Raw genomic sequence first — 56,869 nt, 5'->3', positions numbered from 1 at the left:
CTGAGCCGATATTGCCCGTGACGCCCGCCGTCGAATCGAATTGATACGCGGCGATGATCGAACTCACCGTGAGAAAGGCGGGCGCGTCGCCGTAACGCAAACCGATCACGGCCGCGAGTATTCCGCGTTTATTTGCATCGCCGAGTGCTCTTGCGTAATCGACCTGGTCGGCGCGCAGACGCGTCGGGCCGAGATGCACACACGCCGTGCCCAGCAAGGCCGAACACGAAACCGCCAGAATCGTCGCTTTTGAAATCATCGGAAGCCTGCGCGCCGGCCGCGCAAAGAGAGTGGGTCCGCGCGCACAGGTAGCAAGCGTTGTGCCCCGATATTTCAGAAGCGCAAGCGTGACCCTTCCGGAAATGACATCCTCAGGTCCTTGGCGCGCTCGATTGCGCCCGCGCCAGCAGCACTTCGCGGTCGCGCGCGTTCTGCGTGAGCGCGGCCGCGCGCTCGAATTCCGCTCGCGCTTCGGCATGGCGCGCCAGCTTTTCGAGCAGATCGCCGCGTGCGGCCGGCAGCCACGGATAGTGACGCAGCGAGGGTTCCGCACACAGCGCATCGACGAGATCGAGCGCCGCTTGCGGCCCTCGCGCCATACCCACCGCCACGGCGCGATTCAGACGCACGACGGGCGAGGCGTCGAGTTCGAGCAGCGCGTCGTAGATCGAGACGATCTGCGCCCAGTCGGTCTGCGCCGCGCTCGGCGCGCGCGCATGGCAAGCCGCGAGCGCCGCCTGCAGCGCGTATGGCCCAGGCGCACCCGCGCAGGCCGCACCGCGCGCGATCGCGGCAAGCCCGCGCCGGATCAATAGCGCGTCCCAGCGGCTGCGGTCCTGGTCGGCGAGCAGCACGGCGCGCCCTGCCCGGTCCACGCGCGCGGGCAAGCGTGAAGCCTGCAGTTCCATCAAGGCAACGAGGCCGTGAGCCTCGCCCTCGAGCGGAACGAGTTCCGCCAGCATGCGGCCTAGCCGCAGGGCTTCTTCGCACAGCGCAGGGCGCGTCCAGTCCGGGCCCGCCGTGGCCGTATAGCCTTCGTTGAAGATCAGATAAATCACTTCGAATACCGAAGCAAGCCGCGGCTCGAGGTCGGCGAGGCGCGGCACTTCGAACGGAACTTTCGCCGCCGCGAGCGTGCGCTTGGCCCGCACGATGCGCTGCGCGACGGTTGCCTCCGGCACGAGGAACGCGCGCGCGATCTCAGCCGTAGTGAGGCCGCCGAGCAGACGCAGCGTGAGCGCGGCGCGTCCCTCCTTCGGCAACACCGGATGACACGCCACGAACACGAGCCGCAGCAAGTCGTCGCCGATCTCGTCCTCGCGCGCGGCGTCGAGCGCCTCCACGAAGTCGGGCGCGAAGTGCGCTTCGAGCGCTTCGAGGTCCGCGCCCATCGCCTCGTGCGCGCGCGCATGTGAGGCCGCGCGACGCAGCCGATCGAGGGCGCGATGTTTCGCGGCGGTCATGAGCCACGCTCCGGGGTTCTCGGGAATGCCGCTCACAGGCCAGCTTTCCAGCGCGGCGACGAACGCGTCCTGCGCGATTTCCTCGGCCACGCCCACGTCGCGCACGATGCGCGCGGCGTGGGCGATCACCTTCGCCGACTCGATGCGCCACACGGCCTCGACCGTGCGGCGCGTCGCCGTGAGTGGGTCGTGAGGGTCGCGCGCCTGCGTCACGAGCCGTGCGCGCCCTTTTCGATCGCGGCGGGCGACATGTACATCAGTTCCCAGATGTGGCCATCGGGGTCTTCGAAGCTGCGGCCGTACATGTCGGTGCCGCACTCCATCGGCGGGCGCTTCGAGGTGCCGCCCGCCGCGAGCGCCTTGTCGACGAGTCCGTCCACTTCCTCGCGCGACACGCACGAGAGGCAGGTCAGCACCTCGGTGCTTTCGCGGGCGTCCACGAGCGCCTTGTCGGTGAAGCCGCGCATGAAATCGAGGGTGAGCAGCATGGCGTACATGTTCTCGCCCAGCACCATGCAGGCGGCCTGGTCGTTGGTGAATTTCGGATCGAACTTGAAGCCGAGCTGGCCGAAGAAGTCCATCGAGCGCTTGAGGTCGCGCACGCCCAGATTGACGAAGATGTGCTTATGCATGTTTGGAGCCTCACGGTGATCGAGCAAATGCTCAGGATGCCTTACGTTGTTCCTGCAGCTGGCGAAAACTCTCGACGCCCTCGCACTGCGGAAGTTCGTCGAGTTCATAGAGCTGCCGCACTTCGACCTCGCCCTCGGTGTGCTTGCCGAATGGCGACGGGAACCGGCGCGCCCATTCGAGCGCTTCGTCGCGCGAGCGGACCTGGATGAGCGTATAGCCGGCGATCAACTCCTTCGTTTCGGCGAACGGGCCGTCGAGGATCGTGGGCTTGCCGTTCGTGTAGTGCACGCGGAAGCCGCGCGAGCTGGGCTGCAGGCCCGAGGCGTCGAGCAGCACGCCGGCCTTCGCCAGTTCCTCGTGATAGCGGGCCATTTCGGCGAATACTTCGACGTCGTCGGGCGGCTCGCCCGCTTCGGTCAGCGCGTTGGCGCGCACCATGATCATGAATCGCATTGTCTACTCCTGAATGTGGCGTTCGGGTCGTTCGAGGCAAGCGGCACCCTTGGGTGCGCTCATGAACACGACGCGCGGGGCGCACGGAAATCGACAACGGACAGCGAAATCTTTTGCGTGCCTGGGGAAACTACCTGGAGAGGCACCCCTTCAGCGGAAACACGGACCAGTTTCGCGCACTTCGACGCTCGCCCATTGCGCCGCGGGACAGCGCTGCGCGATGGCCAGTGCCTCGTCGCGCGTTGCGCAATCGACAAGGAAAAAGCCGCCGATCATCTCCTTCGCCTCGGCGAACGGGCCATCGATGATGCTCGCGCGGCCTTCGCGCACCTGCACGCGTGCGCCGCCGGTGTCGGAGGTGAGCGCGTGCGCGTCGATCAGCTTGCCCTCGGCGGCGAGTTCGTCGGCGAACGCGACCATGCGCGCGTAGAGCGCCTCGCCTTCGGATGGCGCGCGCGTCTCGCGCTGGCCGCGCGGCTCGGCGATGAGCAGCATGAATGGCATGAAGGTGTCCTCTCAGTCAGCCTGCGATCCTGAAAGGCAAGAGTCTATTCCAGAAGAACCGTTGCGCGTCGCGACCGGGCGCGCTTTGAGGCGCTCACGCGTAGCGCGCGAGGAAAAGATCGGCGGACGACTCGGCGACCTGGCGCTGCTGCGCGTCGTCGAGCGGAGGCTGGCCCATTGCAACCTGCGGCCAGAACGCGAATGCCTTCACGATGCCGTGCAGTTGCTGCGAGGCGAATGCCGGATCGGTCGTTTTCAGGCGGCCATCGGCGGCGGCCGCGCGCACCCAGACCGTGAGGTCCTCTTCGCGCTCGCCGATGCGAGCCACCATGTCGCGTGCGCGCTCGGGCGAATGGATGCCCGCCGCGATCGCCACGCGCGCGAGCTTGAAGAACGCTTCGTCGCTCAGGAGCCGCAGCTTGCGCATCAGCAGCTCGACGAGCTGCGTGCGCAGCGGCTCGCCGGCGCGGTAGGCCGGCGCATCGGCGGTCGCGCTCGCGTCCCAGAGCTGGCACAGGATCGACGCGAACAGCGCCTCCTTGCTCGGGAAATGGTTGTAGACCGTGCGCTTCGAGACGTTCGCGCGCGCCGCAATACGGTCCATGCTCGTGGCGTCGAAGCCGGAGGCCAGAAATTCGTCGATGGCCGCCGCGACGATGGCGGCGCGCTTGCGGTCGGTCAGGCGTTGAGGGGTGGCGGGGATGCAATCCATTCCCAAATCTTACACCAGACAGTTTACTTTTCGCCAGAATAAACTACACTGTGCAGTCTACTTCCTGTTTCCAAAGGCAGCCGCCGACATGACCTCGCCTTTCGCATCGCTGAGCCGTACCTTGGGCCTGAGCGCCGCACAACGCGGCCGCGAGCTCTCGTCCACCTCGCCGCAACACGATGGCGAGCGCTTTCGCAACGTGCGTCCGCGCCCGGCCGAGGGCCTCGGCAAGACGCTGAAGATCATGTGGAACATGATCTTCCACAAGCCGGGCGGCACCATGCCCGCCGGCGCGCTGCCCGTTCAGGCGCTCACGCGCGAGGAGCTCGAGGCCGCGCCCGACCGCAGCGTCTACCGGCTCGGCCATTCCACGCTGCTCTTCAAGCTGCGCGGCCACTTCTGGCTCACCGACCCGGTATTCGCCGAGCGCGCCTCGCCGTTCCAGAACCTCGGGCCCAAGCGCTTTCATGCGCCGCCCATCGCGCTTGCCGACCTGCCGCCACTACGCGGCGTGATCCTCTCGCACGACCACTACGACCACCTCGACCGCGAAACCGTGCTCGCGCTCGCCGCCACGACGGGCGTATTTCTCACGCCGCTCGGCGTGGGCGACCGCTTGATCGAATGGGGCATCGACGGTGCGAAGGTGCGTCAGTTCGACTGGTGGCAAGGCGCGAATGTCGAGGGCGTCGAGTTCACCGCCACGCCTGCGCAGCACTTCTCGGGACGCAGCCTGTTCGATGGCAACAGCACGCTGTGGGCTTCGTGGGTGATCGCCGACGCCGACCTGCGCGTGTTCTTCAGCGGCGACACCGGCTACTTCGACGGCTTTCGCACGATCGGCGAGCGGCTTGGCCCCTTCGACGCGACCTTCATCGAAACCGGCGCGTACGACCCGCAATGGCCCTACGTCCACATGCAGCCGGAGGAAACGGTGCAGGCGCACGTGGATTTGCGCGGCGAGTGGCTCGTGCCGATTCACAACGGCACGTTCGATCTCGCGATGCATCGCTGGCAGGACCCGTTCGAGCGCGTGACCGGCCTCGCGTTGGCGCGCGGCGTGACGCTCTCCACGCCGCGCATGGGCGAGCGGCTCGATCTGGCCGAGCCGCATCGTGGGGAGCGCTGGTGGCGTGAGGTGGCGGAAAGCGCGGAGCCGCCGCGCACGGCGCGCCGGTGGTTCGCTTGCCGCGATGCGCGCGAAGCGCAGTCCTGACACCCATGCTCACATCTCCCTCTACAGCCCGCGCGCCATACGAACGCGCGCGGGCACATCTGCTGCTCGTTCCCCGCTTCTTCCCCTTCGCGGCAAAAGTCTCCTAAGCTTTTGCATCGGGGCTCGCATCGTACGGAGCCTCTTCATCCCGCCCCTTCACCCCTTCACGGGATTTCCCCAGGCTGACAGCCCGCGATTTCTGGCATTAAATAAATCAACTTGATTTATTTAGTCGGCGACGCAGTTCCAGGCCGACCTGCTTTGCATAGGACCGGAGCGAGCGCCAAAGCGCCCACTCCGGATCGAGAGGAGGAGACACGTGAGAAGTCCGCATGTCGGTCAAGGCAGCAATTCCGCCAACGTCCGCCGCTTCAACGAACGCCTGCTGCTGCAGGCGCTGCGTCGCGCGGGCGAGGCGTCGAAGGCCGACCTCGCGCGTCTCGCGAATCTCACGAGCACCGCGGTGGGCACCATCATCACCTCGCTCACGGCCAATGGCCTGATCGAGGTGAGCGGCCGCCGCGACGGCCAACGCGGCCAGCCCGCCTCGCTGCTGCGCCTGTCGCCGCGCGGCGCGTTCGCCATCGGCGTGCGGCTCGACCGGACCAACATCGAAACCGTGCTCGTGGATTTCGCGGGCCACATGATCGAGCGCCGCTCGCGCGACATGCTGCTGCCGCAACCCTCGGTCGCGCAGGAGATCGTGCAACGCGACATCGCCGAGCTATTGGGCCACCTCACGACAGAGGAACGCAGTCGCCTCGCCGGCATCGGCGTGGCGCAGCCGTACAACCTCGGCAGCTGGCTGCGCGAACTGGGCCTGCCGGCGGACACCTTCCGCGTGTGGAACGATGTCGATTTCGCGGGCGAACTCGCGCGCGCCACGGCGCTGCCCGTGTTCAGCGAAAACGACGGCAACGCGGCCGCCATCGCCGAGATCTTCTACGGCTGCGGGCGCCAGCGCGACGACTTCCTCTACCTGTTTCTCGGCCCGGCGATCGGCGGCGGCATCGCCATCGACGGCGACTGCGTGCGTGGCCTCACCGGCAACGCGGGCGATTTCGCGGTGATGCCCGTGCCGCCGAGCCGCCTGCCCTCGGCGCACAAGCCGCCCGGTCAGTGGGACATCCTGCTGTCGCGCGCGTCGCTCATCGCGCTGCGCCGCCATCTGCAGTATTGCGGCGAGACGATCGACAGCCGCGCCGATCTGGAAGCGTGCATCGCGCGCGGCCACCCCGGCGTGCAGGAGTGGCTCGACGACTGCATCGATGCGCTCGCCCCCGCGCTGCGCTCGGCATTCTGCGTGCTCGACGTGCCCGCCGTGGTGCTCGACGCCGACGTGGACGCGGGCCTCATCGACACGCTCATGCAGCGCCTGCGCCTCGCGGTCGCCGCCACCGCGCCGGAGGCGCGCGGCACGCCCGCCCTGGTGCGCGGCACCTTCGGTCCCGATGCGGGGGCGCTCGGCGCGGCCACGCTCCCCATGTTCTTCAACTTTTCGCCGCGCGCGGGCATCCTCATGGGCGCCGGCGCACAAACTTACGCTCAAGCGCAGGAGGAGAGCCATGTCGCCCTCTGAGTCCACGCCGCCGCTGCTGGAAATGCGGGGCATCACCAAGACCTTCCCCGGCGTGCGCGCACTCGACAACGTGCGCCTCACCGTCTACCCCAGCGAGGTCCATTCGCTGATGGGCGAGAACGGCGCGGGCAAGTCCACGCTGATGAAGATCCTCTCGGGCGCCTACCAGGCCGACCCCGGCGGCGAGATCCTCATCGAAGGCAAGCCGGTCGTGATCGACGGGCCGCATGCGTCGCGCGCGCTGGGCGTGGCCGTGATCTATCAGGAGCTGAGCCTCGCGCCCAATCTCTCGGTTGCCGAGAACATTCATGCGGGCCGCGAACTGCGCAAGGGCGGCCGCCGCTTCGGCACGGTCGACCGGCGCGCCATGGAGCGCGGCTGCGAAGACGTGCTCAAGCGCCTCGGCGCGAGCTTCGGACCCACCACGCTGGTCGGCTCGCTTTCCATCGCCGAACGGCAGCTGGTGGAAATCGCACGCGCAGTCCACAGCGACGCGCGCATCATCGTGATGGACGAGCCCACCACGCCGCTTTCCTCGCGCGAAACGGAACGCCTTTTCAAGCTCATCAACCAACTGCGCGACGAAGGACTGGCGATCATCTACATCAGCCACCGCATGGCCGAGGTGTACGAGCTGTCGGACCGCGTTTCCGTGCTGCGCGACGGCAGCTACGTGGGCACGCTCATGCGCGACGCGCTCAACGCGGAAAGCCTCGTGAGCATGATGGTGGGCCGCGATATTTCGGGCTTCTACAAAAAGGCGCACGCACCGTACGATCCGGGCAAGGTCGTGCTCACCGTGCGCGACGTGGCCGACGACAAGCGCGTGCGCGGCTGCAGTCTCGACCTGCACGCGGGCGAAGTGCTCGGCATTGCTGGCCTCGTGGGCGCGGGCCGCACCGAGCTTGCGCGCCTCATCTTCGGCGCGGAACCGCGCTTGCGCGGCCAGATCGCCATCGACGGCCAGACGCTCAACGTGCACACGCCGCGCGACGCGATCAACGCGGGCCTCGTCTACCTGACCGAAGACCGCAAGCATCAGGGCCTCTTTCTCGACATGAGCGTGCGCGACAACATCAACGTCGCCGTGGCCGGGCGCGACGCGCGCATGGGCGTGCTCGACCTCGCGCGCGGCGGCGAGCGCGCGAAGGAAGCCATCCGCTCGCTCTCCATTCGCGTGCCGAACGCGCGCGTGAACGTGGGCGCGCTCTCGGGCGGCAACCAGCAGAAGGTGCTGCTTTCGCGCCTGCTGGAAACGAAGCCGCGCGTGCTGATTCTCGACGAGCCCACGCGCGGCGTCGATATCGGCGCAAAATCCGAGATCTACCGCATCATCAACGACCTCGCCAAGACCGGCGTGGGCATCATCGTGATTTCGAGCGAGCTGCCCGAGATCATCGGCGTGGCCGACCGCGTGCTCGTCATGCGCGAAGGCGTGTTCGCCGGCGAGCTTGGCGGCTACTCCGGCAAACCCATCAGCCAGGAAGCGATCATCGAACTCGCCACCGGCTCGCAGCACCCGCTCGACGAAGCCGCTTGACCTTCACCGCATACGCAAGAAACGTCCCTCAGGAGTACGACATGAAAAGCATTCTTCCCCGGCACGGTGTCGCGGCCTCGCCCACACAGCCCGCGCAAGGCGCTCAACCCGCACGCAGCGTCGCGGTCGACGGTCATCGCCAGCGCATGAAGTCGCTCGTGCGCACCGCCGGCATGCTGCCGGTGCTGGTGCTGCTGTGCATCGGCTTCGGTCTGCTCACCGATGGCTTCTTCACGCTGGAGAATCTTTCGATCGTCACGCAGCAGGCGTCGATCAACATCGTGCTCGCCGCCGGTATGACCTTCGTGATTCTCACGGGCGGCATCGACCTCTCGGTGGGCTCGGTACTGGCCGCTGCCGCGATGGCCGCCATGATCGGCTCGAACTTCGCGGGCTGGGGCTGGGTCGGCGTGCCCATGGCGCTCGCGGTGGGCCTCGGCTTCGGCCTCATCAACGGCGCGCTCATCGCGCTGCTGCGCCTGCCGCCGTTCATCGTCACGCTCGGCTCGCTCACGGCGGTGCGCGGCATCGCGCGCCTCATGGGTCACGACACCACGATCTTCAACCCGCAGTTGTCGTTCGCCTTCATCGGCAACGGCACGGTGCTCGGCGTGCCCTGGCTCGTGATCATCGCGCTCGTGGTGGTGGCCGGCTCGTGGTTCGTGCTGCGCCGTACCGTGCTCGGCCTGCGCATCTACTCGGTGGGCGGCAACCCGGAAGCGGCGCGCCTCTCGGGCATCAAGGTGTGGGGCATCGAGATGTTCGTCTATGCCGTGTCGGGCCTGCTCGCGGGTCTCGGCGCGGTGATGTCGGCGGCCCGTCTCTACGCAGCCAACGGCCTGCAACTGGGCCAGTCCTACGAACTCGACGCGATCGCCGCGGTGATTCTGGGCGGCACGAGCTTCGTGGGCGGCGTGGGCTCGATCATCGGCACGCTGATCGGCGCGCTCATCATCGCCGTCCTGACCAATGGCCTCGTGCTGCTCGGCGTCTCGGACATCTGGCAGTACATCATCAAGGGTCTCGTGATCGTCGGCGCCGTGGCGCTCGACCGCTACCGCCAGCGCGGCTCGGCCCGTACCTAAGCGAACATTCGATACAGCATCAGCCAGAAACAGGCGCGAGCGCAGGCGGTCCTGCTGCGCTCGCCCGGAAAGCACCCAAACAGGACCCCTCAGGAGACAACCTCATGTTCAAGAAAAAAGTCGTTCTCGCCGCTGCCGCCCTCACGTTCGGTTTCGCACTGCAAGGCGCGCATGCCGCCGACAAGCAGCTCAAGTCGATTGGCATTACCGTGGGTTCGCTCGGCAACCCGTACTTCGTGACGATCGTGCAGGGTGCGGAAGCGAAGGCCAAACAGATCAACCCGAATGCCAAGGTCACGGCCGTTTCCGCCGACTACGACCTCAACAAGCAGTTCACGCAGATCGACAACTTCATTTCGGCGCACGTGGACATGATCCTCCTGAACGCGACCGATCCGAAGGCGATCTTGCCGGCGGTGAAGAAGGCGCAGGCGGCCGGTATCGTGGTGATGGCCGTGGACGTGGCCGCCGCGGGCGCCGACGCCACCGTGCAGACCGACAACGTGAAGGCCGGCGAGATCTCGTGCGAATACCTCGCAAAAAAGATCAACAACACCGGCAACGTGATCATCCAGAACGGGCCGCAGGTCTCGGCCGTGATCGACCGCGTGAACGGCTGCAAGCAGGTGCTCGCGAAGACGCCCGGCATCAAGATCCTCTCCGACGACCAGGACGCCAAGGGCTCGCGTGAAGGTGGCATGAACGTGATGCAGGGCTACCTCACGCGCTTCCCGAAGATTGCCGGCGTGTTCGCCATCAACGACCCGCAGGCCATTGGCAGCGACCTTGCCGCGAAGCAGCTGCATCGCACCAACATCGTGATCACGTCGGTGGACGGCGCGCCCGATATCGAAACGGCGCTCAAGACCGATACGCTGGTGCAGGCCTCGGCGAGCCAGGACCCGTGGAAGATGGCGCAAACGGCCGTGCAGGTGGGCTACGACATCATGAACGGCAAGAAGCCCGCCAACCCGATGATCGAAATGACGCCGCAACTCGTCACGCGCGACAACGTGGGCAGCTACAAGGGCTGGTCGTCGCAGCACTAAGCCCTGGCGTTGCATGAGCACGGGATGGCCCGTGCTCATGCAGTCAAGCAAGCACGGCGTCCTTCGTCACCACGCGGCGCGGAATGATTTTCAGGTCGTAGAACGTGTCCGCGATCTTCTGCTGCTGCGCGATCACGGCGGCGTCGATGGGCCGATATTCATGCGCGTAGTGCGTGAGGCCGGTCTGGATCGTCGCCGCATCGAGGCCCTGGATCGGTGAGAGTTTCGCGGCCGCTGCCGCCGTGTTGGCGCGCACCCATTGCCCCGTCTTGCCGAGTTCGTCCAGCGCGATCGCCAGCGCGTCCTTGCGGTTTTGCGCGAATTCGCGCTGGCTCAGGAAGAACTGATGATGGCTCGCCACGCCGCTGGCGTCGGCAAGCAGGCGTGCGCCGTCCTGCGATTCGACAGCCGCGAGGAACGGGTCCCAGATCGCCCACGCATCGATGGCGCCGCTTTGCAGCGCCGCGCGCGCGTCGGCGGGCGCCAGATACACAGGCTGCACGTCGCCAATGGAAAGACCCTGCTTTTGCAGCAGCGCGACGAGAAACCAGTGCACGTCCGAGCCGCGATTCAGGCCGATCTTCCTGCCCTTCAGTCCCGCCACGTCACGGATCGGCGAGTTTTTCGCCACCACCACACCTTCCGCGTGCGGCGTGGGCAACTCATACGCCGTGTAGACGAAGTCCGCGCCCGCGGCCTGGGCAAACACCGGCGGCGCCTCGCCCACATAGCCGAAGTCGATCGCGCCCACGTTCAAGCCTTCGAGCAATTGCGGGCCGGCCGGGAATTCGGTCCACGATACCTTGATGCCGAGCGGCGCGAGGCGCGTTTCGAGCGTGCCGTTGGCCTTGAGCAGCACGAGCGTGCTCGCGGCCTTCTGGTAGCCGATGCGGAACTGGTCGGGCTGATATTTCGCGAACGCAGTGGCGGGCAGCGCCGCGCCGGCGAGCGTCGCGCCCAGCGTGGCGAGGAAGTGGCGGCGGGTATAAGGTCTGGGCGACGTGGGGCGAGTCATCTTCAGCGCTTCCGTGTTGGCATGGGGCATGCACCCACACGGCACAGCCCTCGAAGCGTTGATGCTACCGGGCCGCACGCGTTCGCAGAACCGATGTTTCGCGCTAAGCAAATCACGCCGGCAGGAATACGCGGGCGCCCTACGTGCCGGCCGTCATGTGCGGATTGGGCGACATATGCGCCCCGTTCGCGCGATACCAGCGCACGAACGCCTCCGACGGCATGGGCCTCGCGTAGAAAAAGCCCTGGATATACGTGACGCCGCGCGCACATAGATAGTCGCGCTGCACCTGCGTTTCCACCCCCTCGGCCACGAGCCGCGCGCCAAGGCTATGCGCGAGATCGATAATGGCGTCGAGCACGGCCGCCTTGCTGCCTTGCGCATCGATGGTGAGCACGAAGCCGCGATCGATCTTCAGGATATCGAATGGAAATTTCTCGAGATAGGAGAGCGAGCAATATCCCATGCCGAAGTCGTCGATGGCGACCCTCACGCCCTCGCGCCGCAAGGTCACCAGATTGCTGCGCGCCTGCTCGGTATTGCGCACCAGCGTACGCTCGGTGATCTCCAGCGTGATCGTCGCGCCGTGCGGCGCCACGGCCGTGCGCAGCGCCTGCACGTCGCTCACGAGCTGTACGCCCGACAGATGCTCGGGCGCGAAGTTGACACCGAGGTGAAAGCCCGGCGCGACCTCCCATGTGGCGACGTCGCGCTCGATGAGCTTCAGCAGATGCTGCGTGAGCGGCACGATCACGTGCTCTTCTTCGGCTACCTGAATGAACTCGTCCGGACGGATCGCGCCCGTGCCTGGCCGCACCCAGCGCAGCAAGGCCTCCACGCCCTCGCAGCGCCCCGTTTCGACGCCGTAGAGCGGCTGATATTCGACATGGAATTCGTTCGCGCGTATGGCTCGCAGCAGTTGTTCGCGGCGCGACTGCCCGCTTTGCTGCAAGCGGCGCACGAGCCAGACGAGCCACGCCGAGAAGGCAGCCGCCCACGGCATGTAGCGCAGCAACAGGGCACGCCAGTTCTCCAGAATGCGCTCGGGCCGCCCATAGATCTTCAGATCGATTGTGGCGCCCGACATGCGCTTTTGCACATCGACCAGCAACGGTGCGCCACGCACGTTCACGAGCGCCATGGCTTCGCGCAGCACGGCGCCCTCGCCCACCCTCAACTCGGCCTGTCGAAACACCGTGAGCGGGGCCGCGCCATGCAGCAGGTCCAGCAGGTACTGCACGTCCACCACGGCCACGACCGCGCGCCCCGCTTCGCCCGCGACGCCCACCAGCAGCGACGGGCGGTTGCGCACCATCGGCGTGTCGTCGACGATCAGGAGCCACTCGTCCTGCGAGGCCTGCGCGCTGCCATTGAGCCAGCCGCCATCGGGGACCGCCTGTTGCGAGTACGCGGACGAGCAGTCGATGCGGCCTTCGTAAAGGATGTCGAGCGTGCGCACATAGGGCACGGCGGCGGCCTTGCGCGTGAGATCCGGCGAGAGCGTATCGCACGCTTCGTTCGCACGCGGCGCGAACGTGCGCGCCGCACTCTGCGCCGTCTCGACGATCGACACCACCTGCCCGACGATAAACGCAGAAGCGAGGCTCGCCTCGCGCTGCGCAATGCGTTCGGCCTCGTAACGCCCGAGCGCGACGCACAGCAGGATCGGAATCAGCGCCACGTCCAGCAGCACGAGCAAACGCGAGACTCGCGAGCGGACCGCGCCGGGGTTGGGCGAGACTTCGGGCAAGGCGTCCTCCGCACCAGGGCCGTCATGGGAGCGGCTACGGTATGACGCCAACATACACCAACGCGCCAGCAGCGGGCGCGCGCGGTGCCCCGCGCAAGCAAACGTCAGCTAACGTGAACGCCCGTCATGCGCATTCGATGCGGTTGCGGCCGCCCTTTTGCGCGCGCTAGCGCGCGAAGTCGCTGCGCGTGAGCGCAGCTTCGGCGCTCACGCGCTGCTGAATGCGCCGCGCGACGCTTTGGGCGCCTTCGAGATCGGCGGCGACCCCGCAAGCCTCAGGTGTCGCCGCGCCGGCGGAACACCCACCATCCCAGCAGCGCCGTGAAGGTCGCGACGAGCACCACCATGAGCCAGAAGCCGTGGCGGTTTTCCGCGAGCGGAATGCCACCCACGTTCATGCCGAAAAAACCCGCGACGATGTTGATCGGCAGAGCGAGCACGGTGACGAGCGTGAGCGTGAAAAGCGTGCGGTTGTTCTGCTCTTCGAGACGCGCGGCAATTTCTTCCTGCAAGAGCTTGATGCGCTCGACGAGTCCGGCCATGTCGCCCAGCACGAGCGAGAACTCCTCGGTCGCCTCGCGCAGGTCCTGCATGTCCGGTGTCTGGAGCCAGCGCGGCGGGCGCGCGAGCAGACGGAAAATCGAGCCCGGCTCCGGCGCGAGCATGCGTTGCAGGCGCACCAGAATGCGCCGCATGGCCGCGAGTTCATGGCGGCTCGCAGAGCGGCGCGAGGCGAGAAACTGGTCCTCGGCGCGATCGACGTCGACACTCGTGCGGCGCACGATCTCCACCATGAGGTCCGCCTGGTCGCGCATCAGGTGGATCAGCAGCTCGGCCGGCGAACGGAACGTCTCGCCGTTGCGCACATAGCCGCGCAGACGGTCGATGGAGCGCAGCGGCTTCAGGCGCGCCGTGACGAGAATGCGCTCGTGCGTGTACGACCAGAGCGTCGCGATCTGCGAGGGCGTGAGTTCGAAATCGAACATCACGTCGTTGACCACGGCGAACAGCCCGTTGTCCACGTGTTCGATACGCGTGGAGTGCGAGCCTTCCACGAGCATCTCGAAGAAGGCGTCGGGCAGGTCGAGATGCGCGCGCATCCACGGTTGCGCCGCGGCGTGGGCGAGATTGAAGTGCAGCCAGTAAAACGTGTCGTCGCGCGCGGCCTGCGGCTCGCCGCTTTCGTGCGTGTGCCGCAACGCCTCAAGGACGTCGTCGCACGAGACGGGCTGCCCAGGCTGGCCCGGCGTGAAGCGAAAACCGCAAATGAGGCCCGACAGGTCGGCGCCATACGTTGCGACGGACGAAGCGAAATCCATGGTCGTCATGGCCGGTTGATCGGCGCACAGCATGCCACACGCGTGCTTTGACAGGCAAGCGCGCGAATCGATGCGCCGACACGCGCGGGTCATGTGCCCATGTTAAGCCACGCCGGCCAAGCCGAGCTGGGTGCGGCCGAGCGGCGTGAGATCCGCCACGCCCGCCCGATCCGCCAGGTCGGCTTCGATATGCTCGGGGGGGAAGTCGGGCGGGCTGCGGCCTTCGAGAAAGCTCGGCAACTGGCGCTGCAAATAAGCATCGTTCTTCGCGCAACCCGGCGTGGCCGGAATGTACATCACATTGCTGTAGCCGGTGCCGCGGTGCTCGTCTTCCACGGAGTGAATCACATCGCAGTGCCAGAACACGGTGTCGCCGGGCTGCATCTGAGGAATCGAAATCAGTGCGTCGATCAGCGGCGCATGCCACTCGGCGCTGATCGGCAGCCCACGGCCCGGCTGGGCGCCGCACAAGTCGTCCTCGGCCACGTCGTCCTGCAGCGCGCGCAAGAGGACGTACGCCATGGCGTTGGCGATGGGCACGATCTGCAGCGTGCCGTCGCCGGGGCCCTGCGGCGTAAGCGCGGTCCAGCCCTGGAAGGTGCGGAACATCGAAGAGGCGATGCGCGAGGGAATCTCGCTCGCGTGCGTGCGGTACGCGCCGTCGAACGGGTCGTAGCGCCGCCAGTCGCCCGAGAACACATGGCGATAGACCTGGCGGAAATTCTCGTCGACCCAGCGCTCGACCGCACCGCCGTCACAATGCGCGGCGAGGCCGGGCGCAGCCGTTCCGGGCGGCCGGCGCCGCAGACGGTCGGCGTAGACTGGCACGACATCGGGATCGAAATGCACGCGCCCTTCGCTCTCGTGACGCCACAGGCGGTTGAGGAAGACGCGCGCGGCCGTCAGTTCGGCGGACTCGCGCGCCTGCACCTGCGGCCGCGACCAGTAGAGGCCATAGATCAACGGGCGGCTCGCCTGCGGCGGGAGGGCATTGCGCTGGGCCGCGCGTTCGGCGGCACGGGCATCTAGGTCGTTGCGCGCCACGTACTCGGCAATTTCGGCGTCCCAGCGCGTGGCCTGCTCCGGCGCGAACACGCGGCGGATCACACAGGCGCCGCGCGCCTTCACGAGCGCGATCGCCTCGCGGCTCACGCGCTGCGCCTGAATGTCGGCGAACGCGATCTCCGGAATCACACCCTCGCCCGCCTCGCGCAGCCGGGCGATGTGCCGCGCTTCTTCGCCTATGGCCTGCGCGACCTCCTCGAACACTTCGCGATAGTTCGGCAGTTGCGCGCGCAACATCCGCTTGGCCTGCCGGATCGCGGCCGGGAGATCGTCGATTTGAAGTGCCGCCATGCGTGTCTCCATCGGGGTTGAATGCCGTCGTTTGATCGCAAGCATACGCCTCAATGGCGCTCGTCTGGCGTTAGCCGATTGGCATCGCTCTCTTCAGGTGCTCGAATTTTTAACAGATAGACTTGCAAGTCTACCTGTTTATCTTCATGATTCGATGACACATCCCAGCCGAATCCGTGTGAATCGCCATGTCTGCCAAACCCCCTGAACCCGCCGTCATCGACCTCATGCAGGCGATCGGCATGCTCGTGCGTCGCACGCGCAACGAGTCTTATGCGGGCGCTCTCTCGATGACCGAGTCCGTCGTCATGTCGCGGCTCGCCAACGACGGTCCCGCCACGATTGCCGCGCTCGCCCGCGCCGAAGGCATGCGGCCCCAGTCGATGGGCGCCACCGTCGCGGCGCTCGAGGAGATGGCCCTCGTCACGCGTACGCCTCACGCGACCGATGGCCGTCAGCTCCTCATCGATCTGACGCAAAAGGGCAGGCAACTGCGCAAGCAGACCCGCGACGCGAAACAACTGTGGCTCTCGCAAGCCATCGCGGACCTCGACGAAGACGAGCGCGCCACGCTTTTCAAGGCGGGCGACATCATGAGAAGGCTGGCCGAACGATGAGCGGCACGCGTGAGCCCGGCGGTGCCGGCAACCGGATTCCCGCGTCGGTCTGGAAGGTCGCCATCGTCGTCTCCATCGGCTCGTTCATGGCGCAGATGGATTCGACGCTCGTGAACGTCTCCCTCTCGGCCATCGGCCATGCGCTCCACTCGCCCGTTGCCACGACGCAGTGGATCATGAGCGGCTACCTGCTGGCCATGGCGCTCATGCTTCCGCTCAACGGCTGGCTGGTGGACCGCGTCGGCGCGAAGCGGCTCTATCTCTTCGCCTTCACGGCCTTCACGCTCGCTTCGGTACTGTGCGGCGCGGCGCAAAACATGGGGGAACTGATCGGTGCGCGCATCGTTCAGGGCCTCGTGGCCGGGCTGCTCGCACCCATGGCGCAGATGATGATCGGGCGCGTCGCGGGCAAGAACATGGAGCGCGTGATGGGCTACGCCACGCTGCCCATCCTGCTCGGGCCGATCCTCGGCCCGGTGCTCGCCGGCGCCGTACTCGCGCGGGCCGCCTGGCCCTGGCTCTTTTTGATCAACGTACCGGTCGGCATACTCGGCGTCACACTGGCCGCGCGATTGCTCGCGCCCGACGCCGCTCGACCGCAAAGGCGCCGCTTCGATTTCGCGGGCTTTGCGTTGATCTCGCCCGGGCTCGCCGCGCTTGTCTATGGATTCCAGAGCGCCATGCACGCCGAAGGCGCGGGGTTTCTACTAGCCGGTGCTGCGCTGCTCGCGGGATTCGTGTGGCACTCGCTACGCCGGCCAACGACAGCGCTGATCGACGTGCGCCTCTTTGCGAACCGGACGTTCGCGGTTCCCGCCATCACGCAATTCTTCGCCAACGGCATCATGTACGGACGGCAGCTTGCCGTTCCGCTCTACCTCATAGCGGGCTGCGGCCTGAGCGCCGCGCATGCGGGCTGGCTGCTCGCGGCCACGGGCGCAGGCATGATGGCCTCATTCGCCTGCATGGGTTTTCTCACCGAGCGTCTGGGCTGCCGCGCGCTCGCGGCAGGCGGCGCGCTGCTGGCGCTCGTCGCCACGCTTGCGTTCTTGTGGATGAGCGGCCATGCGTTTTCCACGAGCCTCGCGTTGGCGAGTCTCTTTATCGCGGGCGCGGGTCAGGGAACCATTAGCATTCCTTCGATTTCCGCCGCGTATGCCCGCATACCGAAGGCGCGGCTTCCCGTGGCGAACACCGCGTTGAATATCGCGCAAAGAATTGGCGGCCCGGTCGCCACGACGCTCATCTCCATCGCGGTTTCTCTCGCCGTGCCGAGTTCTTCCGCCGCCGAACCGCGGCAATTCATGCCGGCCTTCGCGGCGCTCTGCGGGCTGCATCTCCTGTGCTTCGCGGCGGCCATGCTGCTGCCGGCGCGAGTACGTCGCGCAAACGATGGCTGACGCCCGCTTACGCCATTTCATCTGCCGCACTTCGGCGCTGCCGCCGGAAGAACTGCCACATCATCGCCATCGCGTCGGGGCCTCGGTCCGAATGAAACGCTTCGCGCGGATCGCCGCCGCTCCATGCATGCCCGAGGCCGCGAACCACGCATACACGCACGACGAGCCTGCCCGACTTGACGTAGTCGGTATACGCCACCGCGTCGCGGCTATAGGTCCGGATCTCGCCGACGCGTAATTCGCCCTGCGTGTCGAGCAGCCGGTTGACACGCGCGAACTGCATGCCGAGTTGCACGGCGTTGCGCTTTGCCACGACCGCGTCGATTTCGCCCTGCACGACGAAGGCCGGCACACCGGGATGGGCAGCGACATCGAGAGCGGCATCGACCAGATGCACCGGGTCTTCGCGGCTGCCGTGGCGCATGACGCTCATCGCGCTCATGGTGGAACTGGCCGCGTCGAAAACCGGGCCCGAATGCAGGCCCACTGCCGCGAACCGCCACGGATGGCGCATCGCGAGCACGGACGCAAGCCCCGCTCCCGCCGAGATGCCCGCCAGGTAGATGCGCTCGTGATCGAATCCGTGCTCGCGCGCGATGGCATCGACGAGCGAGCCGACCGCTGGCGCTTCCGACTGCGCATGATCGCCGTGCCAGTGCCAGCATCGCTGTGCGTGCGCCGTTTTCGCCTGCTCGGGAAGCAGCACGCCGAAACCCGCACGATCCGCCAGCCGGCAAACCCGCGTGCCCGCGGCGAACGACTCCGCCGTCTGCTTGCAGCCGTGCAGCATGACCACGAGCGGCAGGCCCGTGGCGCTGGCCGCACCGGCGGGCAAATAGAGCGCATACGCGAGATGATTGACGAGATGCCCGGCCCTGGGCGGCGCGGAATGATAGGAGCGGATCCACCTGCCGGCTGTGCCCGTCGGCTGCGCACGCCCCACATGCGCCTTCCCGGCGCGCCTCGCCGGTTTGGCTGCCGGCCTCGCGACCTGCGCGGCCTTGGCGGGCGCCGTTTTGCGTGCGGCGGCCCTTTTCTTCGGTCGCGGTGCGCTCATGCGGGTGAGCAATTCGAGACCTTTGAGCCAGACGCTGGTCTTTTTCCTGGGCATGAGCAATGGCGGCAGGGCGTTTTGTTCACGTCACGCCAGGCGGCACACGGCGGACAGCGCAAATACAACGATCACAGCGATCGCGCCGCTGCGAGTACGACCATCATAACGGCCCTGACCTCGCGCTGAATTTTGCGTGACCGCGCGCCCTCCGCGTCACACGTGTCGCGGCGCTATAATTTCGGCCACCACCGCACGAGACGACCGCCGAACCGTTCGGCATTACCCGCTTTGCGTCATCCCCGTGACTGCTTCCACGCCAAACGCCTCGCCGCGCCCCACGCTGTTCGGACTCTTTCTGATCTTCAGCCGCATCGGCATGACGAGCTTTGGCGGCGGCTTGAGCGGCTGGCTGTTGCGCGAATTCGTCCACGATCGCGACTGGATCAGCGAAGAGGACTTTCTCAACGGCCTCGCCCTCTCGCAGGCGCTGCCCGGCATCAACGTGAAAAACATGGCGATCTGGATCGGGCACCGGCTGCTCGGCTGGCGCGGCGCCGCCGTGGCCGTAACGGGCATCCTCGTGCCGCCCGCGTGTCTGATCGTCGTGATCGGCAGCGTGGTCGGCGCGCTCATCTTCCATCCGCTCACGCAGATTCTGATCGCAGGCGCCGCCGCGGCGGCCACAGGGTTGTCGCTGTCGATGGGCGTCGTCACCGCTCGGCGCGTGAGGCGGCAGGGGCTCCCGCTGCTGCTCATGGCAGCGACCTTTCTTGCGATCGGCATTCTGCGTTTGTCGCTGGTGTGGGTGGTCGTGGCAGGCGGCACCGTGAGCGTGCTCTACGAATACGCAGCGATCCGCCGGGGTGCGCGATGAATGGACGCCTGCTCGGTCAGCTAGCCGCCATTTTCGCGCCACTTTCGCTCGTGACGATCGGCGGCGGCCAGGCGATCGTCGCCGAAATCCAGCGCCAGGTCGTGGACGTGCATCCGTGGATGACGCATTCGCAATTCGCCGCCGACTTCGCGATTTCACGCATGGCGCCGGGTCCCGGCTCGCTGCTCGTCACGTTGATCGGCTGGCAGGTCGCCGGCTTCTGGGGCGCGCTCGTGGCGACCGCCGCGCTCCTGCTGCCAACCGCGATCCTCATCTACGGCATCACGCATATCTGGGGTCGCTATCAGGGCGCGGCGTGGCAATTGGCGCTCGAGCGCGGCCTGCGTCCCATCGCGGCCGGCATGATGCTCGCGGCGGGCTGGGTGCTGCTCAAGTCGCTCAACGGTGGCCTGCCCGCGAAGGCCATCGCCGTAATGTCCCTTTGCGTGTTGCTCAGAACGCGGGTGAGTCCGCTTGTCCTTCTAGTTGCCGGCGCACTCGCGCTCTTTGGCGTCAGCCTGATCGGCGCGGAACTGCCGCATTGGCTCCAGGTACAGCTCACATAGAAAAATACCCCGCCGTTGCAACTCCACGGGAATAGCAATCCACCTTCAGCGGTATACCCATTGCAGTCTCCGTTGATTCGACCGTGCTCCAGCCGGTCGCCGAACCATGCTATTTCATCAGGAGTTCGAAATGATCATCCGCCGCCCGCTTTTCGCCTTGCTCGTCGTGACGACTTGCATCGGCGCTGTATCCACCGCGTCCGCACAAGGACTCACGCGTGCCCAGGTGCGCGAACAGTTGATCGAAGCGCAGGCCAACGGTTCGCAATTCGTGACCGATAGCTCGTATCCAGATGTGAGCCCCGTCTCCGCGCAGCAAGTCGCGCGTGCGAAGGCACAGCATCAACAGCAGGAACCGGGCGGCATGGGCGCGCCCATGCAGGGCACGAGCGACGCCGGCGCACCGCACACGACGACGTGTGTCGGGCCGGTGAGCTTCTGCAACCTGTATTCGGGTAGCTGAAAGCGATCGCGATACGCACTCGCGCCGCCCCCCCAGAACCGAACGCCCCGCTCGCAACGAGCGGGGCATCTCGCGCACCTGTTCGGCGTCGCCCCTTCCCTTTCCTGAGCAGCCTGACCAGCCGCAAAGTCAGCAAAGCGTCATCTTCGATGCGCCGCGCATGCGTCGTTACACCTGAGTGCCGATTTGCGTGCGCTACAGGACAAACCCTGCCCCCCAATTGCCTTGTGGCGTGACTACACTATGGTCGTCGGCACTCGTTTGCTATCCGCGATCGCGTGCCGCCCGCCAGCACGATGACCACTGGGAGGTGTGCTGTGCTCCGCCTGACCTTCGCCCGCACTTCGCGCCCTGCGGCGGCGCTTGCCCTCGCGCTTGCCAGCGCTTTCTGTTACGAGGCGAACGCCGCAACGCCGCCTCCGGCCGCCACCAAACCGCCCGCCAACAAAGCCGCCGCCAATAAGGCCGCTAACGACAAGGCGGCAAGCGCTACGGCGGCTAGCGACAAAGCGGCTGGCGACAAAGCCGCCGCCCCGAAGGCTACCGCCGAGGCCACCGCGCCGGCGGCCGTGGCCACACCCGACTTCTTCTCGCTCGCCGAGCGCTACGGCCCCGCCGTCGTGCACGTGATCGCGCGCAGCCCCGACGACCCGTCCGCGCCGCCCGAGCAGGAAGCCATCGACGACGCCGATCCTTTCTTCGCGTTCTTCAGTCGCGCGCCGAAGCCGGCGTCCGACGCCGAGGCCAGCGGACCGCGCGTGATGACGGGCGCGGGCTCCGGCTTCATCGTCAGCCCCGATGGCGTCGTGCTGACCACGGCGCATATCGTCGACAGCGCCGAGCAGGTGACCGTGCGGCTGACGGACAAGCGCGAGTTCAAGGCGGAGGTCGTTGCCGTCGACCCGCAAAGCGACGTTGCCGTGCTGCAGATCGACGGCCACGATCTGCCGTTCGTGAAGCTCGCCGATACGGCGAAGGTGCACGCCGGCGAACCGGTGCTATCGATCGGGTCGCCGGACAGCTATCAGAACACCGTGACGACGGGCATCCTCAGCGCGACCTCGCGCACGCTGCCCGACGGCAAGGCGTTCCCGTTCCTGCAGACCGATGTGGCGGTCAACCCCGACAACTCCGGCGGCCCGATCTTCAATCGCGCGGGCGAGGTGATCGGCATCGGCGTGCAGATTTACGCGGATGGCGGCCGCTACCAGGGCCTGACCTTTGCGATTCCAATCGACGCCGCCAACCAGTTCCGCGCCCAGTTGCAGGCGCGCAAGGCGGCGCCCGCCGCCAGCGCCAATGCGGCGACCGCGGCAAACGCGGGCAACGGCGGCACGATCCGCACCTTCGGCATGCAGGTCGAGGACGTGAGTCCCGGGCTTGCGGCGGCGCTCGGCTTGCCGCACGCGGGCGGCGCGCTCGTCGACGCCGTCGATCCCGGCTCGCCCATCGGCAAAGCGGGTATCCGGACCGGCGACGTGATCGTGCAGGTCGGCACCAAACCCGTCGACCGGGCCGCGACGCTCGCCGCCGCGCTGGCTGCCGTGCCGCCGGCCACGCCGGCGTCGCTGAAGGTGATCCGCAACCGTCAGCCCGCGGTGGCCGGCTTCTCGAACACGGCGTTCGAGGCGAAGGCGGCGGATGCGGATGCGGCGGCGACAGGAGCGGGCGCTGGGACTGCGGGTGCGACAGCAGCTCAAGCAACCGATGCCGCACAGGCGGTGGAGAAGACCGACGCGCCGGTCGCGCCCGCAGTAGCCGATCCGGTGAGCAAGGCCCCACCGTCTGACGTGAAAGCCGTCAAAACGGTGATGGCGGACCCGAACGCGCAGGCCGCCACCGCAACACCGGCTCCGCGCCATGCCGCCGACCGACTCGGTCTGATCGCGCATGCGCTGAGCGCCGAGGAAAAGCGCTCGACCGGGTTGCCGCTTGGTTTGATGGTGGAAGCCTCCACTGGGCCGGCTGCGAGCGCGGGTGTGCGGGCTGGAGATGTCGTGCTGTCGCTCGATGACACGCTGGTCGAATCGCAGGAGCAAGCTGTCGCGCTCGAGGCGAAGGCGACGAAGAGCATGTCGCTGCTGATTCAGCGGAATAATGCGAGGAGCTTTGTGGCTGTGAAGGTCAGGTGATTGGCGCTGCGCTCGGTTCCTGGCTGCTTTCTCGCGTTGCCTTGTGTTCGCGTCGGTGTGCATGCGTTGCCCCTGTGCGGGGCGGCACCTACTTTTCTTTGCAGCCGTGTATGGACCGGAAACATGGGTAACAGGTGTGCGCGGACATGGGTAACACTTCGGGCGAGTGATTCGCCTGGAGCCGTTCATGCCCTGGAACCCGAGAAACACCATGAACCTGCGTCTGGAATTCGTGAATCTGGCCCTGCAGGAAGGCGCCAACCGGCGTGAACTATGCCGGCGTTTCGGCATCAGCCCGAAGACCGGCTACAAGTGGCTTGCCCGGCATGCACAGGATGACGGCGCCACGGCGTTGGCGGACCGCTCGCGCCGGCCCCTGCAGAGTCCGGCGCGCACCATACCCACAGTCGAGCAGCAGGTGGTTGAACTGCGCCAGGCACATCCCGCCTGGGGCGGGCGCAAGATCAAGCGGCGCCTCGAGGATCTCGGCCACACCGCGGTGCCCGCACCGAGCACGGTGACCGGCATCCTGCACCGCCATGGCCTGATCCGCGCGGAGGCTTCGGAGGCGGCCACACCGTGGCAGCGCTTCGAACACGAGCATCCGAATTCACTCTGGCAGATGGACTTCAAGGGCTGGTTTGAACTGCAGGACGGGCGGCACTGCTCGCCGCTGACGGTGCTGGACGATCATTCGCGTTTCAACCTGACGCTCGATGCGTGCGGCAGGACCGACACCTCCACCGTACGCGCGCATCTGCGGCAGACGTTTCGCCGTTACGGGCTGCCGCTGCGCATCAACGCGGACAACGGCTCGCCATGGGGCAGTCCCGGCCAGCCGGGACAGCTCACCGAACTGGCCATCTGGCTGATCCGGCTCGGTGTGCGTCTGTCCCATAGCCGGGTGGCGCACCCGCAGACCAACGGCAAGGACGAACGGTTTCACCGCACGCTGAAGGCCGAGGTGCTCAGCGGCCGTCGCTTCGACAGCCTGCGCAACGCCCAGCGGGTGTTTGACGAGTGGCGCACGGTCTATAACCATCAGCGCCCGCATCAGGCCCTGCAGATGGCCACTCCGATCACCCGTTACCGGCCCAGTGCGCACCCGTATCCGGAGACACTGCCGCCGATCGAATATCGCAGCGACGACACGGCGGTACGCGTGGGGTGGAATGGAGAACTCCGTTTCCGGTGCCGGTGTTTCAAGGTTTCAAATGCGCTGCACAAGCTGCCGGTTGCGGTGCGCCCCAGCGCAGGAAGCGGCAACCGCTATGACCTGTTTTTCCTGCATCATCATTTCGGAACCATCAACCTGGACCATCCCGAATGAGCGGATCATGTGTTACCCATGTCCGCGCACACCTGTTACCCATGTTTCCGGTCCATACACCGCTGCAAAGAAAGTAGGTGCCGCCCCGCACAGGGGCAACGCATGCATACCGACGCGAACACAAGGAAAGGCCAACCCGGCCAGGAACAACGACAAAAAACCAACCCTCACCGCGGCGTCAGCTGCGCATAAACATCATGCGCAAGCTGCAGCAACGCCTTACGATCGATCCCCCCGGAAAGCGCATACCCAAAGTCGCCATCCACCCAATAAAACACATTCACAGGCCCATCCTGATAAAGCTTGAACGCGGTGGTATTGGCGCTCGCCTTGCGGTGCGAGATACACAGCGTCACCCGCTCGCCACGCGCATTGTGATACATGAACTGCGCGACTTCGCCGCCGTCGTCGGCCGGCAACAACCGCCCACCCGAAAGCTCGAACCCGCTCTTCGAGAGCATCGGCGCGCGCACGTTGGTGCCGAGCCGGTTCGCGAGCCACTTCACGAAGTCCTGCTCCTGACTGTCGTCCATCGTGTCGGGACGCGCCACCGTCGGCATGTAGACCACGTGCGCGAGCGCCGCTTGCTGCGCAAAGCGCATGGTGCCATCCGCGCTCACCGCGCGCAGTTCGCCGCCGCCAGCCGCGCCTGCGGGTCCGCCCGTGCCGCTCATGCCGTAATGCATGCCCCACCCGATGCCCACGCCCAGCACGAGCGCCGCCGCGAGGCCCGCGAAGCGCGGCCAGTTTGCCGCCGGGCGCGCATTTCGCACCGCTTGCTGCGCGGGCTCAGGGGCGGCCACGCGCAGGCGCGCAGGCAGCGGCTCGTTGAGCACGCGGTCGTAACGCTCGTGCAGCAGATTGTTCAGCGCGAAGAAGTCGCTCGCGCGCGCGGCAAGCTCGGGGTTGCGCTCGAGCTCGCGCTCCACGTCGGCGCGACGCGCCTCGGATAGCGTGCCGTCCACGTAGGCGTGGATCTCGTCTTGCGTGACTGGATTTTGTTGCTCGCTCATCGCACCACCTTCAGATTCGCACGCGGGACGGAACCGGCCATGAGCGCCCGCAAGCGCTCACGTCCCCTCGACAGACGCGACATGACCGTGCCGATCGGTATGTCGAGCGCCAATGCGACATCGGCGTAGCTCATCTCCTCCAGTCCTACCAGAAGCACCACCTCGCGCTGCTCCACGGGCAGACGCTGCAGCGCAAAGTCCAGATCCCGCACTTCGAGCGCACCCGTCTGCGCGGCGGGCACGGCGTAGTCGGTTTCGGGCACGCTGTCGTCGTCGACGGAAACGTGGGCCCCGCGTGCCGCCGACTTGCGCACCTGGTTCACGAACAGGTTGTGCATGATCGTGAAGAGCCAGGCGCGCAGATCGGTGCCCGAACGGAACAACTCCGTGCGGGCGATGGCGCGCTCGAGCGTGTCCTGCACGAGGTCGTCGGCAAGCTCGCGGTTGTTGATCAGCGCGCGCGCGTAGCGTCGCAGGCGCGGCACGTGTTCTATCAGCTCGTCACGGATGTCCATGTTTCATCCTGGATTGCCGCAAGGGTCATTGCGCGGTTTGCATCCTCGGGCGGGTTCACGATCCTTCGCCTTCGCGCGCCGGCTGCGCGGCGAGCGTCGCGAGGTCCGCCGCGCGCATCAAGCCGCGCGTTTGGGCGTTGCCCGCGAGCACCCAGCGCGTGCCGTGCTCGCGCCACATCAGGAGCCGCAGCGGCCCCGCGCGGTGTGCGCTCCACTGCAGCGCCGCGCCGGCCAGCCACGCGCGGCTCGCGAGCAGCACCACGCGCTCGCCCTGGTTGTTCTCGTACACATAGCGCTGCGCACTCGCAAACGGGCCAACCCGCACTTCGCCACCGCCGAGAAAATGCAGGCCCGCCGCGCCGAAATCGAACGGCGCACGCGCCGCGCCCGCTTCCAGCGCCTCCGGCTGCCCGTTTTCGGCTTCCATCAGCGCCATCACCGCAGCGTTGTTCAGCACTTGTTGCGACGGCTCCGTCACGCCGATCCACGCCACTGCGGCACCCGCCATCGCCAGCGCAGCCGCGAGAGCGATAGCGTAGCGCAACGCCCGCCTGCTCCGGGCTGGCGCGGCGCGCGAGTGCGGCGTCTGCGCGGGCCGGGCCGGGTAAGCATCGCGGATCTGGGCGTTCAGACGCCGGTAGAACAGGATGCGATGCCATTCGCCGGGCTTGCCAGCGAGGTAACGCCGCACGTGCGCCGCCTGCGCGCCGGCAAGCGTGCCGTCGCTATAGGCCTGGATATCGGCTTCGGAAACCCGCGGCTCATCGAGCGGCCCGCGAAACTTCATGATCGTGAATCGATGTTGATTAGGTGGCGATGCGGGGGCTAACGCGCGGCGAGCGCGGATTATTCCAGCAGACGGCGAAATTCACCTTTTGCGTGGCGCTCGAGCGACTTTGCGCCCCGCGGGCGGGCCATTCATCGCATCCGCATAAAAAAACGCCACATTACCCGCATTGAATAATATTTGAATTATTTCCTTAAAAGCGCATGCGAGCATCACGCCCAACTGCCGCGCATCCTGCGGCATGTTCGTAATTGACGGGAATTCAAGTGAAAAATGCTGCTCGCCTCATTGCCTTGTCGGTAGCGCTGCAAGGTCTCGCCATTCAACCCAGCGTTGCGCAAAGCACGCTCAACTACACCACGTCCTGGATCGGCAACAGCTTCGGTTTCGGCGACGGCAAGTGGATGCAGCAGGACGTACAGGCCATCGCCGTCGCGCCCGACGGCACCGTCTACGCGAACGCGCCCTGGGACGAAAGCGGCAGCGAGATCGGCGTCTACCGCGGCGGCGACAAGCTCGCGGTGGCCGGCAACACGCATGGCTGGGGCAATGCGGGCGGCGACGCTATCGCGGCGAACAGTACCTATGTCTATGCCGCGATGTCGATCGGCAACCAGAGCAATGCTCTCGTGGGCGCGGACTATCCGCCCGCCAACCAGACCTGGTTCGGCGTGACGCGCCGGCTGCGCTCGAACGTGGCGCAGGGCGCGCCGTTCGCGAGCGGCATCGGCAACAGCGCGAACGCGACAAAAAACAGCTTCCTGCGCGTGCTCGCCACCCCGAGCAGCAGCGACGGCGCCGTGCGCGGCCTCGCCGCCACCGACGCCGAACTGTACGTTGCCGATACCGCGGACAACCGCATCGTGGTCTACGACGCGCAAACCATGCGTCAGCTCCGTGCTTTCACCGTGCCGACGCCGGGCCGCATTGCGCTGGCCACGGACGGCACGCTCTGGGTGATCCAGGGCATGCAGGACGCGAACGGCCCAAGCATCGGTCACTACCGCAAGGACGGCACCGCGCTCAACGATGCACCCGTGCTGCCTGCGGGCACCGTGCCGACCGATCTCGCCTTCGCGCCTTCCGGTCAGCTCTCGATTGCCGACAACGGCCCTTCGCAGCAGATTCTGCTTTACGCCCGCTCGTCGAGCGGCCAGTTGGCGGCCGCGGGCACGCTGGGCACGCGCCAGGGCATCTTCCACGTCGTGGAAGGCGCGCCCGGCGACTGGCGCTTCAACGGCATCACCAGCATCGGCTACGACCAGGCGGGCAACCTGTACGTCGCGCAGAACGGCCAGGGGCCGCGACCGTACGGCACCGCGCTGGTCGGCCAGGGAGCGGTGCTCGAGAGCTACGCAATGGGCACGCGCACGCTGGGCTGGCGCCTCGACGGCCTGACCTTCGTCGATGCCGCCGCCTTCGAGCCCGCCAATACCGCGAACGTCTTCACCGGCTCGAAGCGCTTCACGCTCGACTACAGCCAGGCGCCCGGCAAGCAATGGACCTATGCGGGCTTCACGCTCAACCGCTTCGCGTATCCCGACGATCCCGCGCTGCACTCCACGCGCGGCGTGCGCGGCTCGCCCATGGTGCGGCGCTTCAACGGCCAGCCATTCCTCTATACGCTCGACCAGTACGCGCACTACCTGAACATCTACCGCTTCTCGAGCGCGACCGATGGCGAAGTCGCGATTCCCTCGGGCCTGCTCGCCCAGAATCCGATGCCGGGCAACTGGCCCGCCGGCCAGCCGACCTACGGCGAGTGGATGTGGCGCGACGCGAACGGCGACGGCCACGTGGACGCGAGCGAGATCACCTCGAACCCCTCGACGGGCGCGACCGTCGGCAACGGCTACTGGTGGGTGGACACGCCCGGCAACGTGTGGCTCGCCACGCCGCTTTCGGGAATTCGCGAGATGCCGATGCAAGGGCTCGACGCACAGGGGAATCCGCAGTACACCTATGCATCGTCGAAGATGTTCCCGATGCCGGCGCCGTTCAACCGCATCGCACGGATCGTCTACGTGGCCGAAACCGACACGATGTACATCACCGGCTTCACCGCGAACATTCCGTGGGATGCGTCGCACTGGAAAGAAGCCGGGCCCGTGCTCGCGCGTTACGACAACTGGTCGAGCGGTTCGCCCACGCTCACGTGGCAGGCGTCGTTGCCCTGGAATACGGGCAGCAGCCCGCAGGTGACAACGGTCGGAATCGCCGTGGCCGGCAACTATGTGTTCATCGCGGAGCTCTACACGCAGAAGGTCGACGTATACGACGCGCGCAGCGGCCAGATCGTCGGCTCGATGACGCCCGGTGCGAACGTGGGCAACACGAGCGGGTGGGTGGACATCTATATGGGCATGAGCGCCGCGCAGCGCGATAACGGCGATTACGTGGTGCTCGTGGAGGACGACGCGCGCGCCAAGATCCTGATGTACGACTGGACGCCGGGTTGAGGCGCTGCGCCTTTACGGCCGCCCCGACACGTGCGTGGAAAACGCCACGCGATTGCGGCCATCGCGCTTTGCGCGGTAAAGCGCGGCGTCGGCTTCCTCGATCAGCGCCGTCTCCGCGAGCCCCGGCGCGGGCGTGAGCGTCGCCACGCCAATGCTGATCGTGAGGTGCTCGCTCACGGCTGAACCCACGTGCGGCAACGCGAGTCCCACCACGTCGCGGCGCATTTTCTCGGCGAGCAGCCGCGCGCCCGCGCTGCCCGTGCCCGGCAGCACCACGGCGAACTCTTCGCCGCCGAAGCGCGCCACGAGGTCGCGCGGCTGACGTATCTCGCGGCGGATCGTCGTCGCCACTGAGCGCAGCACGTTGTCGCCCGCCACGTGGCCGTAGGTGTCGTTATAGGGTTTGAAGTAGTCCACGTCGATCATCAGCAGCGACACTTCGGTGCGCTCGCGCTCCGCCCGCTTCCACTCGGCGCTCAGGAATTCGTCCAGGTAGCGCCGGTTCGAGAGGCCGGTCAGGCCATCCGAATGCGTCAGGCGGCGCAGTTCGAGGTTCGCACGGAGCAGTTCCTGCTGCGAGCGGCGCAGCGCGCGATAGGCCTCGTCGCGCTGGAGCATGTTTACGTAGGATCGTGAATGATATTTCACGCGCGCGATCAGCTCGACGCTGTCCGGCAGCTTGACGAGGTAATCGTTGGCCCCCGATGCGAACGCCGCGCTCTTGATGGCGGGTTCTTCCTTGGTGGAGAGCACGATGATCGGCACGTCGCGTGTCGCTTCGTTCGCGCGGTAGGCGCGCACGAGCGTGAGGCCGTCGGTGCCCGGCATCACGAGATCCTGCAGGATCACGGTCGGGCGCACTTCCTCGGCCGTGCGCACGGCCTGGTCGGGATGCGCGCAATAGTGGAAGTCGATCTCGCGTTCGCTGGCGAGCGCCCGGCGCACCGCCTCCGCCACGATCGCCTGGTCGTCCACCAGCAGCACCATCATCGGCATGTCGGCGGCGGGCATCGTTTGCTCCAGCGCGCTGCGCACAGCCTCCAGCGCGACGGCGAGCGAAGCGTCGTCGGCGCTGCTGGGGTCGAGATCCGCGTCGATGCCGACGTCCGGCCCGATGCTGTCGGCAACGTTTGCGCTGGTTGGAAGATTGGACTTCTCGGTCATGATATCGGTCGCGTCTCGTGATGGCTGGCATCTAGCCGGCAGGTTGATGCGGGAGTTTCACCCGGCTCGCAAGCTCGGCGGCAATGGCGTCGAGCGGCAGGATCGCGCGCGCGGCGAAGAGCGCCGCCGCCGCTTTGGGCATGCCGTATACGGCGCTCGTCGCCTCGTCCTGGGCGATGGTGTGCCAGCCCTTGGCGCGCATCGCCTTCAGGCCGATCGCCCCGTCGCGTCCCATGCCCGTGAGCAGCACGCCAATCGCCTCGCCCGTCCAGCGCTCGACGAGGCTGTGAAAGAACGTATCGACGGAGGGACGGTAGGGTGTGTCGGCCGGCTCGCGAGTGTAAGCCAGCTTGCCGCCCGCTGTCATGCGCAGATGATCGTTGGTCGCGGCGAGCAGTGCGCAGCCGGGCTCGGGCTGCTCGCCCTCGAGCGCGATGCGCACCGTGAGCGGCGTCTGGCCGTCGAGCCAGGCGGCCATGCCCGCGGCGAACGACTGGTCCACGTGCTGCACGATCACGACGCTCGCGCCGAAACCGGCGGGCAACGCAGCGAGCACGGTGGCGAGCGCGCTGGGGCCGCCCGCCGAGGCGCCGATCGCAATGAGCGGCGCTTTCGGCATGCCGGAAGCGGTGAACGCCGGCGCGCGCGCGGCGAGATCGAGCGCGCCCGACACGCGCCCGATCTGCTCGATTTTCGCGAGCAGCAGGTCCATGGTGCGGCGCGTGTCGGGCCCGGCGAGCGTGGGAGTATCGACAGCATCGAGCGCGCCCGCGCCCATCGCCTCGTACACGCGCCAGGCGTTCGCGCCCACGCTGCTGGTGACGATCAGGATGGGGCACGGCGAGCGCGCCATGATCTGCCGCGTGGCCTCTACGCCATCGACCTTCGGCATCACGAGATCCATGAGGATCACGTCGGGCACCTGTGCCGCGCAGAACTGCACCGCGTCCTCGCCGTTCGCGGCGACCCACACCACGCGATGGCCCGGCCGCGTCGCGATGGCCTGGCGCAGCGCCTCGACTGCTAGCGGCATGTCGTTGGCGATACCGATTTTCATCCCGTCGCCTCTCCGATCAGGTCGTTCACCGCGTCGAGCAGCGCTTCGTCGTGGAAGCTGCCCTTGGTCAGATAGTAGTCGGCGCCCGCGTCGAGGCCGCGCCGCCGGTCGTCTTCACGATCCTTGTACGAGACGATCATCACCGGCACGTTGCGATGCATCGCGTCGCCCTTGATCATCGTGACGAGTTCGATGCCGTCCATGCGCGGCATGTCGACGTCGGTGATGACGAGGTCGAAGTGCGCGTTGCGCAGGGTGCTCCAGCCGTCCATGCCGTCCACCGCCACCGTGACGTCGTAGCCGCGTTTTTCGAGCAGCTTGCGCTCCAGCTCCCGCACCGTCAAGGAGTCCTCGACAACGAGAATGCGCTTGCGTGCGCGCGCCCCATCGTGTGCGCCCCCGCGCGCCACGCCCGCGAGCTGTCCGTCGCGCACGAGACGCGCGACCGACGTCACGATGTCCTCCACGTCGACGATCAGCGCGACCTCGCCGTCGTCGAGCAGCGCCGCTGCCGAGACATTGCGCACCTTGCCCAGACGCACGTCGAGCGGCTGCACGGCGAGCGTGCGCTCGCCCGCGAAACGGTCCACGGCCACGCCATAGAGGCCCGCCTCGCTGCCCACCAGCACGACGTTGAGGTCTTCCGTGGTCGTGGCTTCGGCACCCGCGCCGAGCAGCTGGCGCGCGGTCACGAGCCCCACGGGCCGCCCTTCGAAGGCAATGTGCTGCTGGCCTTCGAGCATCTCGATCGTGCTGCGCGGCACGCTGAGCGCGCGGCGCACGTGCGCAAGCGGGAACGCATAGGCTTCGCCCGCGACCTCGACGATCAGGCTGCGCACCACCGAAAGCGTGAGCGGCAACTGCAGCACGAAGCGCGTGCCCTGCCCCGCCGCGCTCTCGATGCGCACCGTGCCGCGCACGGCCTTCGCGAAGTTCTGCACGGCGTCGAGGCCGACGCCGCGGCCCGACACGTCAGTGACGGTGTCGCGCAGCGAAAAGCCCGGCAGCAGCAGGAAGTCGAACAACTCGGCGTCGGACATCGCGGCCACGGCCTGGGGCTGCGCGAGCGAGCGCGCGGCGATGCTCGCGCGCAGTGCGTCGAGATCGATGCCCGCGCCGTCGTCGGCCACGGCGATCAGCAGCTTGCCGGCGCTATGGTGCGCTTCGAGCGTGAGGCTCGCCTCTTCCGGCTTGCCCGCGCGCTGTCTCGTTTCGGGGTCTTCGATACCGTGGTCGAGCGCGTTGCGCAGCAGGTGGCCGAGCGGCGCGTCGAGCATTTCGAGGATGTCGCGGTCTACTTGCGTCGACTCGCCGGCAATCGTGAAGCGCACCCGCTTGCCAAGCGAGCGCGCAAGATCGCGCACCACGCGCGGATAGGTGTGCGCCGTGTCGCCGAACGGCCGCATGCGACACTGCAGGGCCTCGTCGTAGAGGCGCTGCGCGAGTTGCGTGCCGCGCCGGTCGATGCGATCGACGTCGTCGAATCGTTCGGATAGCTGACGATCGAGCGACGCAACCGCATGGCGTATTTCCGCGAGTGCGTCGCGCGCGTCGGCGTCGAGCGCATCCCCGTGGCGCTCCTGGAACTGGCCCAGCGCCGCGAGCACGTCGCCCTGCGCGCGGCGCGTGCGCAAGAGCCCTTCCGCGAACGGCCGCATGCGGCGCGACTCCACCAGCGATTCGCCCGCGAAGCCGAGCAAGCGGTCGAGCGTGCCGGCGCGCACGCGCAGCATGCGCTCGGCGTCGGCTAAGCGGGGTGGCAGGGGTTGCGCGAGTGGCGCGGGTTCGACGTCGGTGGACGCCACCGCCTCACGCTCCGGCTCGGGCAGACGCAGTGACGCCGCGAGCGCGGCAAGGTCGTCGGTTTCGGGCGCACTTTCGGCGGTGGTGTTGGACACGCTGGGCTGCGCCCCACCCTGAAGGCGCGCCGCGAACGCCACGACCGCCTCGTGTGAAAGCGGCGGCGCGTCGGCATCGCCTGCCGCGCTCAGCAAATCGATGCCGACGAGTAGTGCATCGATGCGCGCCGCGTCGATGCGCAACTCGCCGCGCTGCGCGGCCACGAAGCAATCCTCCATCGCGCTCGCCACCTCGACCGCCTCGGGCAGCCCGACGATGCGCGCGGCGCCCTTGAGCGAGTGCGTCGCGCGCATGCAGGCTTCCAGCGTGGCGGCATCTTCGGGTGCGGACTCCAGCGCGAGCAGGCCCGCGGAAAGCGTGCGCGTCTGCGCAGCGGCCTCCTCATGGAAGAGGTCGAGCAGCGAGCGGCGGCTCAGTTCGTCGTCGCTCATCGCAAACTCCTTGCAAGCGCATCGAATAGCACCTCGGCATCGAGCACGCCCACCGAACGCCCGCGCCAGTGCGTCACGCCGCGCACGTGCCGCCCGGCCGACTGCGCGAGCGTGGCGGGCGCGGGCAGGAGCGCGTCGGCGCCGAAGTTCGCGACGCCCTCCACGGCATCGACGGGAAACGCCGTCGTTGCGCCCGCCCATTCGGTCACGAGCAGGCGCGGCGTGGCGGCGCGCGACGGTGCGCCGGGCGCCGCGGCATCGATACGCAGCAGCGCGGCCAGCGATACCGCGAGCGTGAGCACGCCGCGCACGTTCACGACGCCCAGCACGGCGGCGCTGCGCCGGTGCGGCAGCGTGTGGATGGCGCGTGCCTCGTGCACCTGGCGCAGCGCGGTGGCAGGCAGCGCGAGCCACTCGCCGCCCACGCGAAACACGAGCGAGCCTGCCTCGCGCGTGCGCGTGTCCACTGACTCAGGCGCGCGTTCGAGCGCAAGCGCGGTTGGCGCAAGCGGCGCGGGACGGTCGAGCATGCGCGCCGCCGCTTCTTCGAAGATCGGGCAATTCAGGCAGCGCACGCACGTCTCGAGGCGCGGGCACGAGTTGTCGCCCAGCGTGCCGATGACTTTCCAGCACTGCTCGGGCAGTTGCGACGTCGGCACGAGGTCCTGCGCGCGGTCTTGCTCCAGTTCGCGCTCAGACATGCGGGCCTCCTGCGTCCGGTTCGGCACGCTGTGCGACTTCCTGCGCGGCGCGCTGTGCACGGCGCATCAGCCGGCGCGCGCCTTCGGCATCGCCCTGCACTTCGAGCAGCGCCGCCAGATGCGTGAGCGCTTCGTAGTGCGAAGGCTCCAGATAGATGGCCTTGCGATAGTGCGCGAGCGCCGCGGCTGCGCGGCCCTGCGCATCGGCGATCAGGCCGAGCAGGTACCAGGTGCCCGCGTTCTGCGTCAACGCCTGCGCCGCTTGCGTGGCGAGACGTTCGGCCTCGTCGAGCGCGCCGGCATCCGCGAGACGACGCGCGTCGGCAAGCGCGGCTTCGGGCGTGGCGCCAATGGACGGCCCGTCCGCCGCGTGGGCGTTCATCACGGCCGCCGCGCGCGGAGCCGGCGCGACGTGCAAGGGCCGCAGCGAGAGCCGCGACGGCGCGGACCCGCGCGCTGCCGCGGCCAGCGGCGCGTCCAACGGTGCAAACACCGGCGCGCTGCCGAATGCGGGCGCCGCTGCCGTGGCGGCAATTACCGGCAGCGGCGTGAGCGCAGGCGGCACGGCGGCCGCCGGGCTCGCCGGATGTTGATGATCCGCCGTCGCGCCGGGTTCCGGCGCGCGAAAACCGAACGCGAGCGGAATATAGGCGGACACCATCTCATGGCGCATCATCAGCCCCGTTTCCGCCGGTCCGACGAAGATCATGCCGCCCGCCGAGAGGCGCGCACGCAGCAGGTCGATGGCGCGGTCCTGCGAGGCGCGGTCGAAATAGATGAGCACGTTGCGGCAAAAAATGAAGTCGTAGCGCACCGGGTGCGGCGCGAGCCATTCGAACAGGTTCGCGCGCTCGAAGGTCACGGCGCGGCGCACCGTCGCGGCGATACACCATCCGTCCGGCGCCGCCTCGAAATAGCGGTCGCGAAACGCGAGGCCGTCGCCCCGAAACGCGTTGCGGCCATACACGCCGCGCGCGGCCGCCGCAATCGACTGGCCGCTGATGTCGATCGCGTCGATGGCGAACTGCTCATGCGCGAGGCCCGCGTCGAGCAACGCCATGGCCGCCGAGTACGGCTCCTCGCCGCTCGAGCACGGCGCACTCAGCACGCGCAGCACGTCGCCGGGCTGCGCGGCCAGCCGCTTCGTGCCGAGGCGCGCGAGCGCGGCGAAGGCCTCGCGCTCGCGAAAGAACCAGGTCTCGGGCACCACGAGCGCATCGATCAGCGCCTGGCGCTCGGCAGGCGTGGTCGTGAGACGCTGCCAGTAGGCTTCGCGCGCCCAGTCGGGCAGCGCGGCGCCGCTCATCCACTCCTTGCGCGTGTCGGCCGGATGCAGGTCCGCGTGAACCTCGAGCGTCACTGCCGCCCGAGAGCCCACCGCGCGGGCGAGCGCGTTGGCGCCCAGCGATTCGGCGTCGATGCCGGTTTCCTCGAGCAGCCAGCCGGCAAAGCGCGGGTCGGCCTGTCTCATGGGGCGCCTTGCCACGAAGGCGGATCGGGAAAGAGCAGCGCGCGCACGCGCGCATCGAGCAGTTGGGCGACTTTCACCCACTGCACGAAGCCGCGCTCGTCGCGCGCGACGGGCCCGAGCCAGCGCGCCTCGGGCGTGGCAATGCCGCCTTCGGCAAAGCGCTCGGGCGCAATCGACTGTGTGCGCGTCGCGCTTTCGAGCAGCAGCGCGAGGCGGCGCGGCGGCGCATGAGCGGCAGCGGCGCCGGTCGCGGCGTCACCGTCATACACGAGCACGAGCCGCGTGGACATGAGCGTGCGCGCAGGCCGCCCCAACGCGAGCATCGGCAGATCGACCACGGGCACGGGCGCGCCCTCGTAGTCGATCACGCCGGCGATATACGCGGGCGTGCCCGGAAACGCGCGCACGGGCGCGAGCGGCAGCACGTGCGCAATCTCGCGGGCATCGAGCGCGTAACGCTCGCCGTCCAGTTCGAACACCAGGAAGAGCATCGCCGCTCCCGCGTCACGCCTCGATCCTGAACCGCGACACGCCGGTGCGCAGTTCGTTGGCGACGAGCGTGAGATTGTCGATGGCCTGCGACGACTGGCGCAGCGACTCCGCCGTCTGCTGGGCGGCTTCGGAAAGCTGCGTGAGCGCCTGGGTGATCTGCTCGGCGCTCGTGGCCTGCGCCTGCATGCCGTCGTTCACCACCTGGAAGCGCGGCGCGAGCGTCTGCACCGCGCCGATGATCTGCGAAAGCTGCGCGCCCACGGCCTGCACGTCGTGCATGCCGCGCCGTACCTCCTCCGCGAACTTGTCCATGCCCATCACGCCCGCCGAAACCGCTGACTGGATCTCTTTCACGGTCTGCTCGATGTCGTAAGTCGCGACGGCAGTCTGGTCGGCCAGGCGGCGGATTTCAGTCGCGACCACGGAGAAGCCGCGCCCGTACTCGCCCGCCTTCTCCGCTTCGATCGCCGCGTTCAGCGAAAGCAGATTGGTCTGGTCGGCCACCTTCGTGATCGTCGCCACCACCTGATTGATGCTCACGGCCTTCTCGTTGAGGATGGCGAGCTTGGCGTTCACCGAGCCCGCCGCTTCCATCACGCTGCGCATGGTGTCTTCCATGTGGGTGAGGCCGCTCTGGCTCGTGCTGGCGAGCCCGGCCGACTGCTCGGCCACTGTCGCCACCTCGCTCATGGTGCGCACGAGGTCGCGCGCCGTGGCGAAAATCTCGCGCGAGGTCGCGCCGATCTCGGTCGTGGTGGCGGCCGTCTCGCTCGCGGTGGCCTGCTGCTCTTTCGACGTCGCGGCCACTTCGGCCACCGAGGTCGAGACCTGCAGCGACGACTTTTGCGCCTGGGCGACGAGGCTGGCCAGTTCGTCGCTCATTCGGTTGAAGCCGTCTTCGAGCACGCCGAATTCGTCGGTGCGGTCTAGCGCGAGGCGCTGCGAGAGGTTGCCGGTGCGCATGGAGTCGTGCACATCCACGAGGCGCGCCATCGGCACCGTAATCGCGCGATAGAGCGCGTAACCCGTGGCGAGCGCCGCGAGCAGCACGACGCCCAGCGCCGCGGCAAGCGTGATCTCCGTGCCCGTGACCGAGTTGCGGATGGTCTGCGCGGACTCGTCGGCCTGCTGACGGTTTTCGTCGACGAGCGTGTTGGCCGTGGCGAGCACCTCCTGCCACGCCGGGCCGATCTGCGCAAACGCGGCCTGCGCGGCGGGGCGCGAGGCGGGCAGTTGGCTCACTACCGCCTTCACCAGCGGCAGATAGCGCGCGTAAGCGTCGCGAAAGCGCTGGAAGCGCTCGCGGTCGTCGCTGCGAAAAAGCGTGTGTTCATACTGCCGTGCGGTCTCCTCGACCCGCGCCAAGGCAGCGGGCAGGCCCGACAGGTCGCGGGCCACGCTTTCCGGGTCGGCATCGACGAAGGCCGCGCGTTCAACGAGGCTATAGGTCTGGTTGGCCGCCGCGCGCAGCGAGGTCGCGTAGAACAGGCCCGGCACCGAATCGCTCGTGAGGCTCATCGCCTCGCTGTCGATAGCGCGCAGGCGGTCCCACGAGATCGCGGCCATCGCGAGCATGAGCACGAACAGCAAGCCGAAGCTGAGGACGATGCGTGTGCCGAGGGTGAAGCGAGCCTGAGTCTGTCGAGGCAGGCCGGCTCGGCCGGAACGGGGCATGGCGGTGCTCATTGCGCTAAAGACTCTCCGGTGGCGTGGGCCGGCGCGACCGCCCTGCCGGCGAGGCGGGGCGCGGCTGCGCAGGGCGAGGCCGCGCGCGGCGGCCTTGACCGCCGTAGTGTAATGGGTTTGCGCACTTTTATGGAACAAGCGATGCTAGCGGTCAGCCACGCAGGACGGGGCTTGCCGGGCTTTCGGAGATAAATCTGCAGAGTTCGCCGGGCCTTTTGGCGGCCCGGCGCAGCGCCGCGCGGGGACGCGGGCGCGCCGTGGGCGATGCGTCCCGCATCGGCGGGCGGGCGAGAAACAGCCAAAGCGGCCGGGGCGGCCGCCGCGCAGGGAGCGCTTTACTTCTTGACGAAGCGCAGCGTAGCGTCGACGACCATCTCGCGATGGCGCGCACGCAAGCGCGGATGCGAGGGGTCGCGCCCGAACGCCGCGCCGAACGTGTGGCGGTTACCTACGCGATGAAAGCACATCGAGCTGATGAGCAGGTGCAGGTCGATGGGATCGATGTCTTCGCGAAATGCGCCGCTCGCCACGCCGCGCGCGAGCAGGTCTTCGATCGTGCGGATTGCGCTGGCGTTGCGGCTGCGGAAGGTCTTCAGGCGCTCGATGTACTTCGCGCCGTGAATGTTCTCGATGGTCACGAGGCGCACGAAGTCGCGGTGGCGGTCGTGATAGTCGAAGGTGAATTCGACGAGCCGCCGCAGGCCTTCCATAGGGTCCAGTTCGTCGATGTGCAGGTCCAGTTCGAGCGCGCGGATGTCGCCGTAGACCTTGTCGAGCACCGCTTCGTACAGCCCTTCCTTGCTGCCGAAGTAGTAATACAGCATGCGCTTGGTGGTGTTGGTGCGTTCGGCGATCGCGTCTACACGCGCGCCTGCGAGACCCATGGCCGAGAATTCGGCCGTCGCCACTTCGAGGATATTGCGCCTGGTCTGCTCGGGATCGTACTTACGCCGGCTTTCGGATTGAGCATCGTTGCGTTCGGCCGAAGCCGCCGGTCTTGCCATGTTTTTTTGGCCCGCAGCAGGGAAGGAATGCCGGCGATTTTAGCACGCGGGGCGCGGCCCTATAGAAGGTGCCGCGCCCCGCTGTCCCGCCGAAAGCCCGCGCGCAGGCGGCCTGCGAGCCTTACAGCTCGATGCGCTTGATATCGCCCACGATGAAGATATACGAGGCCGCGCCGATCAGCGCGATCACGCCGATGAATACGAGCGCCCAGACGAACGAGCCCGTCGCACCCACGATCAGCCCCACCACCAGCGGCGTGATGATGCCCGCGAGATTGGCCGCCAGGTTGAAGATGCCGCCGGTGAGACCGAGCATGCCGGCCGGCGCGATATCCGACACGAGCGTCCAGCCGAGCGCAGCCATCCCTTGCGCGAAGAACGCCACCGAGAGGATCGCGATCACGGCCACGTTGCTGTCCACGAAGTTCGCGAGAATGATCGTCGAGGCGAGCAGCAGACCGGCGATGATCGGCAGCTTGCGCGCCACGTTGGCCGAGATGCCGCGGCGCAGCATCCAGTCGGAGAAGGTGCCGCCGAACATCACGCCGATCGACGCGGCAATGAACGGCATGATCGCGAAGAAGCCGATCTTGAGCCAGCCCATGTGGCGCTCGGTGGCGAGATAGGTCGGGAACCACGTGAGGAAGAACACGAGCGTGGAGTTGCCCGCGAACTGCCCGAGGCAGATGCCCGCGAGCTGACGGCGGCGCACCAGTTTGCCGGCCATGCGCCAGTCGAAACCCTGCTTTTTCGGTTCGCCGGCAGCCGCTTGCGCGTCGGCCTTGCGTTCGTGGCGAGCGAGACCGCCGCCCGCCTCGATGTAGTCGAGTTCGGCGCGGTTGGCCGCGGGGTGCTCGTGCGGCTCGCGATACAGGAACCACCACACGAGGCCGAACGCGATGCCCACGCCGCCCACCACGTAGAACAGCGAGCGCCAGCCATACGCCCCCATCAGCGCGAAGAGGAACGGACTGAAGAACGCGAGACCGATGTATTCGCCGACCGTATAGGTGCCCGTGGCGAATGCGCGCTCGCTTTGCGGGAACCATGTGGCGACCACGCGGCTATTGGTCGGGAAGCACGGCGACTCCGCGGCGCCGAGACCCAGACGACACGCGAACAGCGCGCCCACGCCGCTGATGAAGCCCTGAGCGAGCGTGCACATCGACCAGAGCGTCATCGAGAGCCAGTAGGTGAACTTGCTGCCGAAGCGGTCGAGGAACACGCCGCCCGGAATCTGAGCGACGACGTAGCTCCACGAGAACGCCGAGAACACGAGGCCCATGAGCGCCGCGTTGATGCCCAGTTCCCTGGTGAGCTGCGGCGCTGCGATGCCGAGCACGGTGCGATCGAGGTAATTGATCATCGTGCCGACGGCCAGCAGGCCCAGGATGCGATAGCGCGCTTTCGAGCGGCGCATCGCGCCCTCGACGGGGGCGGCTGCGGAAAGGTTCGGCGCGTCGCCGCGCCCCGTGGATACGGGTGGTGCCATGTCTTCGTCTCCGATATGTCGACGGGAGTTGGCGCTTCAGCGCTTACTCCCGTCCCATGCCCATGTGGCGGTCGACAGGAGTTGGCGCTTCAGCGTTTACTCCTGTCCCATGCCCATGTGGCGGTCGACGGGAGTTGGCGCTTTTGCGCTGACTCCCGCCGCGCGCTGTCGTTGTTATTCGCTGGCGCTTGCAGCATTCGCCGCCAGCATGGACTGCAGATGCGCATACATGCGTTCCGCGTCGGGCTCGACACCCGTGAACAGCCGGAACGCATCCACTGCCTGGTACACCGCCATGCCGCCGCCGCTCAGCGTGCGGCAGCCGCGCGCCTCGGCCGCTTCGAGCAGCGCGGTGCGGATCGGGAAATAGACGATGTCCGCCACCCACAGCCGCTCGTGCAGATACTCCGCAGGCAACGGCATACCGGGCAGCTTCGCCATGCCGGTAGGCGTGGCGTGGATGAGGCCGGTGGCGTGCTTGAGCACTTCGCGCAGATCGCCGCCCGCGCTCACGCGAGCCGCCGGGAAGCGCGCCTGCAATTCGCTGGCGAGCGATTCGGCACGCGAAGCGTCCACGTCGAACAGCGTGAGCGCCTGGGCGCCCATCTGCAGCGCCGCGTGTGCGACCGCCGCGCCCGCGCCGCCCGCGCCCAGTTGCACCACCGCTTCGAGCGAGACATCGGGCAGGCCGCGCTGGAACGCGCGCGCGAAACCCGACCAGTCGGTGTTGTGGCCGATGCGCTTGCCGTCGCGGAAGAGCACCGTGTTCACGGCGCCGAGCGCAAGGGCGTCATCGGAGAGTTCGTCGAGCAGTTCGATCACGGCCTGCTTGCACGGATAGGTGATGTTCAAACCGTCGAAACCCATGCGCTCGGCGGCCAGCAGCAACTCGGGCAGCGCGGCGGGCGTGAGCTTCAGCGCTTCGAGGTCGATGCGCCGATATACATAGTGGAAGCCGAGTTCGCGGCCTTCCTGCTCCTGCATCGCGGGCGTGAGCGAACCGCCGATGCCCGAGCCGATCAGGCCGCAGAGAAACGAGTTGGCGGTTGCGCGCGCGCCCAGCGCATTCGTTTTGGCGTGGTTCTGGGCGCTCATTTCGTCACCTTTTTGGCGAGCAGCGTGGCCATGCGCTCCAGCGCGAGCACATACCCTTGCGTGCCGCAGCCGACGATGATGGCCTCTGCAATGGGCGAAACGAACGAATGGTGCCGGAACGCCTCGCGCTTGTGCACGTTCGAGATATGGACCTCGATCACGGGCTTCGCGATGGCGGAAAGCGCATCGGCGATCGCCACCGACGTATGCGTATAGGCAGCCGGATTGATGACGATGCCGTCCACGCGCGTGCGCGCTTCGTGCAGCCAGTCGATCAGCTGATGCTCGGCGTTCGACTGGCGAAAATCGATCTCGAGCCCAAGACGCGCCGCCGCCTCGCGGCACAGGTTGGCAACGTCATCTAACGTTTCAGCGCCGTAGATCGCAGGCTCCCGCGTTCCCAGCAGATTCAGGTTCGGTCCGTTCAGGACCAGCACCGAAGGCATTCCCATTACACACACTCCAGAACAGCTTGACGACCGGCACGGCGCATGCTCGAGAACCGTTGCATGTTTCACCGCATGGTCGCCAGTGTGCCGCGAAGCGGCACACCGGTCACCTGGGGTTTGCCAGAATTTGTACTAACTAGTTAGTTTGGCGTATCCTTCGGACACTCCAGCGGCAAGTGTGTCTGCGGTGCGCCAGTTAGTTAAATGCCCGCCCTACACCGCCGCGCCGGACCCTTGTTCAACACCGAAGTCGCCGTCAGCAAGCTCGCCATGCCCATGTCCAAGCCGCTCCACGCCCCCTCTCGCGCGCTGCGTCGCTCGATCGCCACGGTGTCGATCAGCGGCACGCTCGCCGACAAGCTCGCCGCGATCCGCGCCGCCGGCTTCGACGCGGTCGAAATCTTCGAGAACGATCTGCTCTATTTCGAAGGCTCGCCCGCCGACGTGCGCCACATGGCCGGCGATCTCGGCCTCGATATCGTGCTGTACCAGCCGTTCCGCGATTTCGAAGGCGTTGCGACTGAGCGCCTCGCGCGCAACATCGAACGCGTGAAGCGCAAGTTCGACGTCATGCATCAGCTGGGTACGGACCGTTTGCTGGTGTGCAGCAATGTCTCGCCCGACACGATCTGCGACGACGGCCTCGCCGCCGAACAGCTTGGCGCGCTCGCGCAGGCCGCCGGGGAAGCGGGCGTGACAATCTGTTATGAGGCGCTTGCGTGGGGACGCCACGTGCGCACCTATGGCCACGCGTGGCGGCTCGTCAACACCGTCGATCACGCGAACCTGACGCTCGCGCTGGACAGTTTCCACACGCTCTCGCTCGATGACGCGCCCGACGGCATCGCTACGATCCCGGGCGCGCGCATCGGCTTCGTGCAGATCGCCGATGCACCGAGAATGCAAATGGACGTGCTCGAATGGAGCCGGCACTATCGCTGCTTCCCGGGCCAGGGCGACTTCGCGCTCGCGGATTTCACGGCCCAGGTGGTGAAAAGCGGCTACACGGGCCCGCTTTCGCTCGAAATCTTCAACGACGGCTTTCGCGGCGCGCCGCCCGCCGCCACGGCCGCCGACGGCCATCGTTCGCTCTTGCTGCTCGAATCGCTCACGCGCGAAACCCTGCAGGCGGAGCATGTCGAAGCGAGTGCGCTCTACCACCCGAGCGCCGCACCCGCGAACGCGCAGTGGCAATTCCTCGAGTTCGCCGTGGACGACACCGCCCGCGCGCATGTGGCGAACTGGCTTGAAAAGCTGCATTTCCGCCGCGCGGGCCAGCATCGTTCGAAGGACGTGACGCTCTATCAGCACGGCTCGGCCGCCATCGTCCTCAACGCCGAGCCCGACTCGTTCGCCGACGCGTTTTTCCAGCGCCACGGGCTCTCGCTCTGCGCCTCGGCGTTTCGCGTGGACGATGCGCGCCTCGCGCTCGAACGCGCGGCGGGATTTGGCTACCAGCCGTTCTCGGGCCGCGTGGGTCCGAACGAGCGCGTGGTGCCCGCCGTCCAGGGGCCGGACGGCAGTCTTAACTATTTCGTTAACGAGGAGCCGGGCCAGCCCACCCTCTTCGAGGCCGATTTCGCGCTCACGGATATCGACGGCCCGGTCGAAGTAGGACCGATCGCGGGCATCGATCACGTGAGCCTTTCGCTGCCTGCCGGCTCGTTCGATTCATGGGTGTTGTTCCTGAAGTCGGCGTTCGGGCTCGAAGCGACGCCCGCCGTGCTGCTGCCCGATCCGTACGGCCTCGTGCGCAGCCGGGCGCTCATGAGCCGCGACCGCGGGCTGCGCGTGGTACTCAACGCCTCGGTGGACCGGCACACGGCCGCGGCAGAAACCGTGCGCGCCTACCACGGCACAGGCCTGAATCACGTGGCGTTCAGCACCGGCGACATCTTCCGCGCCGTGACCGAATTCGAGGCGGCCGGCGTGCCGCTCTTGCGCATACCGGCGAACTACTACGACGATCTCGACGCGCGCCACGCCCTCGACCCCGAGTTTCTCGACGCGCTGCGCAACCACAACCTGCTCTACGACCGCGACGAGCGCGGTGGCGAGTTCCTGCACGCCTATACGGAGACGCTCGACCAGCGCTTCTTCCTGGAGATCGTGGAGCGGCGCGGCGGCTACGACGACTACGGCGCGCCCAACGCAGCCGTGCGCCTCGCGGCGCAGGCGCGCCAGCGCGCACTTGCCGCACAGAGCGCAGGCAAACCGCTGGATTGATTCAAACGCAGTCACCGTAGTCACTTCGCGCAGCAGTACGCACGCCGCATCGACCTGAAAGTCATGCGGCGTAGCAAAGAAAAATATAAGCAGTCCAAATCTCACCCGGAGACACACAACGATGAAGAAAGCAGGCCTTGGTATCGGCACGTTCCTCGCGACTAGCGCAGCCCTCGTGGCCAGCCCCGCGTTTGCGCAAAGCAGCGTTACGCTTTACGGCGCAGTAGACGACGCCATCACCTACGTCAACAACCAGAACGGTCACTCGAATGTCTATCTGCGCCAGGGCAACCTGTATGCGTCGAAGTTCGGCTTGCAGGGCAAGGAAGATCTCGGTGGCGGCACGTTCGCGATCTTCGACCTGCAGAATGGCTTCGACCTCAACTCGGGCGCGCTGTCGTCGAGCGGACTGATCTTCAATCGCCAGGCCTACGTGGGCCTGCAAAACCAGAACCTGGGCACGTTCACGGCCGGCCGTCAGTACACGCCGTATTACCTGTTCGTCGGTCCGCTCACGGGAAGCTCGTGGCTCACCGGCGCAACCGGCGCGCACCCTGGCGATATCGACGGTCTCGACACGACCGTGCGCATCAACAATTCGGCGACTTACACCTCGCCGATCTTTTACGGCGTGCAGGCGAGCGCCATGTACGCGCTCGGCGGCATTGCGGGGAGCACCGGCAAGGGGCAGACGTGGAGCGCCGCGCTGCGCTACTCCGCCGGCCCGGTGAGCCTCGCGGCGGCCATCCTGCGCATGGACAACGCGCAGTTGACGAGCGGATTCGACAGTTCGTCAACGGGCAGCTTCGGCAAGTCGTCGCTTAATACGGGCTACGTCTCGGCTAGCGCGGTCCAGCACATCGCGGCGGGCGGCAACTACACGCTCGGCAACCTGGTCCTCGGCGCGTCGTATTCGAACGTTCAGTACATCGCGGGCGGCAAGTCGATCTTCCACGACACGGCCATCTTCAACACCTGGGCGGCGCTCGCCGTGTATCGCTTCACGCCGGCCTTCGACGTGGGCGGCGGCTTCGCCTATACGCTGGCTTCGAAGGCCAACGGCATCACGAGCGCGGCGCGCTACCAGCAGTACTCGCTCAAGGAGTCGTACCACCTCTCGAAGCGCACCACGCTCTATGCGCTGCAGGCCTACCAGCACGCCGGCGGCCAGACGCTCGGGGCGAACGGCGCGGGCAACATCGTCAACGCAAGCCCCGCCGTGGGCGACTCGCAAAACTCCACGCCTTCGTCCACGCGCTCGCAGTTCGTCGGCATGGCCGGTATCGCGCTGCTGTTCTGATCCGGTGTTCCGATGCACCGGCGGGGGCCGCCTGCACGGCCCCCCCCTCGACGCAGCGGCACGGCGCTGAGTACACTCGCGGATATCGCCTAAACGAATCCACGCGAATCCGCGAACTCACCGTGCCGCCCCCCGTTCCCGCCATCAGCCCACGCCTGCGCAGCAGGCTTCGCACGCTCGCCAAAACCCAGCCCAAGGCTGTTCAGCGCACCTATGACACGCTGCTCTCGCTCGAAGGCTATAGCGCGCTCTCTGCGGCGGCGCGCAAGGACATCTTCACGTCGATCGCGTTTTCCGCGAACCAGTGGTTCCAGTGCCTGCTCGACGGCACGCCGCCCACCGCCGAAGTCATGGATCAGACTGCGGCGTTCGCGCGCCGACGTGTCCACCAGAACGTGCCGCTGCGTTCGCTGCTGCGGGCCTTTCGCCTGGGCGCGCGTGAGTTGTGGCGCACCTGCACGGAGCTCGCCGAGGCCGACCCGGCGCTCGCGCATGAACTGCTATTCGATATTTCGCCTTATCTGCTCGATTACTTCGACGCGATGGCCGAGCACATCGCCGAAGCCTATCTCGACGAGCAGCACCAGCAAGCACGCTGGCGCGGCTCGCTGCTGCAGCAGCTGTACGACCTCGTGTTCCATGCCCCCGATGACGCCGCGCGCTTTCGCGAGACCGTCGAGGCGCTCGGCCTCGACGCCACGCTGCCGCGCATTGCGCTCGCTGTCGATCTGGATTTGCGCGACCACGCGCCTTCGGTGCGCGAGGATGCGCTCGACCGTTTCGCGCTCAGCGCCGCGCGGCACTTCGAGCTGAAGCCCGACGCGCTGGTGCGTGCGTGGCATCGCGAGCGGCTGGTGTTCTGGCTGCCGTGCGTGCGCGGCGATTCGATGACGCGCAACGACCAGCGCGTGACCGAGCATGCGGCCGCGCTCGCGCGCGCCGAGCCGCGCGTGCGCAGCATCGGCATCGGGCTCATGAACGAAGGGGCGCGCGGCTGGGCGGCCTCGGTGGAAGAGGCGCTCAAGGCGGTGGACTTTGCGCCGCGGGGCAGCCACGTGGACGACAGCGAGGAGAATAGCGATTTCCTGCGCGTGCACCGCTTTTCCTCGATTGCAATCGAGGAGAGTGTGCGCAGCAGCGCCAACGTGCTGCGTTATCTCGTCTCGCTCGCCGAGCAGCTGGCGACGGAGGCCGACCTGCTCGCCACGCTCGAAGCGTGGTTTGCAAGCGGCCAGCGCCGGCGCCAGACGGCCGAAACGTTAGGTGTACATCCAAACACGCTCGACTACCGGCTCGAGCGCATCGAGACGCTGCTGGGCGCGAAGCTCGCTGATGCGCACTGGATTGCGCGGCTGGATATCGCGCTGAAGCTGCGCGGAGCGACGCAGGGTGCCCAGCGCGATGGCAAGAAGAAGGAGAGGAAGGGGCGCCTAGCGGTGAAGAAGGCGAAGAGCGCGGCGCGCTGAATGACGCGGCGCGCCCCTGTCGCGCGTCACCCCGCGTCGCGCAATTCCCGCCGCAAGATCTTGCCCACCGTCGACTTCGGCAGCGCTTGAACGAAGCTCACCACGCGCGGCACCTTGTACGCCGCGAGTTGCGCCCGGCAATGCGCGATCACGGCTTCCTCGCTCAGCGCCGCCTCACGCGCGGGCACCACGAACACACGCACGGCCTCGCCGCTGCGTTCGTCGGCCACACCCACGCACGCGCATTCGGCCACGCCCGGCAGCGCGGTCACGACCGCCTCGATTTCATTCGGATACACGTTGAAGCCCGAAACGAGGATCATGTCCTTCGAGCGATCGACGATGCGCAGGAAGCCGCGCTCGTCGAACACGCCCACGTCGCCGGTGCGAAAGTAGCCATCGTCCGTAAAGGCGGCGCGCGTGGCCTCGGGCTGGTTCCAGTAGCCCTGCATCACCTGCGGACCCTTCGCGCAGATCTCGCCCGGCTCACCCGGCGCGGCTTCGACGCCGTCGTTCATCAGCTTGACGTCGGTGGAGGGCACCGGCAGTCCCGTCGTCCCGGTGAAGCGATCGACGCTCCCCGGATTGAACGACAGCACCGGGCTCGTCTCCGATAGTCCGTAGCCTTCGCGGATGAAACCGCCCGTCATGGCCTGCCAGCGCTCGGACACCGTGGGAATGATCGCCGCGCCGCCGCCGCCCGCGAGCCGCAGCCGCGAAAAATCGACCTCGCCGATGCGCGGATGCGCAACGAGCCCCGCATAGAGCGTATTCACGCCCATGAAGCTCGTCGGCCGCGCGGCCTTGAACACGTCGATCACGCCGCCCAGATCGCGCGCGTTCGCAACGAGCCAGTTCTCGGCGCCGATCGAGAAGTAGGTGATGAGATTCACCGTCAACGCGAAGATGTGATAGAGCGGCAGCGCGGTGACGACGACTTCCTCGCCCGGGTTCATGAAGCCCGGCATGAAGGTCTTGAACTGCTCGACGTTGGCGACGAGGTTGCGGTGCGTGAGCAGCGCACCCTTGGATAGCCCGGTCGTGCCGCCCGTGTATTGCAGGAAGAGCGGATCGTCGCCGCACAACGCGGGGGCTTCGAACGGCAAGCCGGCGCCCTGCGCGAGCGCCGCCGCAAACGAGCCGGGCTGCGCATCGCGCTCACCGCTCGCGCTTGTGCAATCGCTCGCGGCGACACTCAGCACGTTCTTGACGGCCGTATTCGCCCGGATCGCATCGAACGTCGGCAACGCGCCGTCGAACGCCACGAGCGTTTGCGCGCCGGAATCCGCCAGCTGGTGCTGAAGCTCGCGCGGCGTATAGAGCGGATTCACGTTCACCTGCACCGCCCCTGCCCGCACGATGCCGATCAGCGCGATGGGAAACGCGAGCAGGTTCGGCAACATCACGGCGACGCGGTCGCCCTTCTTCACGCCCACGTGCTGCAGATACGCGGCGAAATCGCGCGAGAGACGATCGACGTCGGCGTAGCTGAGCGAAGCGTCGCCCGGCGAAGCGTCGCCCGGCGAAGCATCGCCCGCGCGCAATGCCGGCCGGTGCGCATGTTCGCGCATCGCCTCATTGAACATATGCGCGAGCGACGGATGCCGGTCGGGATCGATGGTAGCGGGAATCTCGCCATAGCTGGCGAGCCAGGGGGCTTTCGACACGTTCGTCTCCATGAAATCAATGCGCGGCTTGTATGCGACGTGCCGCGTTTCACGTCCATGCTACGGGCTTGGCCGCGCCGGGAGAACTGGGAAAGCGGATAAGGTGATTGTGAAAAGTCACAAAAGCGCGCCCGCACGCGAACCGGTGCGGCGTCACGTCCGTGTCTGATTTCTGTCAATTGTGCGACACTGCGTCGTCTCGTCCGCATCGCTCTTTCAGCTGCCGACGCGGCACCGCGCCACGCATGTTTGCGAACCCGCATACGCTGCGCCGAGGCGCTTCCCCGAGCGGATTGACCAGAGCCCCCACGCTTTCATGCCGGACATACCCTTGTCCCCCTACCGCGCGCAGAGCGCACGCCGCCGCGGTATTGGCATCGCCCTTTTTCTCGCCGTCATCGCGGCCGGGGCGATTTATGTAATCGATCATCTCGTCGTCGATTTGCGCGCCGTGCGCGAAAGCTCGGCGCTGCCCTTCATCCTGCTCGGGCTTGCGCTGCTCATCGCGCTCGGCTTCGAGTTCGTGAACGGCTTTCACGACACCGCCAACGCCGTCGCCACCGTCATCTACACGAACTCACTCGATCCGCATCTCGCGGTGGCGTGGTCGGGCGCGTGGAATTTCATCGGCGTGCTCGTCTCCAGCGGCGCGGTCGCGTTCGGCATCCTGCAACTGCTGCCGGTGGAACTCATTCTCCAGGTGGGCAGCGGCGCCGGCTTCGCCATGGTGTTCGCGCTCCTGCTCGCCGCGATCGTCTGGAACCTCGGCACCTGGTATTTCGGCTTGCCTTCATCCAGTTCGCATACGCTCGTGGGCTCGATCATCGGCGTGGGCATCATGAACCAGTTCATCAGCGGGCCTTCGGGCACGAGCGGCGTGGACTGGGACCAGGCGTCGGGCGTGGGCAAGGCGCTGCTGTTCTCGCCCGTGGTCGGCTTCGTCATGGCCGCCCTGCTGCTCCTCGTGCTCAAGCTGCTCGTGCGAGTGCCAGCGCTTTATGCCGAGCCCAAAGCCAACCAGGCGCCGCCGCTCTGGATCCGCATCCTGCTCATCCTCACCTGCACCGGCGTTTCGTTCGCCCACGGCTCGAACGACGGCCAGAAGGGCATGGGCCTCATCATGCTGATCCTGATCGGCGTCGTGCCGACCGCCTATGCGCTCAACAAGGCGGTCACGCCCGAGCAAACCACGGCGTTCGTGGTCGTGGCGCGCGAGGCGTCCGCAACGCTGGGCCGCTACGCGCACGGCGCGCCGCCCGAGAACGCGCGCGCCGAGGTCGAGGCATTCGTGCGCACGCGCCGGCTCACGCCCGCCACGCTGCCCGCGCTGCGCCTGCTCACCGACACCATCGCCGACCAGGTCGCGTTGTCCGGCTCGATGGCGACGGTGCCCGACGCGATCGTCGACAACGTGCGCAACGACATGTACGTGGCGAGCGAAGCGATCCGCCTGATGCAAAAGGCGAAGGCACCGGAGATGTCACCCGCTGACGCCAAAGTGCTAGACACCTTCCGCAAGCAGATGGACCACTCGACCAAGTTCATTCCGACCTGGGTGAAAGTGGCCGTGGCGCTCGCGCTCGGTCTCGGCACGATGGTGGGCTGGAAGCGCATCGTCGTGACGGTGGGCGAAAAGATCGGCAAGCAGCATCTCACCTATGGTCAGGGCGCCTCGGCCGAAACGGTGGCCATGATCACGATCGGCATGGCCGATGTCTACGGCCTGCCGGTATCGACCACGCACGTGCTCGCTTCGGGCGTGGCCGGCACGATGGCCGCGAACGGTTCGGGCCTTCAGTGGGGAACCGTGCGCAACCTCGTGCTCGCGTGGGTGCTCACGTTGCCGGCTTCGATTGCGCTTGCTGCGGGTCTCTACTGGATGTTCCGGCAAGTTTTCTGACATCGGCTTCGCGCAGCATGTCGCGCAACCGGAACTTCTGCACCTTGCCTGCGGGCGTGGTCGGCATGGCGTCGAGCAGCCATAGCCGTTCGGGCAGGTACTGCACGGCAACCTTGTGCGACTTGAGAAAGCCAACGAGCGAAGGCAAATCGACCGCCTCGCCGGGCCTCGCCACGACCACGGCGCAGGCGCGCTCGCCCAGCCGCTCGTCCGCATACGCGACGATCGCCACCTGCGCAACGGCGGGATGACGATAGAGCAGCGACTCGATCTCCACCACGGGAATGTTCTCGCCGCCGCGGATGATCACGTCCTTGCTGCGGCCGCTGATGCGGATGTAGCCGCGCTCGTCGACGATCGCGAGGTCGCCCGTGTCGAACCAGCCTTGCGCGTCCGTCGCATTGAGGTGCGCGCGCTTGAGATAGCCGCCGAATCCCGAGCACGCCCGCACGAATAGCCGCCCCGCCACGTTCGGCGGCAGCGCCTGGTCGTTCTCGCCCACCACCTTCACTTCCACACCCGGCAGCGGCGCGCCATCGGTCGTGGAGGCGCGTTCGTCTTCGTCGTCCAGATGCGTGAGCGTCACGGCGCCCAGCTCCGTCATGCCCCACGCGGAGACGATCTTCGCCCCCAGCGCCGTGCGTGCGCGATCGACCAGTGCGCCGGGAATGGGCGCGCCCGCACACAAGAACGTGCGCAGCGTCGGCACGCGCGTGCCTGACTCGATGGCCGCGTTGGCGAGATCGCCGAGAAACGCCGTGGACGCCATCGTGAACGTCGCACGCTCCTGCGAGATGAGCGCGAGCGCCGCCTCGGGCTGCCATACGTCCTGCAGGACGGCGCTCCCCCGCAATGCGATCGGCATCATGAGGCCATACATGAAGCCGGTTTGATGCGCCATGGGCGAGGCCATCAGCACGACATCGTCGCGGCCTAGACGCATGGCCTGCGCGTAAGGATGAATGTTCGAAAACAGCGTGTTCGCCGTATGCATCACACCCTTGGGCTCGCCCGTCGTGCCGGAGGTGTAGAGCAGTTGCGTCACGTCGTCGGGGCTTGGGCGATTGTGGGCGAGGATGGCTTCGGCATCACTCGCTTCCTCCCAGTGCGGGCCGCTCAGCAGCGCTTCGAAACTGTTGCGCGCCGGCTCGCCTGCGTCAGTCGCGCCCACGACCACCACGTGCTGCAAGGCGGGTAGTTCAGCCCGCAACGCGCGCAGCATGGCCTCGTAGTCGAAGCCTCGATAGCGCTGCGGCACGATCGTCACCTTGCTGCCGCCGTGGTTGAGCATGAACGACAACTCCCGCTCGCGAAAGATCGGCATGAGGGGATTGAGCACCGCACCGATGCGCGAGCACGCAAGATACAGCAGCGTGAACTGCCAGCAATTCGGCAGTTGCATCGAGACCACGTCGCCCTTTACCACACCGAGCCGAGCGAGGCCAACGGCAATCCGGTCCGCCATGCGCGCCATCTGCGCGTAGGTGAAGCGCGTGGTCTTTCCGTCTTCGATTCGTACCGCCGTAAGCGCGATCTTCGCCGGACATTCGGCCACGCAGGCGTCCAGTTCGTCGTTGATGGTGCGCCCGGGCCACCAGCGCCGTGCCTCCTCCCGCGCCCGGCGCGGCCCGATCAGTACCGCGTCGAACTCCATGTGCACCCTCCCGTGGCGTTGCAGGAAACGTCGCAGGCGGCGCGCATCATGCCGGCACCGCGTCGCGGCCCGCGTTCGAGCGCGCGATGATGGTCTTCATGATCTGAGCCGTGCCGTCGCCGATCTGGAAGCCGAGCACGTCGCGCAGGCGCTGTTCGAGCGGCCCGCGGTCGTAGCCGCCGTGCCCGAACGAAAGCAGGCATTGATGCACCACGTCGTAGGCGAGCTTCGGCCCCCACCATTTGCACATGGCGGCTTCGGCCGTATGCGGCAGCCCACGGTCCTTGAGCCACAGTGTTTGCAGACACAACAGCCGTGCGGCCTCCACCTGGGTTGCGTATTCGGCGAGCGGATGCGAAACGCCCTGGAATGCAGAGAGCGGCTTGCCGAAGGCCTCGCGCTGCGCGACGTACTCCCACGTTTCTTCGAGGCTCACGTTCGCCACGGCGAGCACCTGCAGGCCGATCAGCGCGCGCGAAAAGTCGAAGCCCTGCATCACCTGGACGAAGCCCTTGCCCTCGTCGCCCAGCAGATGGTCCACCGGCACGCGCACGTTCTCGAAGAAGATCGAACCGCGTCCGATCGCGCGCTGGCCGTGGCAGTCGAAGCGATTGCGCGTAACGCCCGGCAGATCCATCGGCACGAGAATGGCCGAGACGCCTCGCGCGCCGTCTGCCACGCTGCCGGTGCGCGCGAACACCACGGCGGCGTCGGCCTGATCGGCGGCCGAAATCGAAGTTTTCTCGCCGTTGAGGACGTAGTGATCGCCCACGCGCTCCATTTTCAGCCGCAGGTTCGCGGCATCCGAGCCGCCGCGCGGCTCCGTTAGCGCGATTGCGAGCAGCGCGCGGCCCTGCGTGAGGCGTTCGAGCCACGGCCGTGCAATCTCGGGGGCGGCATGCTTGGCGAGTATCTGCCCGTTGAGCGAGGCGAGCAGGTTGATGTACGAGAGGCTCAGGTCCGCGCGCGCAATCTCCTCGTGGATCACCCCGGCGGCGAGGCAGCCCAGGCCCTGGCCGCCATACTGCTCGGGCAATTCCGGCGCGATGAAGCCCATCTCGCCCATTTCGCGCATGAGGCCGCGATCGAGCACGCGTGTGGTGTCGCGCTCGATAAAGCCAGGCGCGACGCGCCCTTGTGCGAAGCGCCGCGCGTGCTCGCCGAGCGCGACGAGGTCTTCGTCGATATACGGATTCATGGTGTCTCCTTGAAGCGGCCTGCTCTATTCATTCGTCATCCTGATCGTCACGGAGACACCGTTATTTGGCGTACTTGCGGAACTCGGGTTTGCGCTTTTCCTGGAACGCGCGCACGCCCTCGCGGGACTCTTCCGTGTCGTAGTAGAGCTTGAGCGCGTACATGCCCATGCCCGCAATGCCGGCCTGATGCGCGGTGTCCATATTGAACGAGCGCTTGGCGATCGCAATGGCCGTGGGGCTCTTTTCCATGATCTCATCGCACCACTTCTGAACTTCCGCGTCGAGCTGATCGTGTGGCACGACGGCGTTCACGAGGCCCATGGCCAGCGCTTCGGCAGCCGGATAGCGGCGGCACAGATACCAGATTTCACGCGCCTTCTTTTCACCCACCACGCGAGCGAGAAACGCCGTGCCGTAACCCGGATCGACCGAGCCGACCTTCGGGCCCGCCTGGGCGAACACGGCCTTTTCGGAAGCTATGGTGAAATCGCAGATCGTGCACAGCACGTTGCCGCCGCCCACCGCATAGCCCTGCACGCGTGCGATCACGGGTTTGGGCACGTCGCGAATCGCCGTGTGCAGCTCTTCCATCGGCAGGCCGATCGTGCCGCGTCCGTCGTATTGTCCCGCGTGCGCGGACTGGTCGCCGCCCGTGCAGAACGCCTTGTCGCCTGCACCGGCAAGGACGATTGCGCCGATCTCTCGGTCGTAGCCCGCCTTGTTGAGCGCGTGAATCAGTTCGTCACAGGTGCGGCCGCGAAACGCGTTCATCTTGTCGGGCCGGTTGATGGTGATCCATGCCGCGCCGTTGCGCACTTCATAGAGGATGTCTTCGTAGTTCATGATCGATGCCTTTAATGATTCGTAGTCGATAGAGCGCGCGTTCGCCGGCGTTAGCCCGCCATGGTCAGGCCGCCCGATACGCTCAGCACCTGGCCCGTGATGTAGTTCGCGTCGTCGCTCGCGAAGAACACGATCGCGCCGGGTAGATCATCGGGCTGCCCGATGCGGCCGAGCGGAATGGAGCGCTGGAACGCTTCCAGCAGCTTTTCAGGGTTGCCAGCGCCTTCCTTGTACTCGGCTAAGAGCGCGGTGTCGGTCGGGCCCGGACACACCACGTTCACGGTGATGCCGTGGCGCGCATGCTCACGCGCAATGGTTTTCGAAAACGCCACGAGGCCGCCCTTGCACGCCGCATAGACCGCCTCGCCCGACGAGCCCACACGCGCGGCGTCCGAGGCGATGTTGATGATGCGTCCGCGCTTGCGCTCGACCATGCCGGGCAGCACCGCGTGATGCATGTGCAGCGCGCCTGTGAGATTGATGGAAATGAGCTTGTCCCACTGTGCCGGTTCGGTCTTCGTGAACGGGCGGAAAACGTCCCAGCCCGCATTGTTCACGAGCACATCCACAGGACCGAGCTGCGCTTGCACTTGCTCGAGCGCCGTTTCCACCTCGGCGCGGTTCGTGATATCGCAACGCAGCGCCAGCGCCTGGCCGCCCTTTTCGAGAATTTCGTCAGCCACCTTCAGCGCCGCTTCGAGCGACAGATCCAGCACCGCCACGCGCGCGCCCTCGGCCGCGAAGCGCCGGCAGGTCGCCCCGCCGATGCCGCCGCCACCACCCGTCACCACGACCGTCTTGCCTTCGAGTTTTCGCACCGCGATTCTCCATTGGGTTGAGCAGTACCATAGACGCCTTCGATGCTGCCCCATCTTTGGGTCTCGCCTCGAATTACGTCAATATGTTGACGTATACTAGGTAACACTCGGATCGAAGACAAGCGTAGAAGCATCAGGAGAAACCCTTGCATAAAGCACCAAAAATTCAGGATTCAAGCCGCTTCGATCTTGCCAACCGGCTGTTCTTCCGGCTCTACCAATGCGCAAACATGTTGCATAAAACCGGCACGCGCGCCGTGGAAGCCGAGGGTTTGACCACGCAGCAATGGGCCGTGCTCGGCGCGCTCTCGCGCCCGGAAGCCCAGCCGGGCATGAGCGTGGGCAATCTCGCGCGGTATCTGATGGTGAGCCGCCAGAACCTCTCGGGCTTGATCAGCCGGATGGAACGCGACGGCCACGTGAGCACCCAGGCGGATGCGCGCGATCGCCGCTCGCGCCTCGTTAGCATGACCGGGCCGGGCCGCAAGCTATGGGTAGCGCAGGCCACGCCGAAAATCGAGGCGTACTACGGAGCCGTGCTAGAGAATTTTTCGTCAGACGACATGACGCACACGCTGCACTATCTGCTGAAGCTGCTCGATAACATGAAGCGAGTGGACGACCGGGAACGCGTGGCGGACGATGACGAGGCGTGAGCGCGCTCCGCTACACTCTGACGTCACGCACAAGGAGAAAACCGCATGAAGATGGACGCATTTCGCTTCGGCACCACCGACTGGTCCAGCGTCGAGCCCACGCAACACAAAGGGGAAACGGGCATGGCCACCTGGCGCACGCGCTTTTTCGGCGACGAGGCCAACCCGATCCGCGTGCGCATGGTCGAGTATTCGCCGGGCTACCTCGCGGATCACTGGTGCAAGAAGGGGCACATTCTGTTCTGCCTCGAAGGCGAACTCGAAACCACGCTCGAGGACGGGCGCAAGTTCGTGCTCACGCCCGGCATGAGCTATCAGGTGGGCGACAACGCCGAGGCGCACCAGTCGTACACGCGCACCGGTGCGAAGCTCTTCGTCGTCGATTGAAAGCGATACCGCTTTAGCGCGGCGCGCCGAGATCGGCGTCGAGCCGCTTGCGCAGGTCGCGCACCACGCGCGCGGCGGGAACGAGCCACCACGTGGGCGCCGCCACGGAGAAGTCGTACGCGAGCGCGGTCTGCGCGGCGCCGGTCGTGTGCGCCCGGCAGCGGAACGCCACCATATGGCGTCGCGTGGCGGTTTGCGAGCCAGGCGAAAAGCGCATGACCGCACGCAGCGCGAATTGTGTATCGTCGGGTGCGGCCTCGTACGATTCGATGCTCCACTCCGCTCCGTAGTGCGCCTCGTGACGCAGCGCCGCGCTCACGCGCCGGCGCGTTTCATCAGCGGGTAAGGCCACGGCGTGCTCGCGCCCCGCACGCCCGGCGCGATACAGCGTGCGCTGCGACCAGCCCCAGCCGAACGTGAGCACCACGCCGCCTGCCACGAGCGTCCACTGCAGAATATGCGTAAGCCAGCGGCCCACCTCGAAGCGCGCGATGGGCGCGAGCAGCAAACCCGAAATCCAGTGCGCGACGACGAAGATCACCACGCACGCGAACACACTCGCGGAGAGCGTCAGCAGCCAGCCCCGCGACGGGTCGTCGAATTTCGCAAACAGGAAATCGCGCACGCCGCCTGAACGCGCGTGCACGTCATTGGCTTCGGCCGCGGTTGCCCCCTCCGGCTCACCTTGCTGCGCGGCATCCGCTTCATCGCGCAGCCCCGTGAGTTCGCCGTGCAGCGAGTCGCGCTCGGTCCGCATGCGCTGGATCTCGTCGAGGGTACGCGTGCGCTCGGCGCGCAGCCCGTCCAGCTCGGCGCGCACGCGTTCACGCTGCGCCAGCAACGCCTGCATCTGCGCGTGCAGTTCGTCGGCTTGCGCGACGCTCAGCGCGGAGCGGCTCACCGGCGGCGCATGATGCACGGACCAGTACGCCTCGAGCAGCTCGCGCGCCTCCTTGACGCGCTTGAA

50 protein-coding genes (2 of these 50 running past the window's edge) are annotated in these 56,869 nt (G+C 67.0%); 19 read left to right on the top strand and 31 right to left on the bottom strand.

Going from position 1 to position 56,869, the window contains the following annotated elements; all coding sequences use genetic code 11:
* The 6 genes from AB3X99_RS14395 to AB3X99_RS14370 form a co-directional block, all read right to left on the bottom strand.
* On the bottom strand, positions 1 to 259 hold the start of the coding sequence (locus AB3X99_RS14395; protein WP_368617285.1) for a hypothetical protein. The gene continues 812 nt to the left of window position 1, outside the view; the window shows 259 of its 1,071 coding nt (coding positions 1–259); its start codon is at positions 257 to 259; its stop codon lies off the left edge, out of view.
* Between the two features lie 112 nt (positions 260 to 371).
* A complete protein-coding gene (locus AB3X99_RS14390; protein WP_368617284.1) occupies positions 372 to 1,676 on the bottom strand; it encodes an RNA polymerase sigma factor in 1,305 nt (434 codons plus the stop codon).
* Positions 1,673 to 2,095: a VOC family protein gene (locus AB3X99_RS14385; protein WP_069269062.1), complete on the bottom strand. Its 423-nt coding sequence runs from the start codon at positions 2,093 to 2,095 to the stop codon at positions 1,673 to 1,675. Before AB3X99_RS14385 ends, AB3X99_RS14390 begins: the two co-directional genes overlap by 4 nt.
* A gap of 31 nt (positions 2,096 to 2,126) precedes the next feature.
* Positions 2,127 to 2,549, bottom strand: coding sequence for a YciI family protein (locus tag AB3X99_RS14380; RefSeq protein ID WP_069269061.1), 423 nt, complete (start codon positions 2,547 to 2,549; stop codon positions 2,127 to 2,129).
* Between the two features lie 150 nt (positions 2,550 to 2,699).
* Positions 2,700 to 3,053 (bottom strand): YciI family protein, encoded by a 354-nt coding sequence (locus AB3X99_RS14375; protein ID WP_069269060.1) that lies wholly within the window; start codon positions 3,051 to 3,053, stop codon positions 2,700 to 2,702.
* 94 nt (positions 3,054 to 3,147) lie between these two features.
* On the bottom strand, positions 3,148 to 3,765 hold the full coding sequence (locus AB3X99_RS14370; RefSeq protein WP_342947463.1) for a TetR/AcrR family transcriptional regulator: 618 nt from the start codon (positions 3,763 to 3,765) through the stop codon (positions 3,148 to 3,150).
* Positions 3,766 to 3,853: 88 nt separating this feature from the next.
* Between AB3X99_RS14370 and AB3X99_RS14365 the strand changes: the two genes are divergently transcribed.
* The 5 genes from AB3X99_RS14365 (at position 3,854) to AB3X99_RS14345 (ending at position 10,234) form a co-directional block, all read left to right on the top strand.
* Positions 3,854 to 4,981 (top strand): MBL fold metallo-hydrolase, encoded by a 1,128-nt coding sequence (locus AB3X99_RS14365; RefSeq protein WP_368617283.1) that lies wholly within the window; start codon positions 3,854 to 3,856, stop codon positions 4,979 to 4,981.
* Positions 4,982 to 5,300: 319 nt separating this feature from the next.
* Positions 5,301 to 6,560 carry an ROK family transcriptional regulator gene (locus tag AB3X99_RS14360; RefSeq protein WP_069269057.1) on the top strand — a complete coding sequence of 420 codons (1,260 nt, stop codon included), beginning with the start codon at positions 5,301 to 5,303 and terminating at the stop codon, positions 6,558 to 6,560.
* Complete coding sequence (locus tag AB3X99_RS14355) at positions 6,547 to 8,100, top strand: sugar ABC transporter ATP-binding protein (protein WP_368617282.1); 1,554 nt, start codon at positions 6,547 to 6,549, stop codon at positions 8,098 to 8,100. The genes AB3X99_RS14360 and AB3X99_RS14355 overlap by 14 nt, the downstream gene beginning before the upstream one ends.
* A gap of 41 nt (positions 8,101 to 8,141) precedes the next feature.
* Positions 8,142 to 9,185: a hypothetical protein gene (locus tag AB3X99_RS14350; protein ID WP_069269055.1), complete on the top strand. Its 1,044-nt coding sequence runs from the start codon at positions 8,142 to 8,144 to the stop codon at positions 9,183 to 9,185.
* Positions 9,186 to 9,289: 104 nt separating this feature from the next.
* Positions 9,290 to 10,234 carry an ABC transporter substrate-binding protein gene (locus AB3X99_RS14345; protein ID WP_069269054.1) on the top strand — a complete coding sequence of 315 codons (945 nt, stop codon included), beginning with the start codon at positions 9,290 to 9,292 and terminating at the stop codon, positions 10,232 to 10,234.
* A 43-nt stretch (positions 10,235 to 10,277) separates the two neighbouring features.
* Here the strand turns inward: AB3X99_RS14345 and AB3X99_RS14340 are convergent, their stop codons facing one another.
* From AB3X99_RS14340 to AB3X99_RS14325, 4 genes are all read right to left on the bottom strand, one after another.
* Positions 10,278 to 11,249, bottom strand: a complete 972-nt coding sequence (locus tag AB3X99_RS14340; protein ID WP_342947459.1) for a sulfonate ABC transporter substrate-binding protein — start codon at positions 11,247 to 11,249, stop codon at positions 10,278 to 10,280.
* A 139-nt stretch (positions 11,250 to 11,388) separates the two neighbouring features.
* Positions 11,389 to 12,999: an EAL domain-containing protein gene (locus AB3X99_RS14335; protein ID WP_368617281.1), complete on the bottom strand. Its 1,611-nt coding sequence runs from the start codon at positions 12,997 to 12,999 to the stop codon at positions 11,389 to 11,391.
* 275 nt (positions 13,000 to 13,274) lie between these two features.
* Entirely contained in the window at positions 13,275 to 14,318 is a 1,044-nt protein-coding gene (locus AB3X99_RS14330) for a transporter (protein ID WP_069269082.1), read from the bottom strand.
* Between the two features lie 102 nt (positions 14,319 to 14,420).
* Positions 14,421 to 15,674 (bottom strand): DUF1479 domain-containing protein, encoded by a 1,254-nt coding sequence (locus tag AB3X99_RS14325; RefSeq protein ID WP_368617280.1) that lies wholly within the window; start codon positions 15,672 to 15,674, stop codon positions 14,421 to 14,423.
* A 188-nt stretch (positions 15,675 to 15,862) separates the two neighbouring features.
* Here AB3X99_RS14325 and AB3X99_RS14320 point away from each other — a divergent pair, with 188 nt between their 5' ends.
* On the top strand, positions 15,863 to 16,291 hold the full coding sequence (locus AB3X99_RS14320; protein ID WP_368617279.1) for a MarR family winged helix-turn-helix transcriptional regulator: 429 nt from the start codon (positions 15,863 to 15,865) through the stop codon (positions 16,289 to 16,291).
* Positions 16,288 to 17,691, top strand: coding sequence for a DHA2 family efflux MFS transporter permease subunit (locus tag AB3X99_RS14315; RefSeq protein WP_368617278.1), 1,404 nt, complete (start codon positions 16,288 to 16,290; stop codon positions 17,689 to 17,691). Before AB3X99_RS14320 ends, AB3X99_RS14315 begins: the two co-directional genes overlap by 4 nt.
* Positions 17,692 to 17,698: 7 nt before the next feature.
* On the opposite strand, the gene AB3X99_RS14310 is transcribed toward AB3X99_RS14315, so the two are convergent.
* Positions 17,699 to 18,802, bottom strand: coding sequence for a PHB depolymerase family esterase (locus AB3X99_RS14310; protein WP_368606614.1), 1,104 nt, complete (start codon positions 18,800 to 18,802; stop codon positions 17,699 to 17,701).
* 244 nt (positions 18,803 to 19,046) lie between these two features.
* Between AB3X99_RS14310 and AB3X99_RS14305 the strand changes: the two genes are divergently transcribed.
* The 5 genes from AB3X99_RS14305 (at position 19,047) to AB3X99_RS14285 (ending at position 24,110) form a co-directional block, all read left to right on the top strand.
* Positions 19,047 to 19,619 (top strand): chromate transporter, encoded by a 573-nt coding sequence (locus tag AB3X99_RS14305; RefSeq protein ID WP_368617277.1) that lies wholly within the window; start codon positions 19,047 to 19,049, stop codon positions 19,617 to 19,619.
* Positions 19,616 to 20,185 (top strand): chromate transporter, encoded by a 570-nt coding sequence (locus AB3X99_RS14300; protein WP_368617276.1) that lies wholly within the window; start codon positions 19,616 to 19,618, stop codon positions 20,183 to 20,185. The genes AB3X99_RS14305 and AB3X99_RS14300 overlap by 4 nt, the downstream gene beginning before the upstream one ends.
* A 130-nt stretch (positions 20,186 to 20,315) precedes the next feature.
* On the top strand, positions 20,316 to 20,648 hold the full coding sequence (locus tag AB3X99_RS14295) for a DUF4148 domain-containing protein (RefSeq protein WP_368617275.1): 333 nt from the start codon (positions 20,316 to 20,318) through the stop codon (positions 20,646 to 20,648).
* Between the two features lie 317 nt (positions 20,649 to 20,965).
* Positions 20,966 to 22,780, top strand: a complete 1,815-nt coding sequence (locus AB3X99_RS14290) for a trypsin-like peptidase domain-containing protein (protein ID WP_368617274.1) — start codon at positions 20,966 to 20,968, stop codon at positions 22,778 to 22,780.
* A 187-nt stretch (positions 22,781 to 22,967) separates the two neighbouring features.
* A complete protein-coding gene (locus tag AB3X99_RS14285; RefSeq protein WP_368617273.1) occupies positions 22,968 to 24,110 on the top strand; it encodes an IS481 family transposase in 1,143 nt (380 codons plus the stop codon).
* 167 nt (positions 24,111 to 24,277) lie between these two features.
* On the opposite strand, the gene AB3X99_RS14280 is transcribed toward AB3X99_RS14285, so the two are convergent.
* The 3 genes from AB3X99_RS14280 to AB3X99_RS14270 are packed head-to-tail and all read right to left on the bottom strand — an operon-like array spanning position 24,278 to position 26,425.
* Positions 24,278 to 25,123, bottom strand: coding sequence for an anti-sigma factor (locus AB3X99_RS14280; protein WP_069268593.1), 846 nt, complete (start codon positions 25,121 to 25,123; stop codon positions 24,278 to 24,280).
* Positions 25,120 to 25,638 (bottom strand): sigma-70 family RNA polymerase sigma factor, encoded by a 519-nt coding sequence (locus AB3X99_RS14275; protein WP_069268594.1) that lies wholly within the window; start codon positions 25,636 to 25,638, stop codon positions 25,120 to 25,122. The genes AB3X99_RS14280 and AB3X99_RS14275 overlap by 4 nt, the downstream gene beginning before the upstream one ends.
* Positions 25,639 to 25,693: 55 nt before the next feature.
* Positions 25,694 to 26,425 carry a transcriptional regulator gene (locus AB3X99_RS14270; RefSeq protein ID WP_368617272.1) on the bottom strand — a complete coding sequence of 244 codons (732 nt, stop codon included), beginning with the start codon at positions 26,423 to 26,425 and terminating at the stop codon, positions 25,694 to 25,696.
* A gap of 404 nt (positions 26,426 to 26,829) precedes the next feature.
* On the opposite strand from AB3X99_RS14270, the gene AB3X99_RS14265 reads away from it, so the two are divergent.
* A complete protein-coding gene (locus AB3X99_RS14265; RefSeq protein ID WP_368617347.1) occupies positions 26,830 to 28,884 on the top strand; it encodes a hypothetical protein in 2,055 nt (684 codons plus the stop codon).
* 12 nt (positions 28,885 to 28,896) lie between these two features.
* On the opposite strand, the gene AB3X99_RS14260 is transcribed toward AB3X99_RS14265, so the two are convergent.
* The 11 genes from AB3X99_RS14260 to aroQ all read right to left on the bottom strand — a co-directional run bounded on the left by AB3X99_RS14260 (position 28,897) and on the right by aroQ (position 41,789).
* A complete protein-coding gene (locus AB3X99_RS14260; protein ID WP_176732995.1) occupies positions 28,897 to 29,895 on the bottom strand; it encodes a diguanylate cyclase in 999 nt (332 codons plus the stop codon).
* 184 nt (positions 29,896 to 30,079) lie between these two features.
* Entirely contained in the window at positions 30,080 to 31,105 is a 1,026-nt protein-coding gene (locus tag AB3X99_RS14255) for a chemotaxis response regulator protein-glutamate methylesterase (RefSeq protein ID WP_368617271.1), read from the bottom strand.
* Complete coding sequence (locus tag AB3X99_RS14250) at positions 31,102 to 33,396, bottom strand: hybrid sensor histidine kinase/response regulator (protein WP_368617270.1); 2,295 nt, start codon at positions 33,394 to 33,396, stop codon at positions 31,102 to 31,104. Before AB3X99_RS14250 ends, AB3X99_RS14255 begins: the two co-directional genes overlap by 4 nt.
* Positions 33,393 to 34,097, bottom strand: coding sequence for a chemotaxis protein CheW (locus AB3X99_RS14245; RefSeq protein ID WP_368617269.1), 705 nt, complete (start codon positions 34,095 to 34,097; stop codon positions 33,393 to 33,395). Before AB3X99_RS14245 ends, AB3X99_RS14250 begins: the two co-directional genes overlap by 4 nt.
* A complete protein-coding gene (locus AB3X99_RS14240) occupies positions 34,090 to 35,568 on the bottom strand; it encodes a CheR family methyltransferase (protein WP_368617268.1) in 1,479 nt (492 codons plus the stop codon). Before AB3X99_RS14240 ends, AB3X99_RS14245 begins: the two co-directional genes overlap by 8 nt.
* Positions 35,565 to 36,059, bottom strand: coding sequence for a chemotaxis protein CheW (locus tag AB3X99_RS14235; RefSeq protein ID WP_342947445.1), 495 nt, complete (start codon positions 36,057 to 36,059; stop codon positions 35,565 to 35,567). The genes AB3X99_RS14240 and AB3X99_RS14235 overlap by 4 nt, the downstream gene beginning before the upstream one ends.
* Before the next feature lie 13 nt (positions 36,060 to 36,072).
* Positions 36,073 to 37,746: a methyl-accepting chemotaxis protein gene (locus tag AB3X99_RS14230; RefSeq protein ID WP_368617267.1), complete on the bottom strand. Its 1,674-nt coding sequence runs from the start codon at positions 37,744 to 37,746 to the stop codon at positions 36,073 to 36,075.
* A gap of 335 nt (positions 37,747 to 38,081) precedes the next feature.
* Positions 38,082 to 38,750: a TetR/AcrR family transcriptional regulator gene (locus tag AB3X99_RS14225; RefSeq protein WP_069268602.1), complete on the bottom strand. Its 669-nt coding sequence runs from the start codon at positions 38,748 to 38,750 to the stop codon at positions 38,082 to 38,084.
* A 121-nt stretch (positions 38,751 to 38,871) separates the two neighbouring features.
* On the bottom strand, positions 38,872 to 40,170 hold the full coding sequence (locus AB3X99_RS14220; RefSeq protein WP_368606027.1) for an MFS transporter: 1,299 nt from the start codon (positions 40,168 to 40,170) through the stop codon (positions 38,872 to 38,874).
* Between the two features lie 246 nt (positions 40,171 to 40,416).
* Entirely contained in the window at positions 40,417 to 41,337 is a 921-nt protein-coding gene (locus AB3X99_RS14215) for a shikimate dehydrogenase (protein WP_368617266.1), read from the bottom strand.
* The gene (aroQ, locus tag AB3X99_RS14210) at positions 41,334 to 41,789 is read right to left on the bottom strand and encodes a type II 3-dehydroquinate dehydratase (RefSeq protein ID WP_069268605.1); all 456 of its coding nucleotides are present in this window, start codon (positions 41,787 to 41,789) and stop codon (positions 41,334 to 41,336) included. The genes AB3X99_RS14215 and aroQ overlap by 4 nt, the downstream gene beginning before the upstream one ends.
* Positions 41,790 to 42,095: 306 nt before the next feature.
* Here aroQ and AB3X99_RS14205 point away from each other — a divergent pair, with 306 nt between their 5' ends.
* From AB3X99_RS14205 to AB3X99_RS14195, 3 genes are all read left to right on the top strand, one after another.
* Positions 42,096 to 44,012: a bifunctional sugar phosphate isomerase/epimerase/4-hydroxyphenylpyruvate dioxygenase family protein gene (locus AB3X99_RS14205; RefSeq protein ID WP_368617346.1), complete on the top strand. Its 1,917-nt coding sequence runs from the start codon at positions 42,096 to 42,098 to the stop codon at positions 44,010 to 44,012.
* A 121-nt stretch (positions 44,013 to 44,133) separates the two neighbouring features.
* Positions 44,134 to 45,312, top strand: a complete 1,179-nt coding sequence (locus AB3X99_RS14200; RefSeq protein ID WP_069268606.1) for a porin — start codon at positions 44,134 to 44,136, stop codon at positions 45,310 to 45,312.
* Between the two features lie 122 nt (positions 45,313 to 45,434).
* Entirely contained in the window at positions 45,435 to 46,778 is a 1,344-nt protein-coding gene (locus AB3X99_RS14195) for a PucR family transcriptional regulator (protein WP_368617265.1), read from the top strand.
* Positions 46,779 to 46,804: 26 nt separating this feature from the next.
* On the opposite strand, the gene AB3X99_RS14190 is transcribed toward AB3X99_RS14195, so the two are convergent.
* Positions 46,805 to 48,445, bottom strand: coding sequence for an AMP-binding protein (locus AB3X99_RS14190; protein WP_368617264.1), 1,641 nt, complete (start codon positions 48,443 to 48,445; stop codon positions 46,805 to 46,807).
* A gap of 316 nt (positions 48,446 to 48,761) precedes the next feature.
* Here AB3X99_RS14190 and AB3X99_RS14185 point away from each other — a divergent pair, with 316 nt between their 5' ends.
* The gene (locus tag AB3X99_RS14185) at positions 48,762 to 50,345 is read left to right on the top strand and encodes an inorganic phosphate transporter (protein WP_368617263.1); all 1,584 of its coding nucleotides are present in this window, start codon (positions 48,762 to 48,764) and stop codon (positions 50,343 to 50,345) included.
* On the opposite strand, the gene aliA is transcribed toward AB3X99_RS14185, so the two are convergent.
* The 4 genes from aliA to badH form a co-directional block, all read right to left on the bottom strand.
* Positions 50,281 to 51,999, bottom strand: a complete 1,719-nt coding sequence (gene aliA / locus AB3X99_RS14180; protein ID WP_368617262.1) for a cyclohexanecarboxylate-CoA ligase — start codon at positions 51,997 to 51,999, stop codon at positions 50,281 to 50,283. The two genes, AB3X99_RS14185 and aliA, sit on opposite strands and share 65 nt — an antisense overlap.
* Before the next feature lie 46 nt (positions 52,000 to 52,045).
* On the bottom strand, positions 52,046 to 53,197 hold the full coding sequence (gene aliB, locus AB3X99_RS14175) for a cyclohexanecarboxyl-CoA dehydrogenase (RefSeq protein ID WP_069268609.1): 1,152 nt from the start codon (positions 53,195 to 53,197) through the stop codon (positions 52,046 to 52,048).
* Positions 53,198 to 53,258: 61 nt separating this feature from the next.
* Positions 53,259 to 54,041 (bottom strand): 2-ketocyclohexanecarboxyl-CoA hydrolase, encoded by a 783-nt coding sequence (gene badI, locus AB3X99_RS14170; protein WP_069268610.1) that lies wholly within the window; start codon positions 54,039 to 54,041, stop codon positions 53,259 to 53,261.
* A 50-nt stretch (positions 54,042 to 54,091) separates the two neighbouring features.
* On the bottom strand, positions 54,092 to 54,859 hold the full coding sequence (gene badH / locus AB3X99_RS14165) for a 2-hydroxycyclohexanecarboxyl-CoA dehydrogenase (RefSeq protein ID WP_368617261.1): 768 nt from the start codon (positions 54,857 to 54,859) through the stop codon (positions 54,092 to 54,094).
* Between the two features lie 230 nt (positions 54,860 to 55,089).
* Here badH and AB3X99_RS14160 point away from each other — a divergent pair, with 230 nt between their 5' ends.
* Both AB3X99_RS14160 and AB3X99_RS14155 read left to right on the top strand, forming a co-directional pair.
* Entirely contained in the window at positions 55,090 to 55,515 is a 426-nt protein-coding gene (locus AB3X99_RS14160; RefSeq protein ID WP_368617260.1) for a MarR family transcriptional regulator, read from the top strand.
* A gap of 45 nt (positions 55,516 to 55,560) precedes the next feature.
* Positions 55,561 to 55,902, top strand: a complete 342-nt coding sequence (locus tag AB3X99_RS14155) for a DHCW motif cupin fold protein (RefSeq protein ID WP_368617259.1) — start codon at positions 55,561 to 55,563, stop codon at positions 55,900 to 55,902.
* A 13-nt stretch (positions 55,903 to 55,915) separates the two neighbouring features.
* Here the strand turns inward: AB3X99_RS14155 and AB3X99_RS14150 are convergent, their stop codons facing one another.
* Positions 55,916 to 56,869 carry the 3' portion of a DnaJ domain-containing protein gene (locus AB3X99_RS14150; protein WP_368617258.1) on the bottom strand. The gene runs 177 nt beyond the window's last position, so only the last 954 of its 1,131 coding nucleotides appear in the window; the start codon falls outside the window, past its right edge; it ends in the stop codon at positions 55,916 to 55,918.

This window comes from Paraburkholderia sp. BR10882 (genome assembly GCF_040948855.1).
GTDB classification, from domain to species: domain Bacteria; phylum Pseudomonadota; class Gammaproteobacteria; order Burkholderiales; family Burkholderiaceae; genus Paraburkholderia; species Paraburkholderia nodosa_A.
Note: the sequence above shows the minus strand (reverse complement) of the source record. Positions and strands in the feature narration are given on the sequence as shown.

Excerpts from the sequence above, each read along its gene's own strand:
- AB3X99_RS14245 (WP_368617269.1), bottom strand. The coding sequence starts at position 34,097 with ATGTCTGAGCGCGAACTGGAGCAAGACCGCGCGCAGGACCTCGTGCCG.
- AB3X99_RS14375 (WP_069269060.1), bottom strand. The coding sequence starts at position 3,053 with ATGCCATTCATGCTGCTCATCGCCGAGCCGCGCGGCCAGCGCGAGACG.
- AB3X99_RS14315 (WP_368617278.1), top strand. The coding sequence starts at position 16,288 with ATGAGCGGCACGCGTGAGCCCGGCGGTGCCGGCAACCGGATTCCCGCG.
- AB3X99_RS14280 (WP_069268593.1), bottom strand. The coding sequence starts at position 25,123 with ATGAGCGAGCAACAAAATCCAGTCACGCAAGACGAGATCCACGCCTAC.
- AB3X99_RS14215 (WP_368617266.1), bottom strand. The coding sequence starts at position 41,337 with ATGAGCGCCCAGAACCACGCCAAAACGAATGCGCTGGGCGCGCGCGCA.
- AB3X99_RS14225 (WP_069268602.1), bottom strand. The coding sequence starts at position 38,750 with ATGGCAAGACCGGCGGCTTCGGCCGAACGCAACGATGCTCAATCCGAA.
- AB3X99_RS14235 (WP_342947445.1), bottom strand. The coding sequence starts at position 36,059 with ATGCTCTTCCTGGTGTTCGAACTGGACGGCGAGCGTTACGCGCTCGAT.
- AB3X99_RS14265 (WP_368617347.1), top strand. The coding sequence starts at position 26,830 with ATGCAGCAGGACGTACAGGCCATCGCCGTCGCGCCCGACGGCACCGTC.
- AB3X99_RS14295 (WP_368617275.1), top strand. The coding sequence starts at position 20,316 with ATGATCATCCGCCGCCCGCTTTTCGCCTTGCTCGTCGTGACGACTTGC.
- AB3X99_RS14250 (WP_368617270.1), bottom strand. The coding sequence starts at position 33,396 with ATGAGCGACGACGAACTGAGCCGCCGCTCGCTGCTCGACCTCTTCCAT.
- aliB (WP_069268609.1), bottom strand. The coding sequence starts at position 53,197 with ATGAATCCGTATATCGACGAAGACCTCGTCGCGCTCGGCGAGCACGCG.
- AB3X99_RS14380 (WP_069269061.1), bottom strand. The coding sequence starts at position 2,549 with ATGCGATTCATGATCATGGTGCGCGCCAACGCGCTGACCGAAGCGGGC.
- AB3X99_RS14340 (WP_342947459.1), bottom strand. The coding sequence starts at position 11,249 with ATGACTCGCCCCACGTCGCCCAGACCTTATACCCGCCGCCACTTCCTC.
- AB3X99_RS14310 (WP_368606614.1), bottom strand. The coding sequence starts at position 18,802 with ATGCCCAGGAAAAAGACCAGCGTCTGGCTCAAAGGTCTCGAATTGCTC.
- AB3X99_RS14330 (WP_069269082.1), bottom strand. The coding sequence starts at position 14,318 with ATGGATTTCGCTTCGTCCGTCGCAACGTATGGCGCCGACCTGTCGGGC.
- badI (WP_069268610.1), bottom strand. The coding sequence starts at position 54,041 with ATGAACTACGAAGACATCCTCTATGAAGTGCGCAACGGCGCGGCATGG.
- aroQ (WP_069268605.1), bottom strand. The coding sequence starts at position 41,789 with ATGGGAATGCCTTCGGTGCTGGTCCTGAACGGACCGAACCTGAATCTG.
- AB3X99_RS14370 (WP_342947463.1), bottom strand. The coding sequence starts at position 3,765 with ATGGATTGCATCCCCGCCACCCCTCAACGCCTGACCGACCGCAAGCGC.
- AB3X99_RS14255 (WP_368617271.1), bottom strand. The coding sequence starts at position 31,105 with ATGAAAATCGGTATCGCCAACGACATGCCGCTAGCAGTCGAGGCGCTG.
- AB3X99_RS14285 (WP_368617273.1), top strand. The coding sequence starts at position 22,968 with ATGCCCTGGAACCCGAGAAACACCATGAACCTGCGTCTGGAATTCGTG.
- AB3X99_RS14350 (WP_069269055.1), top strand. The coding sequence starts at position 8,142 with ATGAAAAGCATTCTTCCCCGGCACGGTGTCGCGGCCTCGCCCACACAG.
- AB3X99_RS14230 (WP_368617267.1), bottom strand. The coding sequence starts at position 37,746 with ATGAGCACCGCCATGCCCCGTTCCGGCCGAGCCGGCCTGCCTCGACAG.
- aliA (WP_368617262.1), bottom strand. The coding sequence starts at position 51,999 with ATGGAGTTCGACGCGGTACTGATCGGGCCGCGCCGGGCGCGGGAGGAG.
- AB3X99_RS14260 (WP_176732995.1), bottom strand. The coding sequence starts at position 29,895 with ATGCCCGCCGCCGACATGCCGATGATGGTGCTGCTGGTGGACGACCAG.
- AB3X99_RS14385 (WP_069269062.1), bottom strand. The coding sequence starts at position 2,095 with ATGCATAAGCACATCTTCGTCAATCTGGGCGTGCGCGACCTCAAGCGC.
- AB3X99_RS14300 (WP_368617276.1), top strand. The coding sequence starts at position 19,616 with ATGAATGGACGCCTGCTCGGTCAGCTAGCCGCCATTTTCGCGCCACTT.
- AB3X99_RS14355 (WP_368617282.1), top strand. The coding sequence starts at position 6,547 with ATGTCGCCCTCTGAGTCCACGCCGCCGCTGCTGGAAATGCGGGGCATC.
- AB3X99_RS14325 (WP_368617280.1), bottom strand. The coding sequence starts at position 15,674 with ATGGCGGCACTTCAAATCGACGATCTCCCGGCCGCGATCCGGCAGGCC.
- AB3X99_RS14365 (WP_368617283.1), top strand. The coding sequence starts at position 3,854 with ATGACCTCGCCTTTCGCATCGCTGAGCCGTACCTTGGGCCTGAGCGCC.
- AB3X99_RS14320 (WP_368617279.1), top strand. The coding sequence starts at position 15,863 with ATGTCTGCCAAACCCCCTGAACCCGCCGTCATCGACCTCATGCAGGCG.
- AB3X99_RS14270 (WP_368617272.1), bottom strand. The coding sequence starts at position 26,425 with ATGAAGTTTCGCGGGCCGCTCGATGAGCCGCGGGTTTCCGAAGCCGAT.
- AB3X99_RS14185 (WP_368617263.1), top strand. The coding sequence starts at position 48,762 with ATGCCGGACATACCCTTGTCCCCCTACCGCGCGCAGAGCGCACGCCGC.
- AB3X99_RS14240 (WP_368617268.1), bottom strand. The coding sequence starts at position 35,568 with ATGAGACAGGCCGACCCGCGCTTTGCCGGCTGGCTGCTCGAGGAAACC.
- AB3X99_RS14155 (WP_368617259.1), top strand. The coding sequence starts at position 55,561 with ATGAAGATGGACGCATTTCGCTTCGGCACCACCGACTGGTCCAGCGTC.
- AB3X99_RS14345 (WP_069269054.1), top strand. The coding sequence starts at position 9,290 with ATGTTCAAGAAAAAAGTCGTTCTCGCCGCTGCCGCCCTCACGTTCGGT.
- AB3X99_RS14160 (WP_368617260.1), top strand. The coding sequence starts at position 55,090 with ATGTTGCATAAAACCGGCACGCGCGCCGTGGAAGCCGAGGGTTTGACC.
- AB3X99_RS14220 (WP_368606027.1), bottom strand. The coding sequence starts at position 40,170 with ATGCGCCGCTCGAAAGCGCGCTATCGCATCCTGGGCCTGCTGGCCGTC.
- AB3X99_RS14200 (WP_069268606.1), top strand. The coding sequence starts at position 44,134 with ATGAAGAAAGCAGGCCTTGGTATCGGCACGTTCCTCGCGACTAGCGCA.
- AB3X99_RS14275 (WP_069268594.1), bottom strand. The coding sequence starts at position 25,638 with ATGGACATCCGTGACGAGCTGATAGAACACGTGCCGCGCCTGCGACGC.